Source organism: Mixta sp. Marseille-Q2659 (assembly GCF_940807255.1).
GTDB lineage: Bacteria > Pseudomonadota > Gammaproteobacteria > Enterobacterales > Enterobacteriaceae > Mixta.
Genome location: NZ_CALNWY010000007.1, coordinates 1 through 56,152 on the forward strand (window position 1 = coordinate 1; position 56,152 = coordinate 56,152).

General features: G+C 55.5%; 56 protein-coding genes and 5 pseudogenes (1 of these 61 cut by a window edge). 31 read left to right on the forward strand and 30 right to left on the reverse strand.

Features of this window, described 5'->3' with window-relative positions:
• Positions 1 to 80 precede the first annotated feature (80 nt).
• The 3 genes from P3C52_RS07080 to P3C52_RS07090 form a co-directional block, all read right to left on the reverse strand.
• Positions 81 to 1,091: an MFS transporter gene (locus P3C52_RS07080; RefSeq protein ID WP_275554464.1), complete on the reverse strand. Its 1,011-nt coding sequence runs from the start codon at positions 1,089 to 1,091 to the stop codon at positions 81 to 83.
• A gap of 352 nt (positions 1,092 to 1,443) precedes the next feature.
• Positions 1,444 to 1,908, reverse strand: a complete 465-nt coding sequence (locus P3C52_RS07085; RefSeq protein WP_275554465.1) for a hypothetical protein — start codon at positions 1,906 to 1,908, stop codon at positions 1,444 to 1,446.
• 410 nt (positions 1,909 to 2,318) lie between these two features.
• Complete coding sequence (locus P3C52_RS07090; RefSeq protein ID WP_275554466.1) at positions 2,319 to 3,227, reverse strand: LysR substrate-binding domain-containing protein; 909 nt, start codon at positions 3,225 to 3,227, stop codon at positions 2,319 to 2,321.
• A gap of 102 nt (positions 3,228 to 3,329) precedes the next feature.
• On the opposite strand from P3C52_RS07090, the gene P3C52_RS07095 reads away from it, so the two are divergent.
• The gene (locus P3C52_RS07095) at positions 3,330 to 4,163 is read left to right on the forward strand and encodes a hypothetical protein (RefSeq protein ID WP_275554467.1); all 834 of its coding nucleotides are present in this window, start codon (positions 3,330 to 3,332) and stop codon (positions 4,161 to 4,163) included.
• A 24-nt stretch (positions 4,164 to 4,187) separates the two neighbouring features.
• Here P3C52_RS07095 and P3C52_RS07100 read toward each other — a convergent pair whose 3' ends face one another.
• The 4 genes from P3C52_RS07100 to P3C52_RS07115 form a co-directional block, all read right to left on the reverse strand.
• Entirely contained in the window at positions 4,188 to 4,520 is a 333-nt protein-coding gene (locus tag P3C52_RS07100) for a DoxX family membrane protein (RefSeq protein WP_275554468.1), read from the reverse strand.
• Positions 4,521 to 4,529: 9 nt separating this feature from the next.
• Positions 4,530 to 6,083, reverse strand: a complete 1,554-nt coding sequence (locus P3C52_RS07105) for an MFS transporter (protein WP_275554469.1) — start codon at positions 6,081 to 6,083, stop codon at positions 4,530 to 4,532.
• Positions 6,076 to 7,224, reverse strand: a complete 1,149-nt coding sequence (locus P3C52_RS07110) for an HlyD family efflux transporter periplasmic adaptor subunit (RefSeq protein WP_275554470.1) — start codon at positions 7,222 to 7,224, stop codon at positions 6,076 to 6,078. The genes P3C52_RS07105 and P3C52_RS07110 overlap by 8 nt, the downstream gene beginning before the upstream one ends.
• Positions 7,225 to 7,555: 331 nt before the next feature.
• Complete coding sequence (locus P3C52_RS07115; protein WP_343252009.1) at positions 7,556 to 8,479, reverse strand: IS5 family transposase; 924 nt, start codon at positions 8,477 to 8,479, stop codon at positions 7,556 to 7,558.
• A 399-nt stretch (positions 8,480 to 8,878) separates the two neighbouring features.
• Here P3C52_RS07115 and P3C52_RS07120 point away from each other — a divergent pair, with 399 nt between their 5' ends.
• On the forward strand, positions 8,879 to 9,619 hold the full coding sequence (locus tag P3C52_RS07120; RefSeq protein WP_001515717.1) for a tyrosine-type recombinase/integrase: 741 nt from the start codon (positions 8,879 to 8,881) through the stop codon (positions 9,617 to 9,619).
• 978 nt (positions 9,620 to 10,597) lie between these two features.
• Here the strand turns inward: P3C52_RS07120 and P3C52_RS07125 are convergent.
• A complete protein-coding gene (locus P3C52_RS07125; RefSeq protein WP_275554471.1) occupies positions 10,598 to 11,608 on the reverse strand; it encodes a RepB family plasmid replication initiator protein in 1,011 nt (336 codons plus the stop codon).
• A gap of 750 nt (positions 11,609 to 12,358) precedes the next feature.
• Here P3C52_RS07125 and sopA point away from each other — a divergent pair.
• Both sopA and P3C52_RS07135 read left to right on the forward strand, forming a co-directional pair.
• Positions 12,359 to 13,525, forward strand: a complete 1,167-nt coding sequence (gene sopA, locus P3C52_RS07130; RefSeq protein WP_102804066.1) for a plasmid-partitioning protein SopA — start codon at positions 12,359 to 12,361, stop codon at positions 13,523 to 13,525.
• Entirely contained in the window at positions 13,525 to 14,496 is a 972-nt protein-coding gene (locus P3C52_RS07135) for a ParB/RepB/Spo0J family plasmid partition protein (protein ID WP_275554472.1), read from the forward strand. Before sopA ends, P3C52_RS07135 begins: the two co-directional genes overlap by 1 nt.
• 599 nt (positions 14,497 to 15,095) lie before the next feature.
• Here the strand turns inward: P3C52_RS07135 and P3C52_RS07140 are convergent.
• Both P3C52_RS07140 and umuD read right to left on the reverse strand, forming a co-directional pair.
• Positions 15,096 to 16,365, reverse strand: a pseudogene (locus tag P3C52_RS07140) (Y-family DNA polymerase).
• Positions 16,365 to 16,790, reverse strand: a pseudogene (gene umuD / locus P3C52_RS07145) (translesion error-prone DNA polymerase V autoproteolytic subunit). Before umuD ends, P3C52_RS07140 begins: the two co-directional pseudogenes overlap by 1 nt.
• An 89-nt stretch (positions 16,791 to 16,879) precedes the next feature.
• On the opposite strand from umuD, the gene P3C52_RS07150 reads away from it, so the two are divergent.
• Positions 16,880 to 17,068 (forward strand): hypothetical protein, encoded by a 189-nt coding sequence (locus P3C52_RS07150; RefSeq protein WP_275554485.1) that lies wholly within the window; start codon positions 16,880 to 16,882, stop codon positions 17,066 to 17,068.
• A 62-nt stretch (positions 17,069 to 17,130) separates the two neighbouring features.
• A complete protein-coding gene (locus P3C52_RS07155) occupies positions 17,131 to 18,054 on the forward strand; it encodes an IS5 family transposase (RefSeq protein ID WP_343252010.1) in 924 nt (307 codons plus the stop codon).
• A 154-nt stretch (positions 18,055 to 18,208) separates the two neighbouring features.
• Here P3C52_RS07155 and P3C52_RS07160 read toward each other — a convergent pair whose 3' ends face one another.
• Positions 18,209 to 18,874, reverse strand: coding sequence for a hypothetical protein (locus P3C52_RS07160; RefSeq protein WP_275554474.1), 666 nt, complete (start codon positions 18,872 to 18,874; stop codon positions 18,209 to 18,211).
• A 255-nt stretch (positions 18,875 to 19,129) separates the two neighbouring features.
• On the opposite strand from P3C52_RS07160, the gene P3C52_RS07165 reads away from it, so the two are divergent.
• From P3C52_RS07165 to P3C52_RS07180, 4 genes are read left to right on the forward strand one after another with little or no spacing between them, the layout of a single operon-like run.
• Positions 19,130 to 20,812: a DDE-type integrase/transposase/recombinase gene (locus tag P3C52_RS07165; RefSeq protein WP_010791757.1), complete on the forward strand. Its 1,683-nt coding sequence runs from the start codon at positions 19,130 to 19,132 to the stop codon at positions 20,810 to 20,812.
• Between the two features lie 2 nt (positions 20,813 to 20,814).
• Positions 20,815 to 21,723, forward strand: a complete 909-nt coding sequence (locus tag P3C52_RS07170) for a TniB family NTP-binding protein (protein WP_000393453.1) — start codon at positions 20,815 to 20,817, stop codon at positions 21,721 to 21,723.
• Entirely contained in the window at positions 21,720 to 22,937 is a 1,218-nt protein-coding gene (locus P3C52_RS07175) for a TniQ family protein (RefSeq protein ID WP_000801210.1), read from the forward strand. The genes P3C52_RS07170 and P3C52_RS07175 overlap by 4 nt, the downstream gene beginning before the upstream one ends.
• A gap of 60 nt (positions 22,938 to 22,997) precedes the next feature.
• The gene (locus P3C52_RS07180) at positions 22,998 to 23,612 is read left to right on the forward strand and encodes a recombinase family protein (protein WP_000904941.1); all 615 of its coding nucleotides are present in this window, start codon (positions 22,998 to 23,000) and stop codon (positions 23,610 to 23,612) included.
• Between the two features lie 52 nt (positions 23,613 to 23,664).
• On the opposite strand, the gene merE is transcribed toward P3C52_RS07180, so the two are convergent.
• From merE to merT, 6 genes are read right to left on the reverse strand one after another with little or no spacing between them, the layout of a single operon-like run.
• The gene (gene merE / locus P3C52_RS07185; protein ID WP_001087809.1) at positions 23,665 to 23,901 is read right to left on the reverse strand and encodes a broad-spectrum mercury transporter MerE; all 237 of its coding nucleotides are present in this window, start codon (positions 23,899 to 23,901) and stop codon (positions 23,665 to 23,667) included.
• Entirely contained in the window at positions 23,898 to 24,263 is a 366-nt protein-coding gene (merD, locus tag P3C52_RS07190; RefSeq protein WP_003465059.1) for a mercury resistance co-regulator MerD, read from the reverse strand. The genes merE and merD overlap by 4 nt, the downstream gene beginning before the upstream one ends.
• A 16-nt stretch (positions 24,264 to 24,279) precedes the next feature.
• Positions 24,280 to 25,926: a mercury(II) reductase gene (gene merA / locus P3C52_RS07195; protein ID WP_000136268.1), complete on the reverse strand. Its 1,647-nt coding sequence runs from the start codon at positions 25,924 to 25,926 to the stop codon at positions 24,280 to 24,282.
• Positions 25,923 to 26,168: a mercury resistance system transport protein MerF gene (gene merF / locus P3C52_RS07200; protein ID WP_000654684.1), complete on the reverse strand. Its 246-nt coding sequence runs from the start codon at positions 26,166 to 26,168 to the stop codon at positions 25,923 to 25,925. Before merF ends, merA begins: the two co-directional genes overlap by 4 nt.
• Positions 26,169 to 26,170: 2 nt before the next feature.
• Positions 26,171 to 26,446: a mercury resistance system periplasmic binding protein MerP gene (merP, locus tag P3C52_RS07205; RefSeq protein WP_000735441.1), complete on the reverse strand. Its 276-nt coding sequence runs from the start codon at positions 26,444 to 26,446 to the stop codon at positions 26,171 to 26,173.
• 15 nt (positions 26,447 to 26,461) lie between these two features.
• Entirely contained in the window at positions 26,462 to 26,812 is a 351-nt protein-coding gene (gene merT, locus P3C52_RS07210) for a mercuric ion transporter MerT (protein WP_001294667.1), read from the reverse strand.
• Positions 26,813 to 26,883: 71 nt separating this feature from the next.
• Between merT and merR the strand changes: the two genes are divergently transcribed.
• The 6 genes and pseudogenes from merR (at position 26,884) to P3C52_RS07240 (ending at position 31,525) form a co-directional block, all read left to right on the forward strand.
• Positions 26,884 to 27,318, forward strand: coding sequence for an Hg(II)-responsive transcriptional regulator (gene merR / locus P3C52_RS07215; RefSeq protein ID WP_000429838.1), 435 nt, complete (start codon positions 26,884 to 26,886; stop codon positions 27,316 to 27,318).
• A 99-nt stretch (positions 27,319 to 27,417) separates the two neighbouring features.
• The gene (locus tag P3C52_RS07220) at positions 27,418 to 28,422 is read left to right on the forward strand and encodes an IS110-like element IS4321 family transposase (RefSeq protein ID WP_000427623.1); all 1,005 of its coding nucleotides are present in this window, start codon (positions 27,418 to 27,420) and stop codon (positions 28,420 to 28,422) included.
• Between the two features lie 277 nt (positions 28,423 to 28,699).
• Positions 28,700 to 29,020: pseudogene (gene trbF / locus P3C52_RS07225) on the forward strand (conjugal transfer protein TrbF); the annotation flags it as partial.
• A complete protein-coding gene (gene trbG, locus P3C52_RS07230) occupies positions 29,017 to 30,066 on the forward strand; it encodes a P-type conjugative transfer protein TrbG (RefSeq protein ID WP_011191356.1) in 1,050 nt (349 codons plus the stop codon). The pseudogene trbF and the gene trbG, both read left to right, overlap by 4 nt.
• Positions 30,063 to 31,286 (forward strand): TrbI/VirB10 family protein, encoded by a 1,224-nt coding sequence (locus P3C52_RS07235; protein ID WP_275554475.1) that lies wholly within the window; start codon positions 30,063 to 30,065, stop codon positions 31,284 to 31,286. Before trbG ends, P3C52_RS07235 begins: the two co-directional genes overlap by 4 nt.
• Positions 31,287 to 31,288: 2 nt before the next feature.
• Entirely contained in the window at positions 31,289 to 31,525 is a 237-nt protein-coding gene (locus P3C52_RS07240) for a DUF2274 domain-containing protein (RefSeq protein ID WP_026227538.1), read from the forward strand.
• Here P3C52_RS07240 and P3C52_RS07245 read toward each other — a convergent pair.
• Positions 31,522 to 32,418: a LysR family transcriptional regulator gene (locus P3C52_RS07245; RefSeq protein ID WP_011191354.1), complete on the reverse strand. Its 897-nt coding sequence runs from the start codon at positions 32,416 to 32,418 to the stop codon at positions 31,522 to 31,524. The genes P3C52_RS07240 and P3C52_RS07245 overlap by 4 nt on opposite strands.
• Before the next feature lie 367 nt (positions 32,419 to 32,785).
• On the opposite strand from P3C52_RS07245, the gene P3C52_RS07250 reads away from it, so the two are divergent.
• Positions 32,786 to 33,208, forward strand: a complete 423-nt coding sequence (locus tag P3C52_RS07250) for a MarR family transcriptional regulator (RefSeq protein ID WP_223296479.1) — start codon at positions 32,786 to 32,788, stop codon at positions 33,206 to 33,208.
• A gap of 26 nt (positions 33,209 to 33,234) precedes the next feature.
• Positions 33,235 to 34,194, forward strand: coding sequence for a YeeE/YedE thiosulfate transporter family protein (locus P3C52_RS07255; RefSeq protein ID WP_004099025.1), 960 nt, complete (start codon positions 33,235 to 33,237; stop codon positions 34,192 to 34,194).
• A gap of 38 nt (positions 34,195 to 34,232) precedes the next feature.
• Here the strand turns inward: P3C52_RS07255 and P3C52_RS07260 are convergent, their stop codons facing one another.
• A complete protein-coding gene (locus tag P3C52_RS07260; RefSeq protein WP_004099026.1) occupies positions 34,233 to 34,619 on the reverse strand; it encodes a DUF6314 family protein in 387 nt (128 codons plus the stop codon).
• A 270-nt stretch (positions 34,620 to 34,889) separates the two neighbouring features.
• Here P3C52_RS07260 and P3C52_RS07265 point away from each other — a divergent pair, with 270 nt between their 5' ends.
• Positions 34,890 to 35,378: a DUF417 family protein gene (locus P3C52_RS07265; protein ID WP_004099027.1), complete on the forward strand. Its 489-nt coding sequence runs from the start codon at positions 34,890 to 34,892 to the stop codon at positions 35,376 to 35,378.
• A gap of 557 nt (positions 35,379 to 35,935) precedes the next feature.
• Positions 35,936 to 36,430 (forward strand): MarR family winged helix-turn-helix transcriptional regulator, encoded by a 495-nt coding sequence (locus P3C52_RS07270; RefSeq protein ID WP_004099028.1) that lies wholly within the window; start codon positions 35,936 to 35,938, stop codon positions 36,428 to 36,430.
• A gap of 396 nt (positions 36,431 to 36,826) precedes the next feature.
• Here the strand turns inward: P3C52_RS07270 and P3C52_RS07275 are convergent, their stop codons facing one another.
• From P3C52_RS07275 to P3C52_RS07285, 3 genes are read right to left on the reverse strand one after another with little or no spacing between them, the layout of a single operon-like run.
• The gene (locus P3C52_RS07275) at positions 36,827 to 37,852 is read right to left on the reverse strand and encodes a zinc-binding alcohol dehydrogenase family protein (protein WP_004357654.1); all 1,026 of its coding nucleotides are present in this window, start codon (positions 37,850 to 37,852) and stop codon (positions 36,827 to 36,829) included.
• Positions 37,852 to 38,415 carry a peptide-methionine (S)-S-oxide reductase MsrA gene (gene msrA, locus P3C52_RS07280; protein ID WP_011191350.1) on the reverse strand — a complete coding sequence of 188 codons (564 nt, stop codon included), beginning with the start codon at positions 38,413 to 38,415 and terminating at the stop codon, positions 37,852 to 37,854. Before msrA (P3C52_RS07280) ends, P3C52_RS07275 begins: the two co-directional genes overlap by 1 nt.
• A 32-nt stretch (positions 38,416 to 38,447) precedes the next feature.
• Positions 38,448 to 39,680 (reverse strand): bifunctional alpha/beta hydrolase/OsmC family protein, encoded by a 1,233-nt coding sequence (locus P3C52_RS07285; RefSeq protein WP_004357650.1) that lies wholly within the window; start codon positions 39,678 to 39,680, stop codon positions 38,448 to 38,450.
• A gap of 228 nt (positions 39,681 to 39,908) precedes the next feature.
• On the opposite strand from P3C52_RS07285, the gene P3C52_RS07290 reads away from it, so the two are divergent.
• Positions 39,909 to 40,784, forward strand: coding sequence for a LysR family transcriptional regulator (locus P3C52_RS07290; protein ID WP_011191349.1), 876 nt, complete (start codon positions 39,909 to 39,911; stop codon positions 40,782 to 40,784).
• A 145-nt stretch (positions 40,785 to 40,929) separates the two neighbouring features.
• On the opposite strand, the gene P3C52_RS07295 is transcribed toward P3C52_RS07290, so the two are convergent.
• Positions 40,930 to 41,961, reverse strand: coding sequence for an IS630-like element ISEc33 family transposase (locus P3C52_RS07295; protein WP_032425611.1), 1,032 nt, complete (start codon positions 41,959 to 41,961; stop codon positions 40,930 to 40,932).
• Positions 41,962 to 42,085: 124 nt separating this feature from the next.
• Between P3C52_RS07295 and msrB the strand changes: the two genes are divergently transcribed.
• The 3 genes and pseudogenes from msrB to P3C52_RS07310 all read left to right on the forward strand — a co-directional run.
• Positions 42,086 to 42,529 (forward strand): peptide-methionine (R)-S-oxide reductase MsrB, encoded by a 444-nt coding sequence (msrB, locus tag P3C52_RS07300; protein WP_004099035.1) that lies wholly within the window; start codon positions 42,086 to 42,088, stop codon positions 42,527 to 42,529.
• Position 42,530: 1 nt separating this feature from the next.
• Complete coding sequence (msrA, locus tag P3C52_RS07305) at positions 42,531 to 43,070, forward strand: peptide-methionine (S)-S-oxide reductase MsrA (RefSeq protein ID WP_004099036.1); 540 nt, start codon at positions 42,531 to 42,533, stop codon at positions 43,068 to 43,070.
• 132 nt (positions 43,071 to 43,202) lie between these two features.
• Positions 43,203 to 43,904: pseudogene (locus tag P3C52_RS07310) on the forward strand (glutathione S-transferase N-terminal domain-containing protein); the annotation flags it as partial.
• A gap of 278 nt (positions 43,905 to 44,182) precedes the next feature.
• Here P3C52_RS07310 and P3C52_RS07315 read toward each other — a convergent pair.
• The 7 genes and pseudogenes from P3C52_RS07315 to P3C52_RS07355 form a co-directional block, all read right to left on the reverse strand.
• Positions 44,183 to 45,187 carry an IS110-like element IS4321 family transposase gene (locus tag P3C52_RS07315; RefSeq protein WP_000427623.1) on the reverse strand — a complete coding sequence of 335 codons (1,005 nt, stop codon included), beginning with the start codon at positions 45,185 to 45,187 and terminating at the stop codon, positions 44,183 to 44,185.
• A gap of 78 nt (positions 45,188 to 45,265) precedes the next feature.
• Positions 45,266 to 48,232 carry a Tn3-like element ISPa38 family transposase gene (locus P3C52_RS07320; RefSeq protein WP_045348487.1) on the reverse strand — a complete coding sequence of 989 codons (2,967 nt, stop codon included), beginning with the start codon at positions 48,230 to 48,232 and terminating at the stop codon, positions 45,266 to 45,268.
• A gap of 266 nt (positions 48,233 to 48,498) precedes the next feature.
• Complete coding sequence (locus P3C52_RS07330) at positions 48,499 to 49,263, reverse strand: IS6-like element IS6100 family transposase (protein ID WP_001389365.1); 765 nt, start codon at positions 49,261 to 49,263, stop codon at positions 48,499 to 48,501.
• A 506-nt stretch (positions 49,264 to 49,769) separates the two neighbouring features.
• Positions 49,770 to 50,270, reverse strand: coding sequence for a GNAT family N-acetyltransferase (locus tag P3C52_RS07340; protein WP_000376623.1), 501 nt, complete (start codon positions 50,268 to 50,270; stop codon positions 49,770 to 49,772).
• A 127-nt stretch (positions 50,271 to 50,397) separates the two neighbouring features.
• Positions 50,398 to 51,237 carry a sulfonamide-resistant dihydropteroate synthase Sul1 gene (gene sul1 / locus P3C52_RS07345; RefSeq protein ID WP_000259031.1) on the reverse strand — a complete coding sequence of 280 codons (840 nt, stop codon included), beginning with the start codon at positions 51,235 to 51,237 and terminating at the stop codon, positions 50,398 to 50,400.
• Positions 51,231 to 51,578, reverse strand: a complete 348-nt coding sequence (locus P3C52_RS07350) for a quaternary ammonium compound efflux SMR transporter QacE delta 1 (RefSeq protein WP_000679427.1) — start codon at positions 51,576 to 51,578, stop codon at positions 51,231 to 51,233. The genes sul1 and P3C52_RS07350 overlap by 7 nt, the downstream gene beginning before the upstream one ends.
• Before the next feature lie 116 nt (positions 51,579 to 51,694).
• A pseudogene (locus P3C52_RS07355) lies at positions 51,695 to 52,533 on the reverse strand (AadA family aminoglycoside 3''-O-nucleotidyltransferase).
• Positions 52,534 to 52,678: 145 nt separating this feature from the next.
• Between P3C52_RS07355 and intI1 the strand changes: the two are divergent.
• From intI1 to P3C52_RS07390, 7 genes are all read left to right on the forward strand, one after another.
• Positions 52,679 to 53,692: a class 1 integron integrase IntI1 gene (gene intI1 / locus P3C52_RS07360; RefSeq protein WP_000845048.1), complete on the forward strand. Its 1,014-nt coding sequence runs from the start codon at positions 52,679 to 52,681 to the stop codon at positions 53,690 to 53,692.
• 305 nt (positions 53,693 to 53,997) lie between these two features.
• Positions 53,998 to 54,288, forward strand: coding sequence for a nucleotidyltransferase (locus P3C52_RS07365; protein ID WP_001247892.1), 291 nt, complete (start codon positions 53,998 to 54,000; stop codon positions 54,286 to 54,288).
• Positions 54,285 to 54,686 carry a DUF86 domain-containing protein gene (locus P3C52_RS07370; RefSeq protein ID WP_001293886.1) on the forward strand — a complete coding sequence of 134 codons (402 nt, stop codon included), beginning with the start codon at positions 54,285 to 54,287 and terminating at the stop codon, positions 54,684 to 54,686. Before P3C52_RS07365 ends, P3C52_RS07370 begins: the two co-directional genes overlap by 4 nt.
• A complete protein-coding gene (locus P3C52_RS07375) occupies positions 54,676 to 55,032 on the forward strand; it encodes a cupin domain-containing protein (RefSeq protein ID WP_000215515.1) in 357 nt (118 codons plus the stop codon). Before P3C52_RS07370 ends, P3C52_RS07375 begins: the two co-directional genes overlap by 11 nt.
• A gap of 254 nt (positions 55,033 to 55,286) precedes the next feature.
• Positions 55,287 to 55,613, forward strand: a complete 327-nt coding sequence (locus P3C52_RS07380) for a hypothetical protein (protein ID WP_003100858.1) — start codon at positions 55,287 to 55,289, stop codon at positions 55,611 to 55,613.
• Entirely contained in the window at positions 55,610 to 56,110 is a 501-nt protein-coding gene (locus tag P3C52_RS07385) for a hypothetical protein (RefSeq protein WP_003100856.1), read from the forward strand. Before P3C52_RS07380 ends, P3C52_RS07385 begins: the two co-directional genes overlap by 4 nt.
• On the forward strand, positions 56,107 to 56,152 hold the start of the coding sequence (locus P3C52_RS07390) for a hypothetical protein (RefSeq protein ID WP_003100853.1). Its footprint extends 326 nt past the window's final position; only the first 46 of its 372 coding nucleotides appear in the window; it begins with the start codon at positions 56,107 to 56,109; its stop codon lies off the right edge, out of view. The genes P3C52_RS07385 and P3C52_RS07390 overlap by 4 nt, the downstream gene beginning before the upstream one ends.

A 56,152-nucleotide genomic window follows, 5' to 3' on the forward strand; every position in this document is an offset into this window, starting at 1 on the left:
GGATGACAAAGGCTGGGATGCCAGAAAGCGTGCGTATTGCCTGAAAATCCAGCCAGCTACAGGGTCGTTCGCAAGAAATCTTATTTATTCAACAAAGCCGCTCCAATGTTAACAGATGAAGCCAGTGCCGGGGCATCATGCGCAACTTCCATAACACGTATCTGTGCCGGAACGGCAACACCAAAAGTTGCAGCACCCCAAATAAATAAGCAAATGGCTGCACCTGTTTTTGTAGTTGCCAAAAGAGGAAAAGCGAAACTAATAAAGGTAAGTATCGCGAGAAATAATATTAGGGTTTTATTGACAGAGCGATCAGCTAACCTGCCGCTAATTATATTCCCAATACTAAAGCCAATGCCAATTGTCATCAGCATTACTGCGATAAATTCAACAGATGCATGCGTGATATAGTCAAGCACAGCTGCAATATATGTGTAAAGAGTAAACATCGCACCTGCACCAAAAGCAGTCGTCAGCAATGCGCTTAAAACTGCTGGCCTTGTTAATACAGCCATCTCCTTTCGAATTTTAGGACGGGGGAACTTTTCACTTTGAGGCAGCGTAGTCAATAATGTAAGCGCTGATAAAATGCCAAGTATCCCTGTTGCTGCAAAAGACATCCTCCATCCCAGTAAGTTTCCTAACCAGGTTGCTACAGGTACTCCCCCGATATTTGCTATAGTCAGACCCATAAACATTATTGACACTGCCGAAGCCTGGCGGTCCCTGGGGACAAGGCTGGAAGCTACCATAGCCCCTAGTCCAAAAAAAGCTCCGTGAGACAGGCTTGTCACCATTCGGGATACCAGTAGTACATAATAATTTGGTGCAACAGCGGACATAAAGTTACCGAAAGAGAATAATGCCAACAGACCGACCAAGGCCGTTTTTCGAGGTATGGAACTCAGCAAGAGTGTAATCAAGGGTGCTCCTATCATTACACCAATAGCATATGCACTTATGAGCATGCCAGCTGCAGGTATAGAAACACTTAACCCGTTTGCAATTGAAGAAAGCAAACCCATTGGGGAAAATTCCGTCACGCCTATTGCGAAAGCACCAAGTGACAAGGCAGCTAACTGTAATCTCATCAGTGTAATCCATCCTAAAATTTGATTTTGAGTAAAAGGGATTGTAACTCAACCAAAGACGAAATGTTGACATTACAAATAGGCCTGTCGCACATTGTCAAAAATCCAATACAATCAAAAAAGGTGATCTTGTAAAATTGCACATTGGTTTTTCAACGCTGTTTTTTAGAACGCTTCATCCTGTTATTAGAATGATTATTACATCCTTACTTTTAAGAAACCAAAAAGGCATTTTATGAACAAGCATAAATGATGGAAAATCACTATAATTTCATTTCTCCATTACACAACTATAAATTTTAGCAGTCCGATTTGGCGCAAGTGATTGCGCCTTTTTTTTAGGGGATGTATTTTATAAAGGCAATATTTTATTGAAAACCGTCACTCTCTTAAGGCATTGCTTGTAAAAATCTACGTCTGAATCGAGATCTATTTTAGAAGAATATGCAAGAGAGACTATATACACATCCTCCTCAATAATCACGGCTGAAGAGAGAGTATTATAATCACCACCCCATTCACCATAACCGCCAGTAACACCGTTAGCTTTTGCCCTGCCTATATCCCTCAAAAAATCGGAAACATTAGCGTAACGATATGATTTATTCACAAGATCAACAAGCTCAGCATGATTAAAAAGAAATGTGGAATCCATCGATAAAAGCTGAATGCCAGATGAAGTATCACAAATGTATCTGGAGTAATTACAGGATACTGCTTCGCTTAATGCACCGTCTAAATTACAATAATAAACTGGCTTCAAATATAAACCATAACTCTTCTCAACTATTACGTTTAGTCCAGTAATCACCCCCAATGAATCTGCTAGAAATTCAATTTTCTTTTTAACAAAGGAAGGTGAAACGGGTATCGAATCCGCCGCAACATACTTATTTTTATCATGATAAACTTTCTTTTCAAAAATTAATGTCCTGATAATTCTATGTACGGTTGCTTTAGGTATAATCAGGTCATCTCCAATCTGAGAAAGCGTTTATCCTTTTCTTTCTTGCAAATATCTGATTATAGAAAAAGCTTTAAGTATACTTTTAACCAAGGGAATGCTTCCATGTTCTCCCTTTTCATTCTGGTAGTAGCTCATGGCATCTTCCAACTTAAATGATAGAAAATTTAAATTTACTATGAGTTCGACATCTACTATTGCGATATTTTAATTTCAGAGTTGAGGTCACGCTAAGCAAATATACCTGACAATGAAACCTGGAATCAGTCATGTATAGTTCCCGGCAAATGAAGAATCAAATAATCAAGAAAAGCACGAACCGCAGGGTTCATATGTTTTCGACTTGGGAATACTGCATGTATTACGTGACTATCAGCCTTCCAGGCTTCTAAAATTTTAATCAACTTACGCTCTCGTATGGCTGAATAAACGATAGTATCTGGTAACAAACCTACGCCTATCCCATGTATCACAGCTTCAAATTGAACCCTTGGGTTTGTACAATACATAATAGCTCTATGCTTGAACTGAAAATTAGCTCCATCTTTATTGGTTAAATCCCAACGTTGTTCATTTTCATTTCGGTCAAGAACTGAGCTTATTGTAGGTAAACTTTCAAGTTCTTCAGGCGAGTCTGGTACGCCATAATGCTCTAGTAATACGGGGCTCGCTACCAGTATCATGTTACTGACAGCCAGTATTCGGGCGACTAATCCTGGTTCTTGATTTATATTTTTTCTGGCTCTTAAAGATAAATCGATTCTTTCTTCAATAACCTGTACATGCCGATCGGTAGCATCGATGCATAATCTAACATTAGGGTAACGAGCCATGAATCCGGGAATAATCGGTGCGAGATGATACTGAGCTAATACCGTTGGAGAGCTTAATCTTACAACTCCAGAAGGCTCTGCAACAAGCTCAGACACTGAATCATAAGCATTTATTCCTTCTCTGACCATTTCTTTAGCATGTTCAAGAAGGATGTTACCTGCAGTAGTAAGTGCAAAGCTTCGGCTGTTTCTTTGTACAAGCCGGACTTTGAGACGCTCCTCCAGTTGTACAACACGTCTGCTAAGGAGAGATTTTGTTATGCCAGAATTTTTTTCTGCGGCTGTATAACCTGAATTTTCAGCCACAAGGTAAAAGTAATATAAGTCATTGAAATCCATAGCTTGTCCTGAATCTGAGATTCTGTGTCACACTCTTTAATATTTTAATATAGCTAAATAAAGCTAAAATAAATATGAAATTATTTAAAGAATGGAAATATTATGTACATTTCATCAGTTATTCCAATGGACCTTAAGCTGCACTCGGGTCACTACTCTTCAACAAGATTGATTCCAAATCAAAAAGGCAACACATTGTCTTCTCTTTTAGAACTGACATATTATATCATGCGCGGCAATACTTTCTATCCTTACCCGTGCGCAGGTGTCTCAATAGCGACATTATTATTTGAACGCTCACCCGGCTCTTTGCTTAGCAGAGACTCTCAAGGAAATGACTATGTTCTCAAACCAGGCGATTTCATCCTGAAATGTACTAATAGCGGCATTGTTTATGACGAAACACTGTTTGATAGCTCGCTCAATATTGAAGGGATCCAACTTTTATTCAGAACATCCACATCTAAACATCGCAGCCCACCTGAAACTTACTTCATACCCAAAAACTTAAATAAAATTATCAGAAAAGGATCTAATAAAATGAAAATTATTATCGATGAAGAAAGCAAAAAAAACCTACCAGATCCTCTCCCCTTGGAAATATTAGAACTGCATTTATACCAGGATGAGCGCTTTCAAATAATACCCGAGGCATCATATGTTTTGTTTCAAATAGAAGGTCACCTTACTTTAGAGAACGGCTCCAACCTACAAAAAATTTCAGGCCCACAGTCTGTGATTATACACAGCAATGAAAAAAACAATTTGAATGTCAAAATTGAAAAATATTCACATTGCATACTTATAAAAATATCAAAAAATCATGAAATGTGCGCAAGAAACAATTCAATCTGTATGCCAACTGAGGCTGAGTTGACAAATACAATCACCAGATATATAAATGGTGAAATGGGGTTCCTATCCAACATAAGGTAGAAACCTCAATTTAAATTTAATTATTTACGGCAGACTAAAATACAAAGTAATCAGGGATGAAATTAACACCAATAAGGGTAAAGGAGCTTTCTTCATTTCACCATTGTAGCAGATAATAATCAATGCTGCGGCCATAATTATTGATGCAACGAAACTGGCAATAGCTGGATATACTTGAAAAATTAACATTATTGCGACACAACCTTCTGCTATGCCAGTCAATACCCGAATCCACTGTGGAATTTTCCATTGCCTAAACTCTTCTTTTACTGAAGGTAAACCAAAAGTATTAGCTACAAACCCCATAGTAAAAATACCGATCACGAACCATCTACATATTAATTCCAAAATACTCATGCCACAACCTTATTTCATTAATTTTTGAACTGACATTACAACCGCACCAATAATACCTGCAATGAATATCCACCAATAAAAATCCATTATTCCTAAGAACGTTGCCTGCTGTTTTACTACTTGTGCTATCCATGCCAATGCCATACTGTCTGCACGTGAAGATGAGGTATGTTTTTCATATATTGACGAAACGCTTTCCAACACATTTTGATAACGTGGGTCCGCAACATTCACGCGCGTATTCAATACAGCATAATGAACTGTGGTTCTCCATTGAAGGCCTACTGTCGCTGTAGTAATACCAATAGCCATAAAAAGTTGCGCAGCCATATTTTTAACTTGCTGGGCATGAGAAAAGACAGTTTCGTTATGTTGTACCTCTCTAAAAGTCTGTACAGCTGTAGTTGCCATAACCAACATTATAAAAACACCATTAAATAAAAGCGCCGGCAAAACATCTGTTATTATGTTTGCTGAGGGAGGCAAACGAGTCATCATGTAGCCATATATAGCTAAAGAAAGAAACCCAGCCAGAAAGAATTTTTTTGAACCTGGCCTTTTGGGCATGATTTTACCCATAATGATCCATGCAATAACTGCTGAAGATAACCCCACTGCATGCCAAATCCCTGTCGTACTCCAGCTGAACCCCATAGCGCTTTCAAGTAGCTGGGGGATAAGATAATTGTTCAAGCCCAAAACAAGATAACAAAAAGAGAATAAGCCTACCCCAGCGACATATCTTTTATTAGAAAGAAGCGTGCTTACCATCAGAAGCGGCACCCCGTTGTACTTTGCCAGGCTTCTAAAAAAATAAATTAAAACGCTTATCGCCATTAGCGCAATTATGGTCAATATAATAAAATCACTGTAAAAATCATAATTTGATCTCTGAAGTGCCCACAGCAATGCGAATGCTGAGCCTGCCAGCAACATCAATAAAAAAGGATGAGTGTCGCTTTTTAATTTTTCAGGAGGTGTGTTATCTGGAAGGCAAAAATATGAAGTGATGAAGGCCAAGCAAGCAATGCCGATCAGAATGTAAAATATTGACGACCAAGTATCTTCACTCACGGACAGAGATGCAAGAAATGGTGCTGAAGCAGTCCCTACTGCAAGCCCTGTTGCAAAAACTTTTATCCCAGCGAAACGTTTTGGACTCGGCGGGATAAGATTTACTAGAACTCGTGCGCCTGTCATGAAAGATGCACCACCAATGCCCATGATAACGCGGCCCATCAACAATTCATGATAAGAATCACTTTTGGCACAGATTGCTGCACCTGTTATAAACACGAGAATTGAACACCAGATATATCTTCGCCATCCTGTCCGTTCAACAATCCATCGCTGTTTAGATATCATGATTATGGCTACGCATGCATATGCTGCTGTTATGAAGCCGTACTCTTCAGGAGACGTGCCAGTTTCCCCCATTATTGGGCTAGCTGAAAATGCAATCATGCCTGCCTGAAGAAATTCAATTAAGGTTAGCAAAAAAATAGTCAGAAGCAGCATCCGCTGCTTCCCGGAAGTAGTTACGAACCAACTTTTCTCATTCATTTTGGGCCACAATCTCCTTGATGAGATTATCAGCTGCTTGTTCTTCGTCATCGTAGACAGGCGTATGCCAACTTTGACGAGGTTTATCCTTAAGCGTATGCAGACTCTCATCTCCTGCATTGGTTACATTCACGCTTACTTTCATAGAAAGTCCAGGCCGCAAAGGATATTTTTCTACCTCTTTTTTATCGAGTTCAATGCGAACTGGAACGCGCTGTACTACTTTTATCCAGTTTCCTGTTGCATTTGAGGCTGGTAGCAGGGAAAAAGCACTACCCGTACCGGGTTCAACGCCCATTACTTTTCCGTGATAAGTGATTTTTCCGCCGTAGGCATCAGAAACTAATGTTACTGGCTGGTCAGTGCGTAATTGACCCATCTGCGTTTCTTTGAAGTTAGCAGTAACCCAAACATCATCTAATGGGATTACAGACATCAAAGACGAACCTGCACTCAAATGCTGCCCCACCTGAACGGTTCGCTGAGCAATGAAGCCACTCACTGGTGCGACAACTTTCGTGCGGTGATAATCAATATAAGCAGAACGCAATGCTGCTTTAGCGGTAAGTACATCGGGATGGGTATCAGGAGTTGTATTATCAGTAAGAGTAAGCTCTGCCTGATACTGACGTTGTGCAACCTGTAATGCAGCTTTTGCTGAGTTAACAGCATCGCTTGAATGGCTCATATCTTCTTCAGAAATAACATATTTCCGACTGAGCCCGGAGCGGCGTTTGAAATCACCTAGCGCCTGGTTATAGTCAGACTGCTTAACTGCTATTGCAGCCTTTAGTTCTTCAACAGTGGCAAACTGATTGCGTACAGAACGTATTGAGGATGCGAGCTGTGCGCTTGCTTTGTCTAATGCAATTCGCGAGTCTGTCTGATTGATCCCAACCAAGACATCTCCTTGCTTGACATAATCAGTGTTATCAGCATTGATTTTTACTACTGTTCCACTGATTTGAGAAGATACTGGAACAATGTTTCCTTCAACGTATGCATCTTCAGTTGTTACATCGTTTTTCCCCATATAGACAAATGCTGCGTATACGCCTATACAGATAAAAACTGCCAAAGGAAAAATCAAAAGCGCCTTGCCCTTAGGCTTCCCTGCACTTTCTTTATCATCTTTACTCATTTTTCTTCACCATATTTAGAGAGTTTTTAGGCTAATGCTATACCTCTGCAACAACAATAGTGAAAATCAGAATACTTTGTCTCATTTTTGGGATGATACAATTGACTTCTTTCGTATCGTAATACTTTGTATAAATAACTTAAATTTCAACTAGTTACATGATAAAACACCATGATCATGACTGAACCCCAGCTTCAGAATTTTCTGCTTTGTTTATTGAACGCTAAAATTTTCTAAACATGTACTTCAGCGATTGTTCAGTTTAAATGTAAGAACGGCTTTGTTGAATAAATAAGATTTCTTGCGAACGACCCTGTAGCTGGCTGGATTTTCAGGCAATACGCACGCTTTCTGGCATCCCAGCCTTTGTCATCCTGTTCAACGCACGCACCATGACCATAGCTTCCGCTACCTGACCATCGTAGTCACGCAGCGTCAGTGAATCTCCCAACAACTGCTTCATTCTGTACATTGCCGTTTCCGCTATCGAGCGACGGTTATATTCCGTTGTCCATTTCCACCGTGCATTGCTTCCGCTCAGCCGCTGATTAGCAACGGCACGGTTGCGGTCTGCGTACTCACCGGGCCAGTAACCTGCTCCTTTTCGGGGAGGAATAAGCGCGCTGATTTTTTTGCGGCGCAGTTCATCGTGACAGAGCCGGGTATCGTAAGCCCCGTCTGCCGCGGCTGCCCTGATTTTTCTGTGAGTCTGCCGGATAAGGCCCGGGAAGGCTTCTGAGTCCGTGACGTTATTCAGCGACAGGTCTGCACAGACAACTTCATGTGTGTTGCTGTCAACAGCAAGATGCAACTTTCGCCAGATACGACGGCGCTCTTTGCCGTGCTTTCTGACTTTCCATTCGCCTTCACCAAAGACCTTCAGCCCGGTGGAATCAATCACCAGGTGTGCGATTTCACCCCGGGTGGACGTTTTGAAACTGACATTAACCGACTTTGCCCGCTTACTGACACTGGTGTAATCCGGGCAGCGCAACGGAACGTTCATCAGGGCAAAAATGGAATCAATAAAACCCTGCGCAGCCCGCAGGGTCAGCCGGAATACGCGTTTAATCACCAGAACGGTGGTGATGGCGAGATCAGAATAGCGCTGGGGCCTTCCTCGTGATGAAGGCGTTGCCGACTCATACCAGGCCTGAATCGCCTCATCATCCAGCCAGAAAGTGAGGGAGCCACGGTTGATGAGAGCTTTGTTGTAGGTGGACCAGTTGGTGATTCTGAACTTTTGCTTTGCCACGGAATGGTCTGTGTTGTCGGGAGGATGCGTGATCTGATCCTTCAACTCAGCAAAAGTTCGATTTATTCAACAAAGCCCCCGCAAGGTTACAGGGGTGTACCAGGCCGGAAATCGCGTAGCGCTCTCTTCTCTTCTTTTTCCTGCCTAACATGTACATCCTGGCATTACTCCAATTCTCCCAAAAACCGTAAAACAGCCATCAACCCGCGTCATTACTGGCTTCATGGAGGATCTGAGCAGAAAAAGGATCCTTTACGTATTTGGTTTTACCCGCAATAATGCGGAATAAGACAACAAAAGGATCCGCGCGCTGCGATTTATTGTCATGGCAGGATCGGCCCGTCAGGTGCAAAATACCTGTATCCATAAACAGTGCGTGCGCTACGTGAAAAATAACTCATGAACAGCATCATTCCCCTGCAGAATTCACCAGAACGCGTCTCCCTGCTGCCGATCGCCCCGGGCGTTGATTTTGCGACCGCGGTGGCACTCCGGCGGATGGCCACCTCAACAGGTGCCACGCCGGCTTACCTCCTGGCGCCGGAAGTGAGCGCCCTCCTCTGGTATATGCCTGACCAGCGTCACCACATGTTGTTCGCCACCATGTGGAATACCGGGATCCGTATCGGTGAAGCCCGGACGCTCACCCCGGAATCGTTCGACCTGGATGGTCTGCGCCCTTTTGTTCGGGTGCTGTCGGAAAAAGTGCGGGCACGTCGTGGCCGGCCGCCAAAAGATGAAGTGCGTCTGGTACCGCTGACGGATGCCAGTTTTGTGCGTCAGATGGAAAGCTGGATGGTCACCACCCGCCCCCGCCGGCGTGAGCCGTTATGGCCGGTCACGGATGAGACAATGCGCAACTGGCTGAAACAGGCGGTGAAGCGGGCTGAAGCTGACGGCGTGCATTTTTCGATCCCCGTGACGCCGCATACTTTCCGTCACAGCTATATTATGCACATGCTTTATCACCGGCAGCCCAGGAAGGTCATCCAGGCACTGGCCGGGCATAAGGATCCGCGCTCGATGGAAGTCTATACCCGGGTATTTGCGCTGGACATGGCTGCCACCCTGGCCGTTCCCTTTACCGGTGATGGGCGAGATGCCGCGGAGATCCTTCGCTCCCTGCCCCCGGCCGGCTGAGATTGACGGCCCTGGCATGACGTCCTGTATTCCGCTAATACGAAATACAGGAGCAGAGCGCATTCAGCCCCCTCCCTGCTCCAGCACACCAGTCCATCATGCTGATGACTGAACCGCCGTGGTCTTACCCGGTGACCTGCAATCCTGCAGGCATCAACATACCGCAGACAAGACAGGGCACAATGCAGGCATTCTGGCCGTGCATCCCACGGTGCGTTATTTCCTGAAAGCTCAGCGAATCATCCCGTTAACTGCGACAGTCATTGACCATCTGTGGCCCACATTTTTCTGCCATCCGGCTCCCGTTTCCTGATCGCATTTAGCAGTGTGAAGCTGGCGCCGGGTTATACAAACAGCTGCAGTCTCATCCTGCCGGGCTAAATCTGCAGTACACAGGGGAACGGATACCATCAGGTAACATGACCGTCTCAGCATCCGATTGAGATTTTCGTAAGGGGTATAGGGGTGAGTTTGGAGATCGGAAATTATTGTACGTTAAGCCTGTTTTTTGAACAGATCGCGCTATCGCAATAGGGTGTACTCCTGCACTATACGGCATTTAGCCTGTATGTTTGGGTAATGAGACAACCTAAATGCGACAGCGTGAGCGCAATAACTTAAATGCGATAGTCAGTGACAATAAATCAATCAGTTACCAATCAGAAACGGTTAAATTATGTTCTTAACGTACAATAATTTCCGTTTCCCAAACCGACCCCGTATAGAGCTTTACTGAAAAATTGACTGTGGCATGTTATCACCCATGAAATAGTGAACAGACCAGGGAATACCCCGTTAAACCCGCATGCCGTAGTCAATATCTGCGTATCAAGACCCGAAATCACATATTACAGTCAATATTGTTCGATCCGGGCAGACATGATAGAGAATAAATATTGACTGCGGTATGCGTGATGCATATCACAGTCAATGGAATGTCCTTAGCGGCATACGGCAGTCATGATATGCATATCGCAGTCAATTTTCTGGCTTCATCGCTGAGAGGGCTTCAGCCAGTTTAAGAGGATCGATGCCCGCAGCCTCCAGCGCCTTAATGACTTCGTCATAATTTTGCTCTGGCGCCTTCTCTTCTTCCTCATTGCGCGGAACCTTCACAGGGCCACTGATGAGTTTGGGGTTGCGATAATGCACGCTGAAATAGGTGGCTCGGCCACGTTTAAACTCGGTGTAATCCAGATAACCAATATCCCGCAGCTGCTCCATCGCCTTACGCACCGTGTGGTTCTGCGTATAGACATTTGAGGTGAGATTCAGCCGGTCACGCATCCGTTTCATGGAAATAGGTGCAGGATTCTGGGGAAGACTTTCGATGTAGGTATAAAGCGCCTGGGCTGATTCCTTGCGCTGCAGGGCGTCAATTGCTTTCAGCCGCAGCAGTACCCTTCTGTCCATGTGGTAAAGCTCAAACAGCTTAGGTTCAGCCTTGATCTCAACGATATCCTCGTTGATGTCATAATAGGCTGACTGCACCAGATGGGTGGTCCATCCTTTGGTCTCGCTCTGGAACTTCAGCGTAACCGAGGCGAGTTTAAACAGGGAATTACTGATGCGATCGCGCATTTTTTTGTTTGAACGACGGGAGTCAAATCCGCACATCTTAACGAATTCGACGAACGACAGTTCCAGGGTGTCACTTTTTACCCCATACTCCGACATGGAGCGAATTATCCCCAGCCAGACTTTAAAATCCGTGTCCATATCAAGACGCGAACCGGTGATCTTAACGTCAGTGTACCCTTCGCTTTTGGCAATGGACAGCTGTACAAGCTCCTCAGTCGCGTCTGTAACGTTTTTCCGGTTCGCCTTGCTCTTCCCTGTTGATTTCAGAGTTGGGACGAAGAGACCAAGTCTCATGAGCGCTACTGGCTGCACGGTACTGGTGCTGTTGACATCCAGCTTAACAACTTCGCCGGTTGTCTTATCAACTTCCTGAAGGTTCAGAAGTAAGCTGTTATTTTCGCTCGTCATCTTGATCCTCAACGGTTATCCACAAAAGGATGTAGTAATACGTATCGCAGTCAACGGATATACATACCTCAGTAAATACCGTTGCATATCACAGTATTAGATTATGCATATAACAGTCAACATTTTACATTCCGCAGTCGATCCAGACAGACGTTAAAGCCAGTTACAGCGCATGCTGGAGCGATCCGGGGATCTCTTTTGGATCTCACTATGATCTCCTTGGGATCAATTATTGGATCGAGACCATGAATAACCCAGATACAAGGCCGGAAGCGCCACACCAGATATCCAGAACCCTGGCCTGATTTTCCTGAATACTCGCTGGAAGATTGAGATCTACAGGTACAACATGAAACATTGACTGCGGTATGCTGAGTCGTCTTTCCTGTTTCTCGATACAGATCCAGTAAGTATCATGCCACAGTCAATATATTACATATCGTAGTCAATTTCATTATAACTGGCTGATCCCGAGCCATCTTAAGCAACCCGACGTACGTGCAATCTGTGAATTCTGTGATTTTCCGCTTCCTCGCCGCTTTCTCACTGCGTGAGATCGCTTACTGCGGCGAGCGGCAGTGATTAATATTGACTGCGGTATGTACTCTTTTGTAATCCCCGGTGTTCTTAGCATTACCCTATGCGGTTCACTTTGCACTTTTTCGTGCACTTTGCGATTTTATTGTTGCTTTGCAATAAATTCCAAGATTTAATAAAATAATGCAAAGTGATGATTAAAGGATATTCAGTATGGGACTCATGGATACACTCAACCAGTGCATAAGTGCTGGTCATGAAATGACGAAAGCAATCGCCATTGCGCAGTTTAATGATGACAGTCCGGAAGCCCGGAAGATAACCCGGCGCTGGAGGATTGGTGAAGCAGCAGATTTAGTTGGCGTGTCATCTCAGGCTATCAGGGACGCCGAGAAAGCTGGCCGGCTGCCTCACCCTGATATGGAAACCCGTGGGAGAGTTGAGCAACGCGTTGGTTATACCATTGAGCAAATCAATCACATGCGGGATATATTTGGTACACGGCTGCGCCGTGCTGAAGATGCATTTCCGCCGGTGATTGGCGTTGCAGCTCACAAAGGTGGTGTTTACAAAACCTCAGTATCCGTTCACCTGGCTCAGGATCTTGCTCTGAAAGGACTCCGTGTTCTGCTTGTTGAAGGCAATGACCCACAGGGAACTGCTTCTATGTATCACGGATGGGTGCCCGATCTTCATATTCATGCTGAGGACACTCTCCTGCCCTTTTATCTTGGGGAAAAGGATGACGCCAGCTACGCTATAAAGCCCACCTGCTGGCCTGGCCTTGATATCATCCCGTCCTGTCTGGCACTGCACCGCATTGAAACCGAGCTGATGGGGAAATTTGACGAAGGCAAATTACCTGCTGACCCGCACCTGATGCTCCGTCTGGCCATTGAAACTGTCGCTCATGATTATGACGTGATAGTTATCGACAGCGCACCCAACCTTGGTATCGGTACGATAAATGTTGTATGCGCTGCTGATGTACTGATTGTCCCTACTCCGGCAGAGCTGTTCGACTACACCTCCGCACTGCAGTTTTTCGATATGCTTCGTGACCTGCTTAAGAACGTGGATCTTAAAGGCTTCGAGCCAGATGTCCGTATTCTGCTTACCAAATACAGTAATAATAACGGCTCGCAGTCCCCGTGGATGGAAGAACAAATTCGGGATGCCTGGGGAAGCATGGTCCTTAAAAATGTTGTGCGCGAAACAGATGAAGTCGGTAAAGGTCAGATCCGTATGAGAACCGTTTTTGAACAGGCTATTGATCAACGTTCTTCAACCGGTGCCTGGCGTAATGCTCTCTCTATCTGGGAGCCTGTTTGCAATGAGATTTTTGATCGTCTGATTAAACCACGCTGGGAGATTAGATAATGAAGCGTGCTCCTGTCATTCCAAGACATACCACACATACTCAATCGACTGAAGATACTTCATCACCGGCGCCGGCCGCGCCGATGGTGGATTCATTAATTGCGCGCGTAGGTGCCATGGCTCGCGGTAATGCCATCTCTCTTCCGGTATGTGGCCGTGAAGTAAAATTTACCCTTGAAGTGCTCCGGGGAGACACTGTTGAGAGCACTTCACGCGTATGGTCAGGAAATGAGCGCGATCAGGAACTGCTTACCGAAGATTCTCTGGATGATCTTATCCCATCTTTTTTACTGACCGGTCAGCAGACTCCAGCTTTTGGCCGGCGTGTTTCTGATGTCATAGAAATTGCAGACGGCAGCCGTCGCCGTAAAGCCGCAATCCTGACGGAAAGTGATTATCGCATTCTGGTTGGTGAACTGGACGATGAGCAGATGGCAGCATTGTCCCGACTGGGTAACGATTATCGGCCGACGAGTGCTTATGAACGTGGTCTGCGTTATACAAGCAGACTGCAGAATGAGTTTGCTGGAAATATTTCTGCGCTTGCCGATGCGGAAAACATCTCTCGTAAGATCATTACCCGCTGTATTAATACGGCCAAACTGCCTAAATCCGTTGTTGCCCTGTTTGCACATCCTGGAGAACTGTCTGCCCGGTCAGGTGAAGCCCTTCAGAAGGCTTTTGCAGATAAAGAAGAATTACTGAAGCAGCAGGCTGAGACTCTCCACGATCAGAAGAAAGCGGGACTAATCTTCGAAGCTGAAGAGGTCATTAGTCTTTTAACATCCGTACTGAAACAATCTCCCGCATCAAGAGTTAATCTGAGCTCACGTCATCAGTTTGCTCCAGGGGCAACAGCATTGTACAAGGGCGATAAAATGGTGCTTAACCTGGATAGGTCCCGCATTCCTGCGGAGTGTATAGAGAAAATAGAAGCCATTCTTAAGGAGCTTGAAAAACCGGGAGTATGAAGCGGTCACGCTTTAGTCTACGATTATCTCCCTTTACTTCATTTCCTTTTTCACAGGCCAGAAAACCCTACTGGCCTGAAGATTCTCTCTGGCACCACGGTCCCACCTGCATTGTCGGTCAGCATATCTGCCTGGGACCACGGTCCCACCTGTATCGCCGGTCAGGCTATCTGCCTGGGACCGTGGTCCCACCTGTATCGTCGGTCAGATTATCTGCCTGGGACCGTGGCCCCACCTGTCTCGTCGGTCAGATTATCTGCCTGGGACCGCGGTCCCACCTGCATCGTCGGTCAGATTATCTGCCTGGCACCACGGTCCCACCTGTATCGTCGGTCAGGTTATCTGCCTGGGACCGCGGTCCCACCTGCATTGTCGGTCAGCATATCTGCCTGGGACCACGGTCCCACCTGTATCGCCGGTCAGGCTATCTGCCTGGGACCGTGGTCCCACCTGGTCGTCACAGGATCGTTTTTAAATTTGCTGACGCTGGCAGTCACATCACACAGAATGATATTTGTCATGGTTCCCCCCTGAGACAAGTCATCTGTATGCTCGGTAAAGTAACCTCTGGCGGCAAGTCCCGTCTGTCATTTCGACGGTCAGAAACGGGCAACCGACAGCTCCTTCCAGCGGGTGGTATATGCCGGTGACAGCATCTCCCGTTTCATCTGCCAATCCGGCGCAATACCCCGTCCGGCAAACCAGACTTTCCCGAGTCCGGAATGATTAATGCCGTCGAGCACATTCATCAGTGCATCGCTGTGCGGCCGTGGCTGCACGTCATCGAACAGATTCAGCTGCACGATGCCGTTCGGACTGAAATCATTGAGCATTATCCCCGCTTTTGCGTAGCGGTGGCCATCGAGCCAGATCCTGTCCAGAGACCTGACCGCTGCCGCGATAATGTCCCGGGTGTCACGGGTAGGGGGGCAGTTTTTCCGTGGCCACGTTACCGTAATTCGGCTCATTAACCGCAAAAGGGGAGTTCTTGATGAAGGTGCTGATATGCCGGCAGTTTTGTCGCTCACCGCGCAACTTTTCCGCCGCGCGCTCGGCATACTAGCAGACGGCCTGGCGCATTTCTTCGTAGGTGGTGATCCGCTGCCCGAAGCTGCGACTGCAGACAATCTGCTGTTTCGGCCGCGGCACTTCCTCCAGTGAAATGCAACTCTCGCCGTTCAGCTCACGTACCGTGCGCTCAAGCACTACATTGAAGTTTTTCCGGATAAATGTGGGGTTCGTCAGCGACAGCTGCAGGGCGGTGGTGATCCCCATTACGTGCAGCTTTTTCGATATCCGGTTCCCCAGGCCCCAGATTTCTTCCACCGGCTCCAGGCTGAGTAATTTTGCCGTCCTGCGTGCATTATCGGGCGAAAGCGCCAGCACCCCCCTGAATTGTGGCCATTCCTTTGACGCCCACTGCGCGGATTTAGCCAGTGTTTTTGTGGCGCCGAAGCCGACACCGATCGTCAGTCCGGTTCCACTGAGAACGTGCCCACGCAGCTGCCTGCCAAGATCCTCCTGATCCATACAGTGGCCAATTCCCCGGGCATCCAGGAAACATTCGTCAATTGAGTACTGTTCGACGCGGGGTGACAGCTCTTCCAGGAGGGCAACCACGCGGTTAATCAGGCTCGCGTAGAGCTCGTAGTTGCTGGAAAAAACGTACAATTTTTCAGGAGACTGCGCCTCTTTGAGCTGGAACCAGGGGAGTCCCATCTTTATACCCAGCCGTTTGGCTTCAACACTCCGGGCAATAACGCAGCCATCGTTGTTACTGAGAACGACGACAGGTTTGCCGCGCAAATCCGGCCTGAAAACCTTCTCGCAACTTGCGTAGAAGGAGTTGACGTCTGCCTGGGCGAACATCAGTCTGCCCTCCGGGTTTTATGAATGAAGGCTGTCACCACGCCGAAAATTTGCAGCGTTTCCGGATCCGGATACAGGGGGGGGAAGTCCGGGTTTATCGCCTGCAGGGCTGACCGCGGCGTCAGAAGCAGGCGTTTTACGGTGAATTCACCCTCAATTTCCGTGATAACAATATCCCCGTGCCGCGGCTGCTCTGCTTTATCCACGACCATCAGATCGCCGGATTAGAGGCCAATATCAGTCATTGAGTTGCCAATCGCCCTGACAAAATAGGTGGAGTGGCGCCGGTGAATGCAGTACTCATTCAGATCCAGTTCAGACTCAGTGTAGTCCGCAGCCGGTGACGGAAAACCCGCAGGGCATCGCTCTGTGAACAAAGGCATTTTTACTATGCTGGCTTCTGATACTGCAGGAATGAACTTTATCGTTTTTTATCTCGCTTAAAAATGTATATATATGAGTCTCCCACCATGATCGGGGAAGACCCTTGTATGTACAGTGGAAAGGAGGGTGTATGACATGCTTACTATCATTGAGCCCCGACACGCTGCTGCTGGGCCGGCCGATCTATACAGAACGCATTCCTGCAGGTTTTCTATCTCCTGCTGCTGGATATGAAAAGCAGGATCTGAACCTGCATGAATATTGCGTCAGACATCCCTCTGTAACCTATTTTCTGCGTGTGGAAGGCTTTGTTGAATAAATCGAACTTTTGCTGAGTTGAAGGATCAGATCACGCATCCTCCCGACAACACAGACCATTCCGTGGCAAAGCAAAAGTTCAGAATCACCAACTGGTCCACCTACAACGAAGCTCTCATCAACCGTGGCTCCCTCACTTTCTGGCTGGATGATGAGGCGATTCAGGCCTGGTATGAGTCGGCAACGCCTTCATCACGAGGAAGGCCCCAGCGCTATTCTGATCTCGCCATCACCACCGTTCTGGTGATTAAACGCGTATTCCGGCTGACCCTGCGGGCTGCGCAGGGTTTTATTGATTCCATTTTTGCCCTGATGAACGTTCCGTTGCGCTGCCCGGATTACACCAGTGTCAGTAAGCGGGCAAAGTCGGTTAATGTCAGTTTCAAAACGTCCACCCGGGGTGAAATCGCACACCTGGTGATTGATTCCACCGGGCTGAAGGTCTTTGGTGAAGGCGAATGGAAAGTCAGAAAGCACGGCAAAGAGCGCCGTCGTATCTGGCGAAAGTTGCATCTTGCTGTTGACAGCAACACACATGAAGTTGTCTGTGCAGACCTGTCGCTGAATAACGTCACGGACTCAGAAGCCTTCCCGGGCCTTATCCGGCAGACTCACAGAAAAATCAGGGCAGCCGCGGCAGACGGGGCTTACGATACCCGGCTCTGTCACGATGAACTGCGCCGCAAAAAAATCAGCGCGCTTATTCCTCCCCGAAAAGGAGCAGGTTACTGGCCCGGTGAGTACGCAGACCGCAACCGTGCCGTTGCTAATCAGCGGCTGAGCGGAAGCAATGCACGGTGGAAATGGACAACGGAATATAACCGTCGCTCGATAGCGGAAACGGCAATGTACAGAATGAAGCAGTTGTTGGGAGATTCACTGACGCTGCGTGACTACGATGGTCAGGTAGCGGAAGCTATGGTCATGGTGCGTGCGTTGAACAGGATGACAAAGGCTGGGATGCCAGAAAGCGTGCGTATTGCCTGAAAATCCAGCCAGCTACAGGGTCGTTCGCAAGAAATCTTATTTATTCAACAAAGCCCTTCAAGTCTTAAGATAGTCAGCGTCCAAGCATTGGTAGATCTAATAGAAAAGGGAATCATTAAATAAGGCCATAGCGGCCTTATTTAACTTATATCCTTTACACTTCATCATCATTAGATTTCCGTGGCTCACCAATATAAGTAAACTCCGGTTTATTTCTCATAATGCGTGAGACTGCTTCAAACGTTGATTTCCGGCTTGCACCAACCTCACCAGAAAATATAAAATTTACATTACTATTAGCCATCGCTCTGACAAATTTAGTAATCATACTGCTGCAATCATATGCGTGTTCCACAATAATTATACTTTTGCTTTTTTCAAAGAAGGATTTGAAAAGCGATAGCCTTTCATCTTCTGTTATGAGTCCATCATCTGCGTCCCGAACTTGTATGCTTTCGGCAAACTCAACGGGTAGACAGGTTAATAGCCTGTCCTTGAAATTTGTCTTACCTACCCCCGTCTGACCGTATACACCAGTAAATAAGGGCTGGTTTGTTGTAAGAAGTGCTGCGTAATCTTCGGGTGATATAGTACCTAAATCCCGGATAGTGCCGTCTGTACTCCAGCTTACAACACCGTATTTTGGTTTGAAGCCGTTAATGTTTTTCAGATCTTGTTCTGTAACATACCTTGCCCCCGTTTCGACCAGTAATCGAATTACATCGGTCTCTTTAATCAGCTTGCCGGTCAGTCCAACTGCTTTGACCGTTAGGCTCTCTATTGTGTCCCAAGTTGCATTATCAATGTGCTTCGTCGGCATAGCCACCTCTAATATAAATATTTAGATTATAAATTATTAGATACTGAATGCGTTGTCAAACTGTTGTCACTTAAACGATGGTTTTTGTGACAGTCTTGAAAAGTCCTGACTTTGTCATTTTCAGAAGACGACTGCACCAATTGACGGGGCGTAACGCCAGATGTGCAGGCGACTCCTGACAACGCAATATCAGAAGTCATCTGCACCAATCTCGACTATGCTCAATACTCGTGTGCACCAAAGCGAGGTGTGAGCATGGCGTCAGACACATCATTGATTGCCGAGCAAGGCGTGGCCACCCTGCCCGATGCGGCTTGGGCGCAGGCCCGGCAACGGGCGGAAATCATCGGGCCGCTGGCAGCGCTTGATGTGGTCGGGCATGAAGCCGCCGATGCCGCTGCTCACGCGCTTGGCCTGTCCAGGCGGCAGGTGTATGTCCTAATCCGCCGTGCCCGGCAAGGTGCTGGGCTTGTGACGGACCTGGCTCGCAGCCGATCCGGCGGCGGAAAAGGCAAGGGACGCTTGCCGGAATCAGTTGAGCGCATCATCCGCGAGTTGCTGCAAAAGCGCTTCCTGACCAAGCAGAAGCGTAGCCTGGCAGCGTTCCACCGCGAGGTCGCGCAGGCTTGCAAAGCGCAAAAGCTGCGGGCGCCGGCGCGCAACACCGTGGCTCTGCGGATCGCCGGCCTCGATCCGCTCAAGGCCACTCGCCGCCGGGAAGGTCAGGATGCGTCCCGCAGCCTGCAAGGTGTCGGTGGTGAGCCTCCCGCCGTGACCGCGCCACTGGAACAAGTGCAGATTGATCACACGGTCATCGACCTGATCGTGGTGGACGAGCGCGACCGGCAACCGATTGGCCGTCCGTATCTGACCATCGCCATCGACGTGTTTACCCGCTGCGTGCTCGGCATGGTCGTCACGCTGGAAGCGCCGTCATCTGTTTCGGTCGGCCTGTGCCTTGTGCATGTCGCCTGCGACAAGCGTCCCTGGCTGGAGGGTCTGAACATAGAAATGGAGTGGCCGATGAGCGGCAAGCCCAGGCTGCTCTACCTGGACAACGCGGCCGAGTTCAAGAGCGAAGCGCTACGCCGAGGCTGCGAGCAGCATGGCATCCGGCTTGACTATCGCCCGCTCGGGCAGCCGCACTACGGCGGCATCGTGGAACGGATCATCGGCACGGCGATGCAGATGATCCACGACGAATTGCCAGGGACGACCTTCTCCAACCCTGACCAGCGCGGCGACTACGATTCCGAAAACAAGGCCGCCCTGACGCTGCGTGAGCTGGAGCGCTGGCTCACATTGGCGGTCGGCACCTACCACGGCTCCGTGCACAACGGCCTGCTCCAGCCGCCGGCAGCGCGCTGGGCCGAAGCTATCGCGCGGACCGGCGTGCCAACCGTCATCACTCGCACCACGGCTTTTCTGGTCGATTTTCTGCCCATCATCCGCCGCACGCTGACCCGCACCGGCTTCGTCATCGACCACATCCATTACTACGCCGATGCGCTCAAGCCGTGGATAGCTCGGCGCGACCGCTTGCCTGCGTTCCTGATCCGGCGCGACCCGCGCGACATCAGCCGCATTTGGGTGCTGGAGCCGGAGGGGCAGCACTATCTGGAAATTCCATACCGCACCTTGTCGCACCCGGCTGTCACCCTCTGGGAACAACGACAGGCGCTGGCGAAATTGCGGCAGCAAGGGCGCGAACAGGTGGATGAGTCGGCGCTGTTTCGCATGATCGGCCAGATGCGCGAAATCGTGTCCACCGCGCAGAAAGCTACGCGCAAGGCGCGGCGCGACGCGGATCGACGCCAGCATCTCAAGGCAACGGCAGTTCTTTTCAAAACCACGCCACCACCGGACGCGGACATGGCTGACCCGCAGGCAGACAACCAGCCACCTGCCAAACCGTTCGACCAGATTGAGGAGTGGTAGCCGTGGAAGAATATCCCATCATCGACTTGTCCCACCTGATGCCGGTGGCCCAGGGCTTGGCCCGTCTTCCGGCGGACGAACGCATCCATCGCCTTCGCGCTGACCGCTGGATCGGCTATCCGCGAGCAGTCGAGGCGCTGAATCGGCTGGAAGCCCTGTATGCGTGGCCGAACAAACAACGCATGCCCAACCTGCTGTTGGTCGGTCCAACCAACAACGGCAAGTCGATGATCGTCGAGAAATTCCGCCGCACCCACCCGGCCAGCTCCGACGCCGACCAGGAGCACATTCCGGTACTGGTCGTGCAGATGCCATCCGAACCGTCGGTAATCCGCTTCTACGTCGCGCTACTTGCCGCGATGGGCGCGCCATTGCGCCCGCGCCCACGGCTGCCGGAAATGGAGCAATTGGCGCTGGCACTGCTACGCAAGGTCGGCGTGCGCATGCTGGTGATCGACGAATTGCACAACGTCCTGGCCGGCAACAGCGTCAACCGCCGGGAATTCCTCAACCTGCTGCGTTTCCTCGGCAACGAGCTGCGCATCCCGCTGGTCGGGGTCGGCACACGCGATGCCTACTTGGCGATCCGCTCGGACGACCAGTTGGAAAACCGCTTCGAGCCGATGATGCTGCCGGTGTGGGAGGCCAACGACGATTGCTGCTCACTGCTGGCCAGCTTCGCGGCTTCGCTCCCGCTGCGGCGACCCTCGTCGATTGCCACGCTGGATATGGCCCGCTACCTGCTCACGCGCAGCGAGGGCACCATCGGCGAGCTGGCGCACCTGTTGATGGCGGCGGCCGTCGCTGCCGTGGAGAGCGGTGAGGAAGCGATCAACCATCGCACGCTCAGCATGGCCGATTACACCGGTCCCAGCGAGCGGCGGCGGCAATTCGAGCGGGAACTGATGTGAAGCCAGCGCCACACTGGCCACTGCATCCGGCTCCCAGGGAAGGCGAAGCCTTGTCTTCGTGGCTCAACCGCGTGGCCCTTTGCTATCACATGGAGGTGTCCGAGCTGCTGGAGCACGATCTTGGTCACGGCCAGGTTGATGACCTGGACACCGCGCCACCACTGGCGCTGCTGGCGATGCTCTCCCAGCGGAGCGGCATCGAGCCGGACCGGCTGCGTTGCATGAGTTTCGCCGGCTGGGTGCCTTGGCTACTGGACAGCCTTGATGATCAGATTCCAGACGCATTGGAAACCTATGCGTTCCAGCTCTCGGTGCTGCTGCCGAAACTCCGCCGTAGGACGCGATCCATCACGAGCTGGCGTGCCTGGCTGCCCAGCCAGCCGATACATCGCGCCTGCCCGCTCTGTCTGAACGACCCGGCAAACCAAGCCGTACTGCTTGCATGGAAGCTGCCCCTGATGCTGAGCTGCCCGCTGCATGGCTGCTGGCTGGAATCCTATTGGGGCGTGCCTGGGCGGTTTCTCGGCTGGGAGAACGCCGACACTGCGCCGCGCACCGCCAGCGACGCGATTGCGGTGATGGACCGGCGCACCTGGCAGGCACTGACGACCGGCCATGTGGAGCTGCCGCGCCGACGCATCCACGCTGGATTGTGGTTTCGGCTACTACGCACGCTGCTCGATGAGCTGAACACCCCGCTTTCGACGTGCGGAACCTGCGCGGGGTATCTCCGCCAAGTCTGGGAAGGCTGCGGGCATCCGCTGCGTGCTGGGCAAAGTCTGTGGCGACCGTATGAAACCCTGAACCCGGCAGTACGGTTGCAGATGCTGGAGGCGGCGGCAACGGCAATCAGCTTGATTGAGATGAGGGATATAAGCCCGCCGGGCGAGCATGCAAAGCTGTTCTGGTCCGAACCCCAAACCGGTTTCACCAGTGGCCTGTCGGCGAAAACGCCGAAGCCCGAACCCGTCGATCACTGGCAACGGGCAGTCCAGGCCATCGATGAGGCCATCATTGAAGCGCGGCACGACCCCGAGACGGCACGCTCGCTGTTCGCGTTGGCTTCCTATGGTCGGCGCGACCCCGCTTCCCTGGAACAGTTGCGCGCCACCTTCGCAAAGGAAGGCATCCCCCCGGAATTCCTGTCACATTACGTGCCTGATGGACCCTTTGCATGTCTTAGACAGAATGACGGGTTAAGTGACAAATTTTGACGACCAGAACTTTCCGGTGCACACTGTCACATAATCGAACGTATATGTGACAGGTACGACATGCTGATAGGCTACATGCGGGTATCGAAGGCGGACGGCTCCCAGGCTACCGATTTGCAGCGCGACGCGCTGATTGCCGCCGGGGTCGATCCAGTACATCTTTACGAGGACCAGGCATCCGGCATGCGCGAGGATCGGCCCGGCTTGACGAGCTGCCTGAAGGCGTTGCGAACTGGCGACACACTGGTCGTGTGGAAACTGGATCGGCTCGGACGCGACCTGCGACATCTCATCAACACCGTGCACGACCTGACTGGGCGCGGCATCGGCTTGAAGGTATTAACCGGGCACGGCGCGGCCATCGACACCACGACCGCCGCCGGCAAGCTGGTCTTTGGCATCTTCGCCGCCCTGGCCGAGTTCGAGCGCGAGTTGATCGCGGAGCGCACGATTGCCGGCCTAGCCTCGGCCCGCGCGCGCGGGCGGAAAGGCGGCCGGCCGTTCAAGATGACCGCCGCCAAGCTGCGGCTGGCGATGGCGGCAATGGGTCAGCCAGAGACCAAGGTCGGCGACCTGTGCCAGGAACTTGGCGTCACGCGGCAGACCCTGTATCGGCATGTTTCACCCAAGGGTGAGCTACGTCCAGATGGCGAGAAGCTACTCAGCCGAATTTGATGCCGGCATGAGGCAACGTAGCGACAGCGTGGTTTGTCTCAATGGGAAGCGCTCATGATCGATCTTTGAAGGCCCGCAGCAGTCGTGTCACAGACAGGACGAACAAACCGGTCAGCGTGAGGGCTGCGATACCCCAGTACTCTCCGATGAACGCGCCGGCCGTCGTGCCGGCCAGCACAATGGCGAGAATCGGCAAATGGCAGGGACAGGTGAGCACGGCCAGCGCGCCCCACAGGTAGCCGGTGATCGGTTTGTGCGTCTCGGACGGCAAGCGCTCGGGGCTGTTCATGGCAGACTCTCCGCGTGCTGTGCCGGCTCGGTCGGCATGGTGGCCAACTGCACCTCCAGATCGGCCAACGCTTCGCGCCGACGCTCGACGAACTGGCGCAGAACGGCAAGCTGCGCGGCCGCTTCATCGCCGTCCGCAGCATCCAGCGCCCGGCACAGCCGCGCCAGCGCGTCCAGGCCGATGCCCGCCTCGAAGGCCGCCCGCACGAAGCACAGCCGTTGCAAGGCGGCATCATCGAACAGGCCATAGCCGCCCGGGGTGCACGCCACCGGACGCAGCAATCCGCGCAGCAGGTAGTCGCGCACGATATGCACGCTCACCCCGGCATCAAGGGCCAGCCGGGACACGGTGTAGGCGCTCATTGAAAACCTCCTTTTTTTATCCAGCGCAGCAGGAAAGCTGCTTCACGTCCTTGTTGAAGGTCTGCGCCGCAAGCTTCAACCCCTCGACCATTGTCAGGTAGGGGAACAACTGGTCGGCCAGTTCCTGCACCGTCATGCGGTTGCGGATGGCGAGCACCGCCGTCTGGATCAGTTCGCCCGCTTCCGGGGCCACCGCCTGCACGCCGATGAGCCGTCCGCTACCTTCCTCGATGACCAGCTTGATGAAGCCGCGTGTGTCGAAGTTGGCAAGCGCTCGCGGAACGTTGTCGAGTGTCAGCGTGCGACTGTCGGTCTCGATGCCATCGTGGTGCGCTTCCGCCTCGCTGTAGCCCACGGTGGCGACTTGCGGGTCGGTGAACACCACTGCCGGCATCGCGGTCAGATTGAGGGCTGCGTCGCCGCCGGTCATGTTGATCGCGGCACGGGTGCCGGCGGCCGCTGCCACGTAGACGAACTGCGGCTGGTCGGTGCAGTCGCCGGCCGCGTAGATGTTCGGGTTGCTCGTGCGCATGCCTTGGTCGATAACGATGGCCCCTTGCGCATTGACAGTGACCCCCGCCGCGTCCAGCGCGAGGCTGCGCGTATTCGGTGCCCGACCGGTGGCAACCAGCAACTTGTCAGCGCGTAATTCACCGTGTCCGGTGGTCAGCACGAATTCGCCGTTCACATGGGCGACCTGGCTGGCTTGCGTGTGCTCCAGCACCTCGATGCCCTCGGCGCGGAAAGCGGCTGTCACGGCCTCGCCGATGGCCGGGTCTTCCCGGAAGAACAAGGTGCTGCGTGCCAGGATCGTGACCTGGCTGCCGAGCCGGGCAAAGGCTTGCGCCAGTTCCAACGCCACCACCGACGAACCGATCACGGCCAGGCGTGCGGGAATGGTGTCGCTGACAAGCGCTTCGGTGGAAGTCCAGTAGGGTGACTCTTTCAGGCCCGGAATCGGTGGCACGGCCGGACTGGCACCGGTGGCGACCAGGCAGCGGTCGAACGTTACCTCGCGCTCGCCACCCTCGTTCAAACGGACGACCAGGCTCTGGTCGTCCTTGAAACGCGCTTCACCGTGCAAAACGGTGATGGCTGGATTGCCGTCCAGGATGCCTTCGTATTTGGCGTGCCGCAGTTCATCGACACGGGCCTGCTGCTGGGCCAGCAGTTTGCTGCGGTCAATCGCAGGCACAGTTGCCGCAATACCGCCGTCGAACGGACTTTCCCGGCGCAGATGGGCAATATGGGCAGCGCGGATCATGATCTTGGACGGCACACAGCCGATATTGACGCAGGTGCCGCCGATGGTGCCGCGTTCGATCAGCGTGACCGTCGCGCCTTGCTCGACGGCCTTCAGCGCCGCCGCCATCGCGGCCCCGCCGCTGCCAATGATGGCGATATGCAAACCGGCGCCCTCAAGTGCATCACGGATTTTTGGTTCATCTTTGAAATCACCAACCCGGATCGAGCCTTGATAACCCAATGCGGCGATGGCGGCCAGCAGTTGGTTGTGGCTCACGGCGGTGTCTGCCATGACTTGCGCGCGGCTTTCTGGATAGGACACCACAGCGGCATTCACGCCGGGAATCTTTTCCAAAGCATCTTTGACATGGGTGGCGCAGGATGTGCAGGTCATGCCATTCACGGTGATTTCGGTCATTTTTTTACTCCATTGAATTTCGGGGTGCAGCAGGCATCGGCTTGGCGTTTTCGTTGGATGGCGTAGATGGTCAAGCCGATGAAAATCGCCAGCGCAGGCAGCAGCACATAGTCCAGATAGCCGGTCAGCGCGGACAAGCCGACCACACCGAGCAAAATGACCAGAACAGGGGTGAAGCAACACAGCGCCACGAGGGTTGTGCCAATGATGCTGACCCGCAGCAGTGTCTTCGGGTCTTTCATGATCAGTTCTTGACTGATGATGGGTAGCCCGCATCCTCGGTAGCCTTGGTCAGTTTCTGCACGCTGGTCTTGGCATCATCGAAGGTGACCACCGCTTCGCGCGTCTCGAAGGTCACGTCAACTTTACTGACGCCATCGACCTTGGAAATCGCCTTCTTGACAGTGATCGGACAGGCCGAGCAGGTCATGCCCGGTACGGACAGCGTAACGGTCTGGGTGGCGGCCCACACGGGGGCAACAACGGCAGCGAGGGCAAGGGCGGAAAGCAGCTTTTTCATGGTGAACTCCTGTGATCAATAGAAAAATGGCACGACGTAGGGAAATCCGAGCGCGACCAAAACCAGCACGGCCACGCCCCAGAAAATGAGCTTGTAAGTAGCTCGCACTTGGGGAATCGCGCAAACCTCACCCGGTTTGCAGGCGGCTGACGGCCGGTAGATGCGCCGCCAGGCGAAGAACAACGCCACCAGCGCCACGCCGATAAAGATGGGGCGATAGGGTTCCAACACCGTCAAGTTGCCGATCCAAGCGCCGCTGAACCCCAAGGCGATCAGAACCAGCGGCCCGAGGCAGCAAGCCGAGGCGAGGATGGCGGCCAGCCCGCCAGTGAAGAGCGCGCCGCGCCCGTTTTGAGGTTCAGACATACGTTTGTCCTTTCGAATCTGAATTGGATAGCTTAAGCTTACTTCCGTAGTTATGTACGGAGTCAAGCGATATGGAAAACAATTTGGAGAACCTGACCATTGGCGTTTTCGCCAGGACGGCCGGGGTCAATGTGGAGACCATCCGGTTCTATCAGCGCAAGGGCTTGCTCCCGGAACCGGACAAGCCTTACGGCAGCATTCGCCGCTATGGCGAGACGGATGTAACGCGGGTGCGCTTCGTGAAATCAGCCCAGCGGTTGGGTTTCAGCCTGGATGAGATCGCCGAGCTGCTGCGGCTGGAGGATGGCACCCATTGCGAGGAAGCCAGCAGCCTGGCCGAGCACAAGCTCAAGGACGTGCGCGAGAGGATGGCTGACCTGGCGCGCATGGAGGCCGTGCTGTCTGATTTGGTGTGCGCCTGCCATGCGCGGAAGGGGAACGTTTCCTGCCCGCTGATTGCGTCACTGCAAGGGAAGAAAGAACCGCGCAGTGCGGACGCGGTGTAGCCCGAGGGAACTACGCCTTAGCGTGCTTTATTTAATGAGATGGTCACTCCCTCCTTCCCGGTACTATGCTGAGGACAGGCTTTCATTCGGAGAACTATCATGGAAAACATTGCGCTCATTGGTATCGATCTGGGTAAAAACTCTTTCCATATTCATTGCCAGGATCGTCGCGGGAAGGCTGTTTACCGTAAAAAATTTACCCGGCCAAAGTTGATCGAATTTTTGGCGACATGCCCCGCTACAACCATCGCAATGGAAGCCTGTGGCGGTTCTCACTTTATGGCACGCAAGTTGGAAGAGTTGGGGCATTCCCCAAAGCTGATATCACCACAATTTGTCCGCCCGTTCGTTAAAAGCAATAAAAACGACTTTGTCGACGCCGAAGCTATTTGTGAAGCTGCATCGCGTCCGTCTATGCGTTTTGTGCAGCCCAGAACGGAATCTCAGCAGGCAATGCGGGCTCTGCATCGTGTCCGTGAATCCCTGGTTCAGGATAAGGTAAAAACAACCAATCAAATGCATGCTTTTCTGCTGGAATTTGGCATTAGCGTTCCCCGAGGAGCTGCCGTTATTAGCCGACTGAGTACCATTCTTGAGGACAATAGTTTGCCTCTTTACCTCAGCCAGTTATTGCTGAAATTACAACAGCATTATCACTATCTTGTTGAGCAGATTAAAGATTTGGAATCCCAGTTGAAACGAAAGTTGGACGAAGATGAGGTTGGACAGCGCTTGCTGAGCATTCCCTGCGTCGGAACACTGACAGCGAGTACTATTTCAACTGAGATTGGCGACGGGAAGCAGTACGCCAGCAGCCGTGACTTTGCGGCGGCAACAGGGCTTGTACCTCGGCAGTACAGCACGGGAGGTAGGACGACATTGCTGGGAATTAGTAAGCGAGGTAATAAAAAGATCCGAACTTTGTTGGTTCAATGTGCCAGGGTATTCATACAAAAACTGGAACACCAGTCTGGCAAATTGGCCGATTGGGTCAGGGATTTACTGTGCCGGAAAAGCAACTTTGTCGTCACTTGTGCTCTGGCAAACAAGCTGGCCAGAATAGCCTGGGCCCTAACGGCACGACAGCAAACTTATGTAGCATAACGGCAGAAATACACCGGTTTAAAGAATTACTGATCTGGTTTTGCGAATACTGATATTGATGATACTAACGGCCCACCGGCCTGTTGAGGAACCTGTAAAACGGAAAGGCTCATTGAAGCCGTATATTTTCTGGAGGTTCATCAGGCGCGGAACTCATCAAGGCGCGGGAATAAAATCCCATTCAGACGCCGGATAGATTCAAGCAAGCCAACTTGTCGTCAAAATCGGTGTTGCAAAAACGGGAGTGACCATAGATTCCGTTTTCTGAGACGACCCCTGGCTGCGCGCCTACGACTTCACGACTGACCGCGGCGCCATGGCGCTCAATGACTACGCCCGCTCCAACGACCCCTTTACACGGGTCGGCCGGCAGCAGGTCGCTGTCGACGTCTCCAGCGTCATCCGCGCGTCCCCGGACAGCTTCCGCGTCGCCTGGGTCGAGCGCCGATACGAAAATGGCCAGCTCGCCGAGACCACGCGCTGGACCGCGATCCTGACGATCGTCGTGCAGATCCCCCGAAACGCCGACCGGCTCAGGGCGAACCCGCTCGGCATCTACGTCAACGCCATCAACTGGTCACGGGAGCTTGGGCAATGAAGCCGTATTTCCGTAAAGCCGGAAACCCGGCTTCACACACACACGTACTCCCGGCTCTCCGTAGAGCCGCATTCCCGGTCGTTCTGCTAGCGGCGACCGCGCTCGCGGGCTGCGCGACCACCAATCCGCCGCCGGAGATTTCCTACGACAATGCGGCTCCGGCGGTGCAGACCGTCGATCCACCCGCGCCGGTCACCGTGGTCGAGCTGCCCCGGCCGCTGCCGCTGCCTGGCCAATTGCAGCGTGTGGAGGAGACGCGGCGTGCCCCGGAGCCTTCTAATCCGACCGCTCGCGTCAACCAGGCAAACGAGGCGGCACGAGTCCAGCCGGTGCGCGACGGCTTCATTAACTCGATGCAGGTCTACCCGTGGACTCAAGGGGCGCTTTATCAAGTCTATACCGCCGTCGGGCAGATCACCGACATCGCGCTCCAACCCGGGGAGCAGCTTGTCGGCGCAGGCCCGGTGGCCGCCGGCGACACAGTGCGCTGGATCATCGGCGACACCGAGAGCGGATCGGGGGCAACGCGCCAGATCCACATCCTAGTAAAGCCCACCCGCGCCGACCTGATGACAAACCTCGTCATCAACACCAACATGCGCACCTATCACATGGAGCTGCGCTCGACAGAGCGCACCTATATGGCGTCGGTCTCATGGCAGTATCCGCAAGACCAGCTCATTGCGCTGCGCCGTCAGAACGCCGAGGCGCAGGCGGCCCAGCCGGTGGCGAGCGGCGTCGATCTCGCGAACGTCAACTTCCGCTATGCGATCGAGGGCGACCGTGCGCCGTGGCGGCCGCTGCGCGCCTTCGACGACGGACGCCAGGTCTTTATCGAGTTTCCGCGCGGCATCGGTCAGGGCGAGATGCCGCCACTCTTCGTCGTCGGCCCCGAGGGCAACACCTCTGAGCTCGTGAACTATCGCGTTCGCGGCCACCACATGATCGTTGATCGTCTGTTCGCGGCTGCCGAACTTCGCTTCGGCTCCGGCCGCGAGCAGAAGCGCGTCAGGATCGTCCGCACAGACGGGAGGCCGACCTCGTGAGCGAGAACCCGCCCCGGATTGAGGAAGTGCCGGACGACGATGCGCAGCCCCTGACCGGCGAGCCGGTCGGGCCTGCGCCGATGCGGCTGCGGGCCGAACCGCCCCGCGTCACCCGGTTGTCGCGGAAGGTTCTCGCCGGCCTCGGTCTTGTCGCCAGCGTCGGGCTCGGAGGTGCGCTGATCTACGCGCTTCAGACCCGCGACGCCGGTCGGCCGAACGACGAACTCTATTCGACCGAGAACCGCTCGACCGCTGACGGACTGGCCGGCCTGCCGCGAGATTACAGTGGCGTGCCACAGCTCGGTCCCCCTCTTCCCGGTGACCTCGGCCGGCCGATCCTTAGTACCCAGGATCGCGGACAGCCGGTGCCCACACCCGGGACGGCCACGCCCAATCCCGGCATCAGCCCGGAAGAGCAGCGCCGCCTTCAGGAAATCGAGACCGCGCGCACCAGCCGTCTCTTCTCCGGATCGGAAAGCCGGGGCACACCCGCTGCTGCGGGAGCTGCCCCAGCGCTCGCGCCGGTGCCGGATTTGGCGAGCATTGGCCTCGCTCCGCCGCCCGCCACGCCCTCGGCGCAGGACCGGCAGAACGCGTTTCTGAACGCCGCGGCCGATCGCAGGACGGTTGCGCCCGATCGCGTCGCTGCGCCAGTATCGCCGAACGTCCTTCAGGCGGGAGCAGTGATATCCGCGGCGCTGATCACCGGCATCCGATCCGATCTACCCGGCCAGATCACCGCGCAGGTCACCGAAAACATCTACGACAGCCCAACCGGCCGTATCTTGCTTGTGCCGCAAGGCACTCGTGTGGTCGGGCAGTACGACAACAACGTGCAGTTCGGGAAGACGAGCCGAGTCCTGCTCGTCTGGACTCGGCTCGTCTTCCCGAACGGGCGCTCGATCGTTCTCGAGCGCCAGCCTGGTGCTGACGCTGAAGGGTTCGCCGGGCTGCAGGATGGCGTCGATTACCATTGGTGGGATCTGGCCAAGGCTGCGGGATTGTCGACACTGCTGAGCGTCGGCGCCGAACTCGCGGTCGACAACGACGATCAGCTCGTTCAGGCGATCCGGAACGGTGGGCAGGACACCATCAACGACGCAGGGCAGCAGATTGTGAGGCGTCAGCTCAACGTCGCGCCCACGATCACTATTCGGCCCGGATTTCCCGTGCGCGTTCTCGTGACGCGAGACTTGGTACTGGAGCCATATGGAGGGTGATGATGTCGAAGCTTAAGCTAGGCCCCATCGCGGACGACAAGCCGCTTAAGGTACAGGTCGAGCTACCTGCAGCTCTCCACCAGGACCTTGTTGACTACGCCCACCTATTGGGCCGAGAGCAAGGTCAGTCCGCTGTTGACCCAGCTCGGTTAATCGTCCCGATGTTACAACGGTTCATCGCGACAGACCGTGGCTTCGCCAAAGCCAGGCGAACGTTGACGCCGGGGAGCGCCGATTAATCCGTGGTCCCCGCTCTAGAGGGGGTGTCGAAACACTTCAGCAGCAGCGGCAGAGTCGGGTTGTCGTTGTCACTGGAAGAAATTATAGCGGCCGTCGGCGCCCGCGCCGATGGGAGCGGGATCAACGCGATATCCGGCCGGTAGATCACGCTGGTGATGGTCAAGCCGAAGCCCTGTTCGACCATCGTCAGCAGGGTTTCTCGGCTGACTTGTTGGATCGAGAGTTGAACCGCTCCGTCTCCGGCGCCCACCATGCGCCGGAGTATGCCAGCGAGCTCACGCCCAGCGCCATCCGAGCGAACGAGGAAGACTTCGTCACAAACGTCCTCCCACGACAGCTGTGGCCGTGCTGCCAACTCGTGAAGCGGGGACAATGCCACGAACAGATCTGGTTCGCAGAGACGTCGAACTTGGAACTGAGGGCTCTTGCTCGCACTCAGGCTGATTGCTGCGTCCAGTAATCCGCGCTTCACCCCCAAAGTGTTTTCTTCTGAAGTGCCTTCCTCAAGCTTTACCTCGATCGTCGGATGTCTATTTCTGAATGCCGAGAGAATGTTGATGATCGGGCACGCCGGGAACGCTTCAAGCATTCCAAACCTCACGAGCCCGGTCTTGAGTTTCCGCGCGGAGCGGATCTCCGTTGCGGCGTTACGAAGGTAGCGCGCTCCCACCACCGCTTGTTGAAGGAAGCGCTCACCTTCTGGAGTCAGCCCTGCCCCCGCTCGCGTACGCTTGAAGAGAGAAAAGCCAAGTTGGCGCTCAAACAGCTGCACACGTCGGCTGACGGTGGATTGCGATATCGATAGGCGCTCCGCCGCTCGGCGGAAGCTGCCGGCCTCGGCGACCTGAACGGCGTACTTCAGGTATCGGAGATCAAGAGTCAGGTCGGGCATGAGACCCGTCCGATCATACCGGCGGTCTCATCGGCGAACCGCCTGCGCCCGGTGAGCGGCACCCATGCACGTCCACTTTCATCGAGCCCACCCCCGCTAGCGCCTGGGGAACGAGCACGTCCGTTGATCTCAGATGTGGAATCCGAGCTGAGCCCCTCAATGAGCATGACCATGTCCGAATCTGTCATAGATGCATGCGGCGGTCATACATTTTCACACGCTTGAAGTCTATGCGCGAAGCATATATTCTTGCGGTATGGAGCCTGAGGTCGCCAAGTACCATTTAGGTGCACTCGCGTTGGCCGTTGCAGACAGCATCGCCAGTGTCTCGGCCTCGTTTTCACCAAGCGGCCCGGGGACCGCCGTGATGGTGTTACTCAGCATGGAGCCCGGACTGCCGATCAGCGTTTTGGCTACCTCGATCGGGCTTTCTCATGCCGGGACGGTGCGATTGATCGATAGGCTCGAGCGCGAACAGTTGGTGGAACGACGAAGACAAATCACCGACAGGCGGGCGCGCTTCATTCACCTCACCAATTCGGGGAAGAAGATAACGGACGCCTTGCTCAAGGCACGGGAGCAGGTGATCTCCGAATGTATTTCGCCCCTGTCGCCCAATGACCTCGACATTCTAGGCATGCTGTCGGAGCGGCTCCTTGTGGCAAACGGCTTCGACAAAGATGGCTCGGTCAGCCTTTGCCATCTGTGCGGCTACAGCAGGATCGCGCCTTCCCGTGGTAAAGCTAAGCCGGGGCGCTCGCCACGCTGGAACGTCGCATCAGAAGGCTGACGATATGATCAGGCAGGCTTGAAATAATGGGATCGTTTGCGCTCGAACTTCTTCTATGCGTACTTGCCTTCGGGTTCGGATATGCGGCGAACCAAGGCGGAACCTGTTTAGTGGTGGCCGCTCATGAGTTACACAGAAGACAGCCGCCGAAAATGTTCGTCGGATTTCTCGCAGCGTCGGCAGCGGCAGGCCTGGTTGCGGTCCCGATAGTCTGGACGGGAACACTGGGCGCAACACTCGCACCCTCGACCAGCATCAATTTCCTCCTGCTCATCGGCGCCATCGCCTTCGGCCTCGGCGCACTCATTAATGACACATGCCTGCTCGGATCGCTGGCGCGGCTTGGGGATGGGGAGATGCGACTTCTAGCTCTACCCTTGGGATTAACGATTGGTATCTTGGCTGCCGACCATGGCAGGTTCGGCTACGATTCAACATGGCCAAGCTTAATCTCCAAACCGAGCGCAACAGGCCTCGTTACTCTCCTAGCCTTCCTAGTTGTGCTCGTGCTGGCACTCGTTTTCGTTTCCACGAAGAGCGTTCTGCGAACAAAGCCGGGTTGGTCGTTCGGCGCTTCGATGATTGGACTCGGTATCACTGGCGGACTTCTATATGCACTCTCGCCGGCCTGGACCTTCGCAGACGTGATTCAACGCGCCCTTCCTCTCAGAATGTCCCCGGCCGGCGAGGTCGCGCTCACTGCGGTGATCTCTTCGATCGCAGGCGCCCTAACCGCCTCCTTTCGCCAAGGCAATCTGCGTCTCCAACTGCCGACAGCCAATGGCATTCTGCGATCTGTCGTCGGCGGCACATTGATGGGTATCGGCATCGCGCTCATACCCGGCGGGAATGATGGGTTGATCCTCGCAGCGGTTCCGACTCTTTCACCTGGTGGGATAGTCGCCTACCTTCTGATGACGACGACAATCGTCTTCGGATTTGCAGCGCGTGGTAAGTTATTCCGGCGCTGCCTTTCACGGCCATGATAAGGGCAACAGAGGACTTGCCCTCCTGACATGAGCATTTATCCCGACCGGGAATATCGGCTGACTAGCTCGTATGCCTTTGCAGGCCCTTGGACCATGATGACCACTTCAAAGGCCGCCGGCCCCAGAATCCTGTAGGTTGCATGGTAGGTGTCGTCTCCGCAGGCATAGACGCCACTCGCTTCCAACCCGGTATCCGTCCGCGAGAAACTCAAGCTGAGGAACTGCGTCCCGATATGAGGTCCGTCTGCGAACTCGACGACAACACTGTCCTCGCTCAAGCGATAGCGATACTGCCGGCACGCGGAGAATACTCTGCCATCTGCCAGTGAGAGAATGCCGCTCTCTCGATAAGCGAGCGCGCCTTCGCCGATCGCTGCTACGATTTCGGTGGGCATGGTTATCTCGTCCAGGGCCGCGTCCATCCGTACAGGCTGGACGTTTGCCAACGGGCTATAGGCCCACCCGGAGCGCCAGCCCCATCAAGTCAAAATCCCGCAAAGGTCGCGCGTTTGCTGGGTAAAGGCATCGCCGATGAGGATGGCTTCGTGAGGCAGCGAAGCGCGAGCCAGCCGCTCGACATATCTCGCTTATTAGTATATGGTATATGCGTCGCGCATATACTGCAACGCCTGCCCGAAGCACGTAGACGACGTTCGTGACGTTCCCACGGGACCACTGTTGAGGAATTTTAGATGAGCATTTTCGACCGTTATGAATTTCTTGTCCCCGAGCACGGTCGGAGGGATCTTGGCCTGCTTAGATGGGCTCTCGTGATCGTATTTCTGTGGTTCGGCGCGATGAAGTTCACAGCGTACGAGGCCTATGGTATCGCCCCGTTTATCGAACACAGCCCGATCATGAATTGGCTCGGCATGTTCGGGACGCAGGGGCAAAGCTATTTCATCGGCGTTATCGAGTTATCGACCGGTCTCGTTCTGATCCTTGGTGCATTTCGTCCACTCTTCTCTGCGCTAGGCGCACTAATGTCAGCAGCGACCTATCTGATCACGCTGACCTTTTTCATCACCACTCCAGGTGTCGCGGAGCAGACTGCCGGCGGCTTTCCTGCGATTTCGGCTGCACCAGGGCAGTTTCTACTGAAGGACGCAGTTCTGCTAGCGGCGTCCCTCGTGCTGCTGCGTGCTTCGGTCCGCCACAGAGGGGCGCTTGTGCTCTCGTGACTGTGGTCCTCTCGTGACGGCGGGCGTGCAAATCCTGCAGAACCTCCGCGGGGCATGGATGCTCCGTCGCGATATCGAGCCCGGAGGCGCTCAGCTGCATGGCGACGCGGTCTTCGCCCGTTTCGCCGCAATCCCCGACGTCGTGGAGCACGGACTGTTCCTCAATGGGATTGATACAATCGTGATCGCGCGCGGTGACACGATGGAAGTGCGACGCCGGGGGCAAGCTAGGTCTCGCTGATCTGCACCTGCGCGGCCTGGATGACAGCGCTGACGCGGAGTGATTCTCGGGCGCGACCTACGGCGATTCCGAGCGAAAAGGCTTGCCCTATAGCCGCCAGGTATCAACGGTTCCGCGGCCTTAACGAGCCGGACCCGTTTTTTTCGGCGCGCTCGATCAGTCGAAATCCTCCGAAACCCTTCTAAAACAGGACATTTTCCACAAGCCGCGCGGAGGAAGAGGACCACGGTATGGCTTGCTGTCTATGCTCCGCGCACATATAGATGTGGCAATGGATGGACCTCGAGATCGAAACATTTTCGGGGCGTTCGCACTCATGATCAGCGACGACATCGTTCGCGCTAGTTCATCGCGGGCGCCGGAAGCTGGACCCGCCGCCTCAGCGCTGGCGTTGCTCGCGCACAAGCCCGGGCTCTCGATCCGTATGCTTGCGATCGGGGTGGGCCTTTCACATGCTGGAACTGTTCGCCTGGTGGATAGATTGGTAAGCGAGGGATTGATCGAGCGTAGGGAGCATTCGACAGACGGGCGCGCGCGATCCCTCTATCTTACTCCAACTGGCAAGGTCGCGAGCGACGAGGTCCTGGCCTCGCGCGATCAAGTGATTGCCGAAGGGCTATCGATCCTTAATCCAGACGAACTGAAAACCTTATCGGACATCGCTGAACGCGTTCTCCGAAATCGCTTGGAAAACCTCGAGCAGTCATACCGCATCTGCCGCTTGTGCTGCTACGAGGGCTGCACGAACTGCCCCGTCGATGCCGAATTGCATGAGCGAGGTGTGGACCGCGAGAAGAACGACGACGCGTAGGAGACTCGCAATTGCGGCAGCTCAACGCTGCTCAGATGGCGGGGCTTCATAATGTCAGCGAGCCTACCATCAGCCGCATTCTTTTGGCTACGCGTCAAGCCGGCCGATCGGGCATGGCGGTCTCATTCTAATATGTCGGTGATCGCCCCACTTTTAGCCGCTCAATTGATCGGAACGCGGTTTCGGAAGCGGCCGTTCAAACCACTCGCTGCATTCCCATTTCTCTATGTCCGATAGGTAGTTTCGGGGAAAAGCAGTCGGGAACAGGTTTCGGGAACGCATGCTCCGGCAGGAGCGCAGCGCGCGTCCCAAACGCGTTTTCCCGGTAGAGCTTCCCAATCGGCAAAGTGCGGGCCACCTCAGACTGCGAACGCGAAAAACCGCCTGGCTGGTCACTCAAGGCAGGGTAACGACGATTTTCGCTGCGGATACACCCGCCTTCAGGGCTTCCAAGGCAGCCTGGAGCATTTCAAGGCCCTGGCCCACGATCTTCGCCGGAGGGGCGGGGACGAACGTGCGCGCCGCGAGAGCCTGCGGCAGGAATTCGCGGTAGATCATTGGACCAACCTCGTCATCCTTGAGGCTCGTCCCGGAGATGTGCGTCGCCTCGACTCCAAATGAACGCTCGTCGGGCGGGGCCAGCGTCGCTGCCACCCGGCGCGAGCCCTCGCATCTCGCAACTACGGCAAAACAGTCTTTCATGTGACCGGTCGCGTGAAGCGTTCCAGCGAGACTGCGCCCGCGCATTGCCTCAATCACGTCTTCCACGATGGCTGGACTCGAGTGGTCAAGAACCTCGCTTGCACCCAGCTCCTTCAACAGGCCGACGTTGCGCGCCGAAGCGGTGGCGACGCACCTGTAGCCCGACGCCACCGCGAGCTGGATGGCGTTGCAGCCAACGCTCGACGATCCACCCCAGACCAGAACGACCTCTGGACGCGCGGTCGGCGAGTGTAACGGTGGCGCGAGAGCCAACTGTGTCCGTCCGTAGAGCCCGCTTGCGGCGGTGCCAAGGCCAAGCGGGAGGACTGCCGCATCAGCGAAGGCAATGTTGTTGGGGATCGGCGCCGCCATGTGGTCCAGCACGATCGTGTGGTGCTGGAACGCACCCTGCGCAGGTTGATTTACGGTTGTCCCGACCGCCTGTCCGATGACTCGATCGCCGACCTTGAACCGCTCGACCGCGCCACCGACCGCCGCGACCTCACCGGAGACGTCGCTGCCGAGAATCGCGGGATAGTCGAGCCATGGCAAAAGCGCGACGTCCTGCAGAATCCAGTCGAGTGGGTTGATCGCGATGGCCGCGTTGCGGATCAATATCTCGTTCGCCGCCAGATGCGGCAGAGCGGTGACACCGATCCTCAGTGGCTGCCCCGGCGCTTTCTGCCAGGCGGCCTGATTAGTCACGGTTTCGGTCATCATCAACTCTTTCTGTCAAGTATTACAGCTGGGCGTTCGTCTGAGCGGTCCAACCGCCAGGTCGGGCGCACGAAGTGGCAGCTATAGCCCCCAGGATAGCGCACCAGGTATTCTTGGTGCTCTGGCTCCGCCTCCCAAAAGGGTTCTTCTGGGTTGATCTCCGACACGACCGGGCCTGGCCAGCTTCCTGATGCCTCGATTTCCGCGATGGTTGTGAGGGCGACTTCCTTCTGCACTTCGGTGGTGTAGAAAATCGCCGATCGATAGCTCGGACCGACATCGCTGCCTTGTTGCTCGTAGGTCGTGGGGTCATGTATCTGGAAGAAGAGTTCCAAGAGCGAGCGATAGGCGAGAACGGAAGGGTCGAAGGTCACTTCCACTGCTTCCGCATGGCCGTAATGTCTCGCGTAGGTCGGATCAGGCATTTCTCCGCCTGTGTAACCGACACGCGTCGAAATGACTCCCCTGGCTCGGCGCAGCAAATCCTCCATGCCCCAGAAGCAGCCGCCTGCGAGAATTGCTCGCTCTGTCGCGGCCGCCCTATTGCCGGTAGGCGATTGGCTCACAGTCCGTTCGCCCTCCTCCGTGTGCGCCACGGTCAAGCCAGCCTCGCGGGATCCGCAGCCTGACTGGCGCTCAAGAGCTCGGTCTGCACGTCCGAACCCCGGATGAGACTCAGATCGACGGGACACCGATCAGCGATCGCGAGGATCCGAGCGCGCTGATCATCACTCAGCGGCCCATCGAGGACAATGGTGCGGGTGAACCGGTCGGGTGGCATCATGTCCGGCACCTTCTCGTGCTGCACGGTCGTGCTCGCCCGTTCGAGCGGAAAGCCCTTGCGGTTCGCATAGAGACGCATCGTCATCACCGTGCAGGCTGCGAGGCCGGCAGATACGAGTTCGTAGGGAGATAGTCCGGTCCCGAGGCCACCGACCGATGCTGGCTCGTCGGCGAACAGAGTGTGCTCGCCGCTGCGGACCTTGAGCTGGAACGTCCCTGCAAGAGTTTCGGTGGAGACGACGCCCTCCGCAACCTCGACCTGCGGAAGATCCGCGCTGAGTGGTGGGAGAAAGCGGCTCGCCCAAACCGCCACCATGGCCGCGGCGTAGTTCGCGTCCGCGACGTCGGTGAGAAGGTGATCCGCGTTGTCGAGCGAGATGAAGCTTTTAGGGTGCCTGGACGCGACGAAGATGCGCGACGCGTGGTCGATGCCGACCACCTGATCCAGCGGAGAGTGCATGACCAGCACCGGCCGTCGCAGGGAGGCAATGGCCTTCTCGACGTCGATCCCCTCAACCGCCTCAAGGAACCCTCGGCGAATGAGGAAGGGCCTACCGGCAATCTCCACCGAGGCCTCGCCCTCGCTCGCGATGGTGTCCAGATCATTCGGTCCGAAGAGGCGCAAGATATGCTGAAGGTCGGCCGGCGCACCAATCGTCGCTACCGCCGCAATATCAGGCATGTCGGCGGCGGCTACGATCGCAGCGGTGCCACCCAGGCTGTGCCCGACGAGGAGGGACGGTGACATGCCCGCCGCCGCCATCGCATTTGCGGCGGCCCGAAGGTCCTCGACGTCCGACGCGAAGTTCACAGGTTCTCCCGTCCCACCGCCGATCCCGGTCCCGGCGAAATCGAACCTCAAGACCCCGATGCCCGCACGCGACAGCGCGCGCGAGATGTGAACAGCGGCGCGACTGTCTTTCCCGCACGTGAAGCAGTGGGCGAAGATCGCCCAGCCCCGCGGCGTCCCTTCCGGCGGTTCGAGGTGCCCGGACAGCGGAGAGCCAGCCCCACTGACAAACGTAAATGATCTTCCTGCCATGTCCATCAAACCTCCAGCACGCGGCTTGGCGGTTGCGCTCTCAGAACCTTCGACGGAGCTGAGCGGAGCGCACCGCCAACCGGTAATCGTCATCTCAGGCTATCATTTATATGTCTGGCGCATATAGACAAGCCCCTATACCATGATTATATGCGCCAAGCATACTTCTGCGACCTGCTTTCCAAAGGCGGTCTCACGGAAGAGGTATCAGTCAGGCGCGTGGGCCAAAGGACTATGGAACTCAATCAAGTCAGCTATTTCATCAACTTGGCCGAGACGCTGAATTTCACAGCGGCCGCTCGCTTGAGCGGTGTGTCACAGCCAAGTCTGACCCGCGCGATCCGCCGCTTGGAAGATGAGCTTGGCGGGCCGCTGATCTATCGCGACGGGAAGAACAGCCGCCTGACTGGCCTTGGCCATGACGTCGAGGCAGAATTCCGGCGCATGGTGGTCGCGATGAAGAGCGTTCGCAATCACTCGGAGCACTGGGCGATGGGGGGGCACCGCGTGCTGGATGTCGCCGTCGCGCCCACCGTCGGACCAAAGGAATTTACGGCATTCTTCGAGAGCGCATTGGCGGAGATGCCATCCATCGAAATCAAGCTGCACTCGCTCCAGTCGAACGAGGACACATCGGAGGTGCTTTCAGGAAAATACCACGCGTGCATCATGCCGCGTGAAACAAGACCGGAACGCAAGCTGGATGTGCATCCTCTATTTCGGGAGCGCTTCGTGCTCGGCTGTTCTGCAAACCATCCCTTGGCTGCCAACGAGATCGTGCGCGGCGAAGACCTGCTCGAGTTTCCTTTCGTCGATCGCCTGAAATGCGAGTTTCGCGATCGGATCCTCGATCACTTCGCGCGACGGGACTTGCTCATGCGACCTCGCTTTCGATCAGATCGCGAGGACTGGGTGCAACGGGTCGTCGCTGACGGCCACGCCATATGCATTCTTCCGGAACGATCGCCGACCGTGCAAGGCCTCGTCACTCGGCCGATCGACGGATTTGTCTTGGAGCGCGAAGTCGTGATCGCGACAGTATCCGGCTCCACGGCAACGGTCGAGATACGGAACATCGCGCAGCTGGCAGCCCGGTATGAGTGGAACTGAATCACGACGTGAAGAGCTTCGGCGCTATGGAAACTATACGCGCAGCGTATTGGATAAATCTGGGGCGCACTGCGATAGTCGGCGCAATGACTGCAAAGATAAATGACAGTGTGTCGAGCTCTCTAAATAGCTGCGCCTAATACCGCTACACTTTTGCCTGACCATGTTTTCCTCCGGGGAATGGGCTGGCGGTTTCCATAAAATGGCGGACCTTTTTCAGTAACTGCCACATTGAGCGGCACTGATGATTACGGGTTATCGTGTCATGAAGTGCCTGCCATAGCCGTTCCACATGATTCACCCACGGCGAGTAAACCGGCTGGTAAATTACCCTGAACTTGGGATTTGCTTTCAACCAGCGCTGTGTTTCGCGGCTTTTATGGATAATGTAGTTATCAACGATCAGCGTGATTGTTTTCGCCCGCCGGTAAGTGGCTTTCAGGTGCTTCAGCAGAGCGATAAACAGCGCTGAACTTTTGCTGTTGCCGCCCACGTAGCTGACTTTACCCGTGCCACTGTGCAGTGCGCCGGCCAGATAGTATTTTTCGTTCTGCCCCGGCGTCACTACCCGTTTCTGCTGTCCGCGCAACTGCCAGTCCGCACCGATTTTAGGATTAAGGTGGATATCCACTTCATCTTCATAAAATACCGGATGCTCTGCGCTGCATTCATCCAGCGCTTTGTGGATTACCGCCATCTTTTCATCTTTATGTGGGTCACGGATACGCAGAGTTGGCGCGGCCCTGCGCCATACAAGCCCCGCAGATGGCAACCAGCGGCGAACGGTTCCTGCATGTAACTGGCAACCGGTTATCTCATTGATTTTTAATGCCAGTAATTCGGTGCTCCAGCGTGAACGTTGATAACCAAAATCGCCGGGAGAATGCTTTATCAGCTCACGTAACAGGGTGCAGATATGTTCAAAAGGCCAGCGTCGGGAGCGCCCTGCGGGTAAGGATTTCAGGCCTTCAATACCTGAGTGCGTAAACCAGTTAATCCAGCGACCAACGGATGAACGAGCACAACAGAGAGTTCTGGCAACATCGCTGACCCGTTCACCCCGATGAAGCATCAGCATGGCCGTGAGTCTGCGGGCATGATTTTTATCGCGCGTTTTATGAATAGCTTTCTGCATCAGGCGTCGTTCGCCACGGGGTATTGGTGCTATGATCGGCATCGCTCAGTCCGGTTGGTGGTTTTGGTTGGTTTGGCGATTGATCAGATCGCACAATCCGGGCTGAGTTCCCTTTCAGTGATCTACTATTCCGCGCATCTATTTAGATTAATTATTGGAGACTATCATGAAGTTTGAGAAGTCACAGGCAGCAGTTGACCGCCTGACCCCCGAGCAACGCCGGATTACCCAGGATTCGGGGACCGAAAGGCCCTTCACGGGTGAGCACAACGACAACAAGGAGCCTGGCATCTACGTCGACATAGTGTCGGGAGAGCCGCTGTTCGCTTCAACGGACAAGTTCGATTCGGGTACTGGCTGGCCCAGCTTCACCAAGCCGATCGTTCCGGCAAACGTGAACGAGGTGCGGGACAGTGCACACGGCATGGTCCGGACGGAGGTCAGGTCGGTACACGCCGACAGCCATCTGGGCCACGTTTTCCCGGACGGTCCTTCCGACCGCGGCGGTCTGCGCTACTGCATCAACTCTGCGTCCCTTCGCTTCATCCCGCGCGACGAGATGGAGTCCGAGGGATACGGTGAATATCTCGATCAAGTAGAGGAGGCTTAACATGCATCAGCGCGCTGTTCTCGCAGGAGGATGTTTCTGGGGCATGCAGGATCTGATCCGCAAGCGGCCCGGCATCATCTCGACCCGTGTGGGTTACACGGGCGGCGATATTCCGAACGCCACGTATCGTAATCACGGCACGCATGCCGAGGGGATCGAGATTGTCTTCGACCCGACAGTGACGAGCTACCGGCACATCCTGGAATTCTTCTTCCAGATCCACGATCCGACGACGCTGAACCGCCAGGGCAATGATCGTGGGCTCTCCTACCGGTCGGGCATCTATTATGTCGACGAGGAGCAGAAGCGCGTCGCCGAGGATACGATCGCCGATGTGGATGCCTCGGGGCTGTGGGATGGCAAAGTGGTGACCGAGGTCCAGCCGGTCGGCGAGTTCTGGGAGGCCGAGCCCGATCACCAGGATTATCTGGAGAAGCGGCCGGGCGGCTACACCTGCCACTTCGTCCGTCCCGACTGGGTTCTTCCAAAGCGGCATGAGGCCGGCGATGTGAGCCCTGCGGCCGGGGCTGCAGCGGAATAGGCTTCGCTGCCGTTAGTGCCGCGCCGATCCGGTTCGCAACCTCCGACGACCGCGTCAATCGACGCGGTCGTCGAACCCGGCCTTGAAGCAGATCATTCCATTCAGCCGCCGTCGCAGTGCCAGGATCCAGATATGACAGACCTCTCCTCCTTTCCCATCACGCAGCGCTGGCCAGCATCTTATCCGGATCGCTTGCAACTATACGCGGCCCCCACGCCCAACGGCGTCAAGGTCTCGATGATGCTGGAGGAGACTGGCCTGCCGTATGAGCCCCACTTCGTCGACATCTCGAACAACGAGTCGAAGGATCCAGCGTTCGTGTCGTTGAATCCCAACGGCCGCATACCCGCGATCATCGATCCGGCTGGCCCTGACGGCCAGCCCATTGGCATATGGGAAACCGGTGCGATCCTCATCTATCTGGCCGACAAGACGGGGCAGCTCATCTCAACAACACCCGCCCAGCGGTACGAGACTCTGGCCTGGGTGTTCTTTCAGGTGTCGGGCGTTGGGCCGACCTTCGGACAGCTAGGCTTTTTCCTGCGATTTGCCGGCAAGGACTATGAGGACAAGCGACCTCGGCAGCGCTTTGTTGATGAATCCAGGCGTCTTCTCGGGGTCCTGGATCACCGGCTGGAGGGCCGCGAATGGATTGTCGATGATTACTCGATCGCGGACATTGCGACGTTTGGCTGGGTGAATGCGCTGGTCGAATTCTACGCAGCGGGCGACATCCTCGGCCTAAGCAGCTATTCGAACGTGCAGGCATGGCTCGAACGCGGGCTGGCGCGACCGGCTGTACAGCGTGGCCTGCGAATTCCTGCGAGGCCTGCATGGGGTCGTCTCAGAAAACGGAATCTATGGTCACTCCCGTTTTTGCAACACCGATTTTGACGACAAGTTGGCTTGCTTGAATCTATCCGGCGTCTGAATGGGATTTTATTCCCGCGCCTTGATGAGTTCCGCGCCTGATGAACCTCCAGAAAATATACGGCTTCAATGAGCCTTTCCGTTTTACAGGTTCCTCAACAGGCCGGTGGGCCGTTAGTATCATCAATATCAGTATTCGCAAAACCAGATCAGTAATTCTTTAAACCGGTGTATTTCTGCCGTTATGCTACATAAGTTTGCTGTCGTGCCGTTAGGGCCCAGGCTATTCTGGCCAGCTTGTTTGCCAGAGCACAAGTGACGACAAAGTTGCTTTTCCGGCACAGTAAATCCCTGACCCAATCGGCCAATTTGCCAGACTGGTGTTCCAGTTTTTGTATGAATACCCTGGCACATTGAACCAACAAAGTTCGGATCTTTTTATTACCTCGCTTACTAATTCCCAGCAATGTCGTCCTACCTCCCGTGCTGTACTGCCGAGGTACAAGCCCTGTTGCCGCCGCAAAGTCACGGCTGCTGGCGTACTGCTTCCCGTCGCCAATCTCAGTTGAAATAGTACTCGCTGTCAGTGTTCCGACGCAGGGAATGCTCAGCAAGCGCTGTCCAACCTCATCTTCGTCCAACTTTCGTTTCAACTGGGATTCCAAATCTTTAATCTGCTCAACAAGATAGTGATAATGCTGTTGTAATTTCAGCAATAACTGGCTGAGGTAAAGAGGCAAACTATTGTCCTCAAGAATGGTACTCAGTCGGCTAATAACGGCAGCTCCTCGGGGAACGCTAATGCCAAATTCCAGCAGAAAAGCATGCATTTGATTGGTTGTTTTTACCTTATCCTGAACCAGGGATTCACGGACACGATGCAGAGCCCGCATTGCCTGCTGAGATTCCGTTCTGGGCTGCACAAAACGCATAGACGGACGCGATGCAGCTTCACAAATAGCTTCGGCGTCGACAAAGTCGTTTTTATTGCTTTTAACGAACGGGCGGACAAATTGTGGTGATATCAGCTTTGGGGAATGCCCCAACTCTTCCAACTTGCGTGCCATAAAGTGAGAACCGCCACAGGCTTCCATTGCGATGGTTGTAGCGGGGCATGTCGCCAAAAATTCGATCAACTTTGGCCGGGTAAATTTTTTACGGTAAACAGCCTTCCCGCGACGATCCTGGCAATGAATATGGAAAGAGTTTTTACCCAGATCGATACCAATGAGCGCAATGTTTTCCATGATAGTTCTCCGAATGAAAGCCTGTCCTCAGCATAGTACCGGGAAGGAGGGAGTGACCATCTCATTAAATAAAGCACGCTAAGCCGGTTGCAGCGGCCGTAGCGGCCTGAACTTGCCCGCGCCGATCTTGGCGCTGCTGCGCCAGAGGTAATCGCCGGTCAGGTTGATGTGCTCCCAGCCGAGCGGCGACAGGTACTGCAACAGGCCGTCATCGACGGCTTGACCGTGGCCACGCAAGGCGTTCGCGGCCCGCTCCAGATAGACCGTGTTCCATAGCACGATGGCCGCCGTCACCAGGTTGAGGCCGCTGGCCCGGTAGCGCTGCTGCTCGAAGCTGCGGTCGCGGATTTCCCCCAGGCGGTTGAAGAACACGGCGCGGGCCAGCGCGTTGCGCGCCTCGCCTTTGTTCAGCCCGGCATGCACGCGGCGGCGCAGCTCGACGCTTTGCAGCCAGTCCAGGATGAACAGTGTGCGCTCGATGCGTCCCAGCTCACGCAGGGCGACGGCCAGGCCGTTCTGGCGCGGGTAGCTGCCAAGCTTCCTGAGCATCAGCGAGGCCGTCGCCGTGCCCTGCTTGATCGAGGTGGCCATCCGCAGGATTTCATCCCAATGGGCGCGGACGTGCTTGATGTTGAGCGTGCCGCCGATCATCGGTTTCAACGCCTCGTAGGTGGCATCGCCCTTCGGGATGTAGAGCTTGGTGTCGCCCAGGTCACGAATGCGCGGGGCGAAGCGGAAGCCCAGCAGGTGCATCAACGCGAAGACGTGGTCCGTGAACCCTGCCGTGTCGGTGTAGTGCTCCTCGATCCGCAGGTCGGATTCGTGATACAGCAGGCCGTCGAGCACGTAGGTCGAGTCGCGCACGCCGACGTTCACGACCTTGGTGTGGAACGGCGCGTACTGGTCGGAGATATGGGTGTAGAACGTCCGCCCTGGGCTGCTGCCGTATTTCGGATTGATGTGGCCGGTGCTCTCGGCCTTGCTGCCGGTGCGGAAGTTCTGGCCGTCCGACGATGACGTGGTGCCGTCGCCCCAATGCCCGGCGAAGGGATGTCGGAACTGCGCGTTGACCAGCTCGGCCAGTGCCGCCCCGTAGGTTTCGTCGCGGATGTGCCAGGCTTGCAGCCAGGCCAGCTTGGCGTAGGTCGTGCCGGGGCACGATTCCGCCATCTTGGTCAGGCCCAGGTTGATCGCGTCGGCGAGGATCGTGGTCAGCAACAGGTTTTTGTCCTTGGCCAGGTCGCCTGACTTCAGGTGGGCGAAGTGCCGGGTGAAGCCCGTCCATTCGTCTACCTCCAGCAGCAATTCGGTGATCTTGACGTGCGGTAGGATCATCGCCGTCTGGTCGATCAGGGCCTGTGCGGTATCGGGCACCGCCGCATCGAGCGGCGTGATCTTCAGGCCCGACTCCGTGATGATGGCGTCCGGCAGCTCGTTGGCCAGCGCCATGCGGTTGACGGTGGCGAGCTGCGTTTCCAGCAGCGTCAGCCGGTCATGCAGGTACTGGTCGCAATCGGTGGCCACGGCCAGCGGCAATTCGCTGGCCTGCTTGAGGCTGGCGAATTTCGCGAGCGGCACCAGGTAGTCCTCGAAGTCCTTGAACTGGCGCGAGCCTTGCACCCAGATGTCGCCGGAGCGCAGCGCGTTCTTCAGCTCCGACAGCGCGCACAGTTCGTAGTAGCGCCGGTCGATGCCGGTGTCGGTCATCACCAGCTTCTGCCAGCGCGGCTTGATGAACTCGGTCGGCGCGTCGGTGGGCACCTTGCGGGCGTTGTCGCTGTTCATGCTGCGCAGCACCTCGATGGCGTCGAGTACGTCCTTGGCGGCGGGCGCGGCCCGCAACTTGAGCACGTCGAGAAATTCCGGCGCGTAGCGGCGCAGCGTGGCGTAGCTCTCGCCGATGCGGTGCAGGAAATCGAAGTCCTCGGGTTGCGCGAGCCGCTGCGCTTCGGTGACGCTCTCGGCGAAAGCATCCCAGGACATGACGGCCTCGATGGCGGCGAACGGATCGCGGCCCGCTTGCTTGGCCTCGATCAGCGCCTGGCCGATGCGCCCGAACAGCCGCACCTTGGCATTGATCGCCTTGCCGGATGCCTGGAACTGCTGCTGATGCTTGTTCTTGGCGGCATTGAACAGCTTGCCCAGGATGCGGTCATGCAGGTCGATGATTTCGTCGGTGACGGTGGCCATGCCCTCGATGGCGAGCGCCACCAGGGTCGCGTAACGCCGCTGCGGCTCGAACTTCGCCAGGTCGGCGGGCGTCATCTGGCCGCCCTCGCGGGCGATCTTGAGCAGCCGGTTCTGGTGAACCAGCCGCTCGATGCCGGAGGGCAGGTCGAGCGCCTGCCACGCCTTGAGGCGTTCGATGTGTTCCAGCATGTGCCGCGAGTTCGGTTTGACCGGGGATTGCCGCAGCCAGGCCAGCCACGTCGTCTTGCCGTTGTCGCGGCGCTTGAGCAGATCGTCGAGGCGACGGCGATGCACGTCCGTCAGCGGCTCAGCCAAGGCGTCGTAGAGACGCCGGTTGGCGCGGGTAATCGCTTCGGCGCTCGCCCGCTCGACGGCGTTGAGGGCGGGCACAATGACCGACTGCCGCCGCAGGTGCTCGATCAAGGCTCTGGCCAGCACGATGCCCTTGTCGGTTTGCATGGCCAGCTCGGTCAGCAACTGGACAGCCTGCCGGTAGTGGCCAATCGTGAACGGCTGGAAGCCGAACACCGTTTGCAGCTCGACCAGGTGCTCGCGTCGGGTCTGCTCACGCTGCCCGTACTCGTCCCAGCTTTCGATGCCGACCTTGAGCTGGTTGGCGACCAGTCTCAGCAATGGCGGGAACGGTGGCTCATCAGCGCCAAGGATGACGCCGGGAAAGCGCAGGTAGCAGAGCTGCACCGCGAAGCCCAGCCGATTGGCCGGGCCGCGCCGCTGCCGGATGATGGAGAGGTCGCTTTCGCTGAACGTGTAGTGACGGATCAACTCATCCTTGGTGTCCGGCAACGCCAGCAGGCTTTCGCGCTCGGCGGCGGAGAGGATCGAACGGCGGGGCATGCGGTTTCCTTCTTCTTGAAAACGTAGGTTTGTGACAAGCCCGCCAAGGCAACCGGCGCGTGTCATTTTCAGAAGACGACTGCACCAGTTGATTGGGCGTAATGGCTGTTGTGCAGCCAGCTCCTGACAGTTCAATATCAGAAGTGATCTGCACCAATCTCGACTATGCTCAATACTCGTGTGCACCAAAGCGAGGTGAGCATGGCGACGGAGGCTCTGTTGCAAAGATTGGCGGCAGTCAGAGGTAGGCTGTCGCTCTGCGCCGATCAGGCGGCTGCTGCGAAATGGTGGTTGAGCATGCCCATGGCCTCCGTCAGCGCCGAGGGCCCAATGCCAAAAGCTCTCTCCACAAGGCGCACCTCGCCCCTGATGCCGGGCTGCAGGCACCAGGGGCGAGCCTGTCCTTTGCGCAGGGCTCGCATGACTTCGAATCCCTTGATCGTGGCATAGGCCGTGGGGATCGATTTGAAACCGCGCACCGGCTTGATCAGTATCTTGAGCTTTCCGTGATCGGCCTCGATCACGTTATTGAGATACTTCACCTGCCGGTGGGCCGTCTCCCGGTCCAGCTTTCCTTCGCGCTTCAATTCGGTGATCGCTGCACCATAGCTCGGCGCTTTGTCGGTATTGAGCGTGGCAGGCTTTTCCCAGTGCTTCAGGCCTCGCAGGGCCTTGCCCAGGAACCGCTTCGCTGCCTTGGCGCTGCGGGTCGGCGACAGGTAGAAATCGATCGTGTCGCCCCGCTTGTCGACTGCCCGGTACAGGTAGGTCCACTTGCCCCGCACCTTGACGTAGGTTTCATCCAGGCGCCAGCTCGGATCAAAGCCACGCCGCCAGAACCAGCGCAGCCGCTTCTCCATCTCCGGGGCGTAGCACTGGACCCAGCGATAGATCGTCGTATGGTCGACCGAAATGCCGCGTTCCGCCAGCATTTCCTCAAGGTCGCGATAGCTGATCGGATAGCGACAATACCAGCGCACCGCCCACAGGATCACATCACCCTGGAAATGGCGCCACTTGAAATCCGTCATCGTTCCGTCCGTCCAATCTCCGCCAAGCATGCTCAAGCTTCACGATTTTTGCAACAGAGCCCACACGAGTATTGAGCATAGTCGAGATTGGTGCAGATCACTTCTGATATTGAACTGTCAGGAGCTGGCTGCACAACAGCCATTACGCCCAATCAACTGGTGCAGTCGTCTTCTGAAAATGACATTTGGTATCTCTCATAAACGGATGTTTTTGAGAGAACTATCTTCGGCCTTCACACGCACGAAAGGCGGCGAAGCTCCGCCGTTAATCCGTCCGCCGGAGATCTCGCCCAGGCAGGCTGAAGGCCGAGCAAGCCTGACAGGCCCGAAAAGCCCGGCACGGGCGTCGGCGGCGATGACGGCGGCGGCATTATCCAGGGTTGATGATGGAAGTGGAGGATATCGACAACCTCTCGCGCAACCAAGACATCGCGGTCGGACTGCAAGTGATCTTGAAGCCACGGGCCCGTCCCACCCCGACATGGACCTCGATGCCCGAACGGACGTTAGATTTCGAGTTCTAGGCGTTCTGCGATGAAGGTTGGATCCCAGCCGGGATTGAAAGTGTCGACGTGGGTGAATCCGAGCCGCTCGTATAGGCCACGCAGGTTCGGGTGGCAGTCGAGCCGCAGCTTGGCGCACCCCTGCGTTCGCGCGGCATGGCGGCAAGCCTCGATCAGCGCGGAGCTGACACCCCGGCCCGCATGTGTCCGTCGCACCGCGAGCTTGTGCAGATATGCGGCCTCCCCCTTGAGGGCGTCGGGCCAGAACTCGGGATCCTCGGCCGACAAGGTGCAACAGCCGACGATGCCGTCGCTGCAACTCGCGACTAGGAGCTCGGATCTCAGGACGAAGGTCTCCGCGAATGTCCGGTCGATCCGCGCGACGTCCCAGGCGGGCGTTCCCTTGGCGGACATCCACGCCGCAGCGTCGTGCATCAGCCGCACAACCTCGTCGATATCACCCGAGCAGGCGACCCGAACGTTCGGAGGCTCCTCGCTGTCCATTCGCTCCCCTGGCGCGGTATGAACCGCCGCCTCATAGTGCAGTTTGATCCTGACGAGCCCAGCATGTCTGCGCCCACCTTCGCGGAACCTGACCAGGGTCCGCTAGCGGGCGGCCGGAAGGTGAATGCTAGGCATGATCTAACCCTCGGTCTCTGGCGTCGCGACTGCGAAATTTCGCGAGGGTTTCCGAGAAGGTGATTGCGCTTCGCAGATCTCCAGGCGCGTGGGTGCGGACGTAGTCAGCGCCATTGCCGATCGCGTGAAGTTCCGCCGCAAGGCTCGCTGGACCCAGATCCTTTACAGGAAGGCCAACGGTGGCGCCCAAGAAGGATTTCCGCGACACCGAGACCAATAGCGGAAGCCCCAACGCCGACTTCAGCTTTTGAAGGTTCGACAGCACGTGCAGCGATGTTTCCGGTGCGGGGCTCAAGAAAAATCCCATCCCCGGATCGAGGATGAGCCGGTCGGCAGCGACCCCGCTCCGTCGCAAGGCGGAAACCCGCGCCTCGAAGAACCGCACAATCTCGTCGAGCGCGTCTTCGGGTCGAAGGTGACCGGTGCGGGTGGCGATGCCATCCCGCTGCGCTGAGTGCATAACCACCAGCCTGCAGTCCGCCTCAGCAATATCGGGATAGAGCGCAGGGTCAGGAAATCCTTGGATATCGTTCAGGTAGCCCACGCCGCGCTTGAGCGCATAGCGCTGGGTTTCCGGTTGGAAGCTGTCGATTGAAACACGGTGCATCTGATCGGACAGGGCGTCTAAGAGCGGCGCAATACGTCTGATCTCATCGGCCGGCGATACAGGCCTCGCGTCCGGATGGCTGGCGGCCGGTCCGACATCCACGACGTCTGATCCGACTCGCAGCATTTCGATCGCCGCGGTGACAGCGCCGGCGGGGTCTAGCCGCCGGCTCTCATCGAAGAAGGAGTCCTCGGTGAGATTCAGAATGCCGAACACCGTCACCATGGCGTCGGCCTCCGCAGCGACTTCCACGATGGGGATCGGGCGAGCAAAAAGGCAGCAATTATGAGCCCCATACCTACAAAGCCCCACGCATCAAGCTTTTGCCCATGAAGCAACCAGGCAATGGCTGTAATTATGACGACGCCGAGTCCCGACCAGACTGCATAAGCAACACCGACAGGGATGGATTTCAGAACCAGAGAAAGAAAATAAAATGCGATGCCATAACCGATTATGACAACGGCGGAAGGGGCAAGCTTAGTAAAGCCCTCGCTAGATTTTAATGCGGATGTTGCGATTACTTCGCCAACTATTGCGATAACAAGAAAAAGCCAGCCTTTCATGATATATCTCCCAATTTGTGTAGGGCTTATTATGCACGCTTAAAAATAATAAAAGCAGACTTGACCTGATAGTTTGGCTGTGAGCAATTATGTGCTTAGTGCATCTAACGCCGGAGTTAAGCCGCCGCGCGTAGCGCGGTCGGCTTGAACGAATTGTTAGACATCATTTACCAACTGACTTGATGATCTCGCCTTTCACAAAGCGAATAAATTCTTCCAAGTGATCTGCGCGTGAGGCCAAGTGATCTTCTTTTTGTCCCAGATAAGCTTGCTTAGCTTCAAGTAAGACGGGCTGATACTGGGCAGGTAGGCGTTTTATTGCCCAGTCGGCAGCGACATCCTTCGGCGCGATTTTGCCGGTTATTGCGCTGTACCAAATGCGGGACAACGTAAGCACTACATTTCGCTCATCGCCGGCCCAGTCGGGCTGCGAGTTCCATAGCTTCAAGGTTTCCCTCAGCGCCTCGAATAGATCCTGTTCAGGAACCGGGTCAAAGAATTCCTCCGCTGCCGGACCTACCAAGGCAACGCTATGTTCTCTTGCTTTTGTAAGCAGGATAGCTAGATCAATGTCGATCATGGCTGGCTCGAAGATACCCGCAAGAATGTCATTGCGCTGCCATTCTCCAAATTGCAGCTCGCGCTTAGCCGGATAACGCCACGGGATGATGTCGTCATGCACGACAAGGGTGACTTCTATAGCGCGGAGCGTCTCGCTCTCGCCAGGGAAAGCCGAAGCCTCCATAAGGTCATTGAGCAATGCTCGCCGCGTCGTTTCATCAAGCTTTACGGCCACAGTAACCAACAAATCAATATCGCTGTATGGCTTCAGGCCGCCATCCACTGCGGAGCCGTACAAATGCACGGCCAGCAACGTTGATTCCAGATGGCGCTCAATGACGCTTAGCACCTCTGATAGTTGGTTCGAAATTTCGATGGTCACCGCTACCCTCATGATGTCTAACTTTGTTTTAGGGCGACTGCCCTGCTGCGTAACATCGTTGCTGCTCCATAACATCAAACATCGACCCACGGCGTAACGCGCTTGCTGCTTGGATGCCCGAGGCATAGACTGTACAAAAAAACAGTCATAACAAGCCATGAAAACCGCCACTGCGCCGTTACCACCGCTGCGTTCGGTCAAGGTTCTGGACCAGTTGCGTGAGCGCATACGCTACTTGCATTACAGTTTACGAACCGAACAGGCTTATGTCCACTGGGTTCGTGCCTTCATCCGTTTCCACGGTGTGCGTCACCCGGCAACCTTGGGCAGCAGCGAAGTCGAGGCATTTCTGTCCTGGCTGGCGAACGAGCGCAAGGTTTCGGTCTCCACGCATCGTCAGGCATTGGCGGCCTTGCTGTTCTTCTACGGCAAGGTGCTGTGCACGGATCTGCCCTGGCTTCAGGAGATCGGAAGACCTCGGCCGTCGCGGCGCTTGCCGGTGGTGCTGACCCCGGATGAAGTGGTTCGCATCCTCGGTTTTCTGGAAGGCGAGCATCGTTTGTTCGCCCAGCTTCTGTATGGAACGGGCATGCGGATCAGTGAGGGTTTGCAACTGCGGGTCAAGGATCTGGATTTCGATCACGGCACGATCATCGTGCGGGAGGGCAAGGGCTCCAAGGATCGGGCCTTGATGTTACCCGAGAGCTTGGCACCCAGCCTGCGCGAGCAGCTGTCGCGTGCACGGGCATGGTGGCTGAAGGACCAGGCCGAGGGCCGCAGCGGCGTTGCGCTTCCCGACGCCCTTGAGCGGAAGTATCCGCGCGCCGGGCATTCCTGGCCGTGGTTCTGGGTTTTTGCGCAGCACACGCATTCGACCGATCCACGGAGCGGTGTCGTGCGTCGCCATCACATGTATGACCAGACCTTTCAGCGCGCCTTCAAACGTGCCGTAGAACAAGCAGGCATCACGAAGCCCGCCACACCGCACACCCTCCGCCACTCGTTCGCGACGGCCTTGCTCCGCAGCGGTTACGACATTCGAACCGTGCAGGATCTGCTCGGCCATTCCGACGTCTCTACGACGATGATTTACACGCATGTGCTGAAAGTTGGCGGTGCCGGAGTGCGCTCACCGCTTGATGCGCTGCCGCCCCTCACTAGTGAGAGGTAGGGCAGCGCAAGTCAATCCTGGCGGATTCACTACCCCTGCGCGAAGGCCATCGGTGCCGCATCGAACGGCCGGTTGCGGAAAGTCCTCCCTGCGTCCGCTGATGGCCGGCAGCAGCCCGTCGTTGCCTGATGGATCCAACCCCTCCGCTGCTATAGTGCAGTCGGCTTCTGACGTTCAGTGCAGCCGTCTTCTGAAAACGACAGCGCGGCACGGGAATCAAGGCATTGCGATTCTCGAAAATAGTTCTTGAAATTCTATTCTTGATTGCATATCATCTCAACGAGTTTCGATAAGAAAGGATGCGCATGCGACCGTCTGTTGTGCTTGACATGAAGCGAAGCGCAGTGCGTGAAGCGGTAGGCCGCTTTCGCGCCGCGAACCCGCGCGTCTTCGGCTCGGTGCTGCATGGCACCGACCGGGATGGCAGCGACCTCGACCTGTTGGTCGATGCGCTGCCCGGTGCCACGTTGTTGGACTTGGGCGATTTGGAAGAAGAACTGAAATCGCTGCTCGGCGTTGACGTCGATCTGCTGACTCCCGGCGACCTGCCGCCGAAGTTCCGGGCCAAGGTGCTCGCGGAGGCGCAACCGATATGAGCGAGAACCGCCTGCCCGATTACCTCGACCACATTCAGCAGGCCGCAACCGATGCGCGCAGCTTCGTGGAAGGGATGGCCAAGGACGACTTCTTGGCCGACAAGCGCACCCAGCAGGCCGTCATCATGAGCCTGATCGTCATCGGCGAGGCGGCCACAAAGGTGATGGATGGCTACGTCGAGTTCACCCAGGCGCATGCCGACGTGCCGTGGCGCAGCATGCGCAATATGCGTAATCGCATGGCTCACGGCTATTTCGACATCAACCTCGATGTGGTGTGGGAGACGGTACAGGAATGGCTGCCGGCGTTGCTCCAGCAATTGCCCGCCGTGCGTCAGGATGCCGACGATGAAGACCGTAACGACAACTGTGAAAGAGGGATCTCCGATGACTGTTGAATCGAGAATATTTTCTGTAGCCGAGTATGTTCAGCCGTCCGAAGGCGAGCCTATTCGTTCCGTTGTGCTTGAAACCCGAGACTCAATTATCGTGGTTTGGCATGTCCATCCCGGGCAGGAAATTGCGGCTCACATTCATCCTCACGGCCAAGACACGTGGACTGTTTTGTCGGGAATGGCTGATTACTTTCAGGGCAATGGGATTGTTCGTGCCCTCAGGGAAGGTGAGATAGCCGTGGCAAGACCGGGCCAAGTGCACGGGGCGCGAAATACAGGTACCGAGCCATTTGTGTTAGTCTCGGTTGTGGCATCAGCCAATGCCGGTTTCGTATTGGCTGAGCGATAGAGCCCAATCTCTGGAGTTGGTCCAATGAGCGGTCGGGGAGATAGGTAACAGACATGCAGCGGACACGGCTGCTAAACCAGGTCGCAAACCTCCTTGCGTCGCAGCGTGCCGCAAGCGACGCGATCAATCGAATGGGGTCGGCATGAGACTGAACACCATCCAGTTCCCGACCGCGTAGCCGCCTGTCCTGCCGATCAGGTCTTGACCATCGACGCCTGGGATCAGTCCTGAATGTTCTTGGAGACCACTACGTTATGAGCCGCAGCCGCCGCAAAACACCCATCGTCGGGCACACGACCTGCGGCAGCGAGCGCGAGGACAAGAAGCTCTGGCATCAGCGCTGGCGCACCCGTGAGCGCACGGCGCTGACCAGCGCGTCGCCCGAAGCCCTGAGCGCCCATCTGCCCCTGCTGGAAAACCAGGCCAGCAGCGTCTGGTCGATGGGCAAGGATGGCCGCTCCTACTGGCCCGTCAAGCGCCAGGCCGCCACGGCGGATCGCATCGCCAATCACAAGGGACGCAACCCGCAAGAACGCGCCTCCCTGAAAAAGCGCCTGCTGCGCAAGTGGATGAGCAAATGAAGCTCTCCTTCCATCAGCACATTGCGCTGTTCTGGATGATCGGTGCTCCGGGCGTCTTCGCGCCCGTGATCGAGAACGCCAAGCGGCCCGATGCCGGCGCCGTCATGGCGTGGGGTGTCGCGATCGTGGCGGTGATGATCCTCTTCACCCCTTTGCTGCTGCGCTGTCCACCATTCCGGCGCTGGTATGGCCGGACGGATGCGCTGTCGGAGCGGCAGCGCCAGGCGCTTGCCGAGCGCGGCCTGCGCCGCTACTACCAGACCGCTTTCGATGACGGCTACGTGCCCCGCGTGATGCCCTACGTGTGGCGCATCATCTGGACGGTCGGCGGGTTGATGGCTGTGACCGCCGTACTGCCTACCAACACCGGACGGCCAGCCTTCGATGCCTTGGTGGTCTTCTCGACCTGGTATCCGATAGGCGTGATGCTGCTGGTTTTCGCGTCGAGGCCCCTTGGCCGGTTGATTCGCCAAAGAGCACAGGAGCGGCGGAAATGAGCACGTCAACCATCGAGGCGCTGGCCAGCGCCTGGGCAAGGA

Coding starts and splice junctions, on each gene's coding strand:
- P3C52_RS07080 (WP_275554464.1), bottom strand. CDS start 1,091: ATGAGATTACAGTTAGCTGCCTTGTCACTTGGTGCTTTCGCAATAGGC.
- P3C52_RS07090 (WP_275554466.1), bottom strand. CDS start 3,227: ATGGATTTCAATGACTTATATTACTTTTACCTTGTGGCTGAAAATTCA.
- P3C52_RS07095 (WP_275554467.1), top strand. CDS start 3,330: ATGTACATTTCATCAGTTATTCCAATGGACCTTAAGCTGCACTCGGGT.
- P3C52_RS07100 (WP_275554468.1), bottom strand. CDS start 4,520: ATGAGTATTTTGGAATTAATATGTAGATGGTTCGTGATCGGTATTTTT.
- P3C52_RS07105 (WP_275554469.1), bottom strand. CDS start 6,083: ATGAATGAGAAAAGTTGGTTCGTAACTACTTCCGGGAAGCAGCGGATG.
- P3C52_RS07110 (WP_275554470.1), bottom strand. CDS start 7,224: ATGAGTAAAGATGATAAAGAAAGTGCAGGGAAGCCTAAGGGCAAGGCG.
- P3C52_RS07120 (WP_001515717.1), top strand. CDS start 8,879: ATGAACAGCATCATTCCCCTGCAGAATTCACCAGAACGCGTCTCCCTG.
- P3C52_RS07125 (WP_275554471.1), bottom strand. CDS start 11,608: ATGACGAGCGAAAATAACAGCTTACTTCTGAACCTTCAGGAAGTTGAT.
- sopA (WP_102804066.1), top strand. CDS start 12,359: ATGGGACTCATGGATACACTCAACCAGTGCATAAGTGCTGGTCATGAA.
- P3C52_RS07135 (WP_275554472.1), top strand. CDS start 13,525: ATGAAGCGTGCTCCTGTCATTCCAAGACATACCACACATACTCAATCG.
- P3C52_RS07150 (WP_275554485.1), top strand. CDS start 16,880: ATGACATGCTTACTATCATTGAGCCCCGACACGCTGCTGCTGGGCCGG.
- P3C52_RS07160 (WP_275554474.1), bottom strand. CDS start 18,874: ATGCCGACGAAGCACATTGATAATGCAACTTGGGACACAATAGAGAGC.
- P3C52_RS07165 (WP_010791757.1), top strand. CDS start 19,130: ATGGCGTCAGACACATCATTGATTGCCGAGCAAGGCGTGGCCACCCTG.
- P3C52_RS07180 (WP_000904941.1), top strand. CDS start 22,998: ATGCTGATAGGCTACATGCGGGTATCGAAGGCGGACGGCTCCCAGGCT.
- merE (WP_001087809.1), bottom strand. CDS start 23,901: ATGAACAGCCCCGAGCGCTTGCCGTCCGAGACGCACAAACCGATCACC.
- merD (WP_003465059.1), bottom strand. CDS start 24,263: ATGAGCGCCTACACCGTGTCCCGGCTGGCCCTTGATGCCGGGGTGAGC.
- merA (WP_000136268.1), bottom strand. CDS start 25,926: ATGACCGAAATCACCGTGAATGGCATGACCTGCACATCCTGCGCCACC.
- merF (WP_000654684.1), bottom strand. CDS start 26,168: ATGAAAGACCCGAAGACACTGCTGCGGGTCAGCATCATTGGCACAACC.
- merP (WP_000735441.1), bottom strand. CDS start 26,446: ATGAAAAAGCTGCTTTCCGCCCTTGCCCTCGCTGCCGTTGTTGCCCCC.
- merT (WP_001294667.1), bottom strand. CDS start 26,812: ATGTCTGAACCTCAAAACGGGCGCGGCGCGCTCTTCACTGGCGGGCTG.
- merR (WP_000429838.1), top strand. CDS start 26,884: ATGGAAAACAATTTGGAGAACCTGACCATTGGCGTTTTCGCCAGGACG.
- P3C52_RS07220 (WP_000427623.1), top strand. CDS start 27,418: ATGGAAAACATTGCGCTCATTGGTATCGATCTGGGTAAAAACTCTTTC.
- trbG (WP_011191356.1), top strand. CDS start 29,017: ATGAAGCCGTATTTCCGTAAAGCCGGAAACCCGGCTTCACACACACAC.
- P3C52_RS07240 (WP_026227538.1), top strand. CDS start 31,289: ATGTCGAAGCTTAAGCTAGGCCCCATCGCGGACGACAAGCCGCTTAAG.
- P3C52_RS07245 (WP_011191354.1), bottom strand. CDS start 32,418: ATGCCCGACCTGACTCTTGATCTCCGATACCTGAAGTACGCCGTTCAG.
- P3C52_RS07250 (WP_223296479.1), top strand. CDS start 32,786: ATGGTGTTACTCAGCATGGAGCCCGGACTGCCGATCAGCGTTTTGGCT.
- P3C52_RS07255 (WP_004099025.1), top strand. CDS start 33,235: ATGGGATCGTTTGCGCTCGAACTTCTTCTATGCGTACTTGCCTTCGGG.
- P3C52_RS07260 (WP_004099026.1), bottom strand. CDS start 34,619: ATGGACGCGGCCCTGGACGAGATAACCATGCCCACCGAAATCGTAGCA.
- P3C52_RS07265 (WP_004099027.1), top strand. CDS start 34,890: ATGAGCATTTTCGACCGTTATGAATTTCTTGTCCCCGAGCACGGTCGG.
- P3C52_RS07270 (WP_004099028.1), top strand. CDS start 35,936: ATGATCAGCGACGACATCGTTCGCGCTAGTTCATCGCGGGCGCCGGAA.
- P3C52_RS07275 (WP_004357654.1), bottom strand. CDS start 37,852: ATGATGACCGAAACCGTGACTAATCAGGCCGCCTGGCAGAAAGCGCCG.
- P3C52_RS07285 (WP_004357650.1), bottom strand. CDS start 39,680: ATGGACATGGCAGGAAGATCATTTACGTTTGTCAGTGGGGCTGGCTCT.
- P3C52_RS07290 (WP_011191349.1), top strand. CDS start 39,909: ATGGAACTCAATCAAGTCAGCTATTTCATCAACTTGGCCGAGACGCTG.
- P3C52_RS07295 (WP_032425611.1), bottom strand. CDS start 41,961: ATGCCGATCATAGCACCAATACCCCGTGGCGAACGACGCCTGATGCAG.
- msrB (WP_004099035.1), top strand. CDS start 42,086: ATGAAGTTTGAGAAGTCACAGGCAGCAGTTGACCGCCTGACCCCCGAG.
- msrA (WP_004099036.1), top strand. CDS start 42,531: ATGCATCAGCGCGCTGTTCTCGCAGGAGGATGTTTCTGGGGCATGCAG.
- P3C52_RS07315 (WP_000427623.1), bottom strand. CDS start 45,187: ATGGAAAACATTGCGCTCATTGGTATCGATCTGGGTAAAAACTCTTTC.
- P3C52_RS07320 (WP_045348487.1), bottom strand. CDS start 48,232: ATGCCCCGCCGTTCGATCCTCTCCGCCGCCGAGCGCGAAAGCCTGCTG.
- P3C52_RS07330 (WP_001389365.1), bottom strand. CDS start 49,263: ATGACGGATTTCAAGTGGCGCCATTTCCAGGGTGATGTGATCCTGTGG.
- P3C52_RS07340 (WP_000376623.1), bottom strand. CDS start 50,270: ATGGACAGCGAGGAGCCTCCGAACGTTCGGGTCGCCTGCTCGGGTGAT.
- sul1 (WP_000259031.1), bottom strand. CDS start 51,237: ATGGTGACGGTGTTCGGCATTCTGAATCTCACCGAGGACTCCTTCTTC.
- P3C52_RS07350 (WP_000679427.1), bottom strand. CDS start 51,578: ATGAAAGGCTGGCTTTTTCTTGTTATCGCAATAGTTGGCGAAGTAATC.
- intI1 (WP_000845048.1), top strand. CDS start 52,679: ATGAAAACCGCCACTGCGCCGTTACCACCGCTGCGTTCGGTCAAGGTT.
- P3C52_RS07365 (WP_001247892.1), top strand. CDS start 53,998: ATGCGACCGTCTGTTGTGCTTGACATGAAGCGAAGCGCAGTGCGTGAA.
- P3C52_RS07370 (WP_001293886.1), top strand. CDS start 54,285: ATGAGCGAGAACCGCCTGCCCGATTACCTCGACCACATTCAGCAGGCC.
- P3C52_RS07375 (WP_000215515.1), top strand. CDS start 54,676: ATGACTGTTGAATCGAGAATATTTTCTGTAGCCGAGTATGTTCAGCCG.
- P3C52_RS07380 (WP_003100858.1), top strand. CDS start 55,287: ATGAGCCGCAGCCGCCGCAAAACACCCATCGTCGGGCACACGACCTGC.
- P3C52_RS07385 (WP_003100856.1), top strand. CDS start 55,610: ATGAAGCTCTCCTTCCATCAGCACATTGCGCTGTTCTGGATGATCGGT.